This is a genomic window from Escherichia sp. WS3063 (assembly GCF_046486595.1).
Lineage (GTDB): Bacteria > Pseudomonadota > Gammaproteobacteria > Enterobacterales > Enterobacteriaceae > Escherichia > Escherichia coli.
Map to the genome: position 1 here is coordinate 1 of NZ_JBJQKY010000015.1, position 57047 is coordinate 57047.

Consider the following 57047-nt stretch of genomic DNA (forward strand, 5'->3'; position numbering starts at 1 on the left):
AATCTACGCAACAGGTTGAAAACCTAAGGCCCGATACGGCATGCGGACTGCAGGCAGAGAAAACTGGCCGATTTTCTCTGCACAGGAGGGATAATACAAGGCCTGATAAGATGCGCCAGCATCGCATCAGGCATGGTGTGCCGATTGCCGGATGCGGCGTGAACGCCTTATCCGGCCTACCGTTCCGACACCGCCTGTAGACCTGATAAGACGCGCCAGCATCGCATCAGGCTAGATGTGCCAATTGCCTGGTGCCCATCACTACAGCGAAATACAGGTCCCCGCTTCGCCCGCCAGCGTCTCTTCAATCCGCGATAACGCCCCAATCCACGCAGGTTTACCACGGCTTCTGACATAGCCACTCACCGCCGTTACCTTCGGCCCCATCGAACCATCGGCTTTGGCAAATGGCGCTAACTCATCCGGTGTGGCATGGCGAATGGCACGTTGCTGCGGCGTTCCCCAGTTTTCATATACCGCATCAGCATCGGTGAGGATCACCAGTCCATCGGCATTAATCTGCTCGGCGAGCAACGCAGCGGCGAGATCTTTATCAATCACCGCTTCACTCCCTGCCCCGTCTTCCGCCACAGGCACACCGCCGCCGCCACTGCAAATCACCACATGCCCCTCTTTGAGCAACAACTCGATGGCTTCGCTGTCGAGAATTTTACGCGGTTGCGGAGACGCCACCACCCGGCGCAAATATTTACCATCACGTTTCATCTGCCAGCCGTAAGCCGCTTCCAGTGCCTCTTGTTCTTCTGGCTGATAAACCGGACCGATAAACTTCTCTGGCTGTAAAAACGCCGGATCATCAGGCGAAACCTCAATGCGCGTCAGCACCGTCGTGACAGGCGGCATCTGCGGCTGTGCGCTCAAGCTCTGCGCCAGCATATAGCCAATCATCCCCTGGCTTTCCGCCACCAGCACATCCAGCGGATACGGTTCTACCTCTTTCCACGCCAGATTCTGTAACGCCAGCAGTCCCACCTGCGGTCCGTTGCCGTGAACAATCGCCAGCCGATAAGAACGGGCCAGGCGCGCCAGCGCGGGTACAGCACTGGCAATATTGCGATATTGATTTTCTGCCGTCAGCGCCTCACCGCGCTGGAGTAAGGCGTTGCCCCCAAGAGCCACAACCAGTGTTTTCATGGTTTTCCTTGTAATAATTGTTGGCCAAGCCAGAACCCCAGCAGCGTATCGGCCCCTGACGTATGCCCCAGCGCCAGCAGCGAATCGATCGCCGCTGCGGTACGTTTCGGGCAACTCAGAGCATGAACAAAGTGCAGGAGTGGCGAGGCGAAATATCCTTGCGCGGCATAACGTAAATAACTGACGCTCACCGCTGTGGTAACGAGTTGAAGATTGTCGGAACAGGCAAAAAACGGGCGACCGGAGCGCGCATCTAAAGCGCCATAATACCAGGCCGCCAGCAGCATTCCGCTCAGCGTGTCATCATGACTTGGCGTTAATCCGGGGCCTTTACCCAGCCAGTGCCGCCAGTCGGTCTTAACGCCATTGAGCGCGGCCTGAAAACAGTGACGAAACTGGCGTAATTCAGCAGGCAGCGGATCGCTTGCCGCCAACGCCAGCGGCCCGAAAAGCCCGGTTTCCTCCGCGCGTTGCATCCATGCAGCCGCAAGCGGTTGAGGATGCGCAGGCGGCGTAATACGTAGCAAACAATAACGCTGTGGCTGTTTAACCGTGAAACGCCCGAGGCGAATCCCTTGAGCCACAACCTGTGGTCGTTCATTGCCGCATAATCCACCGCATAACGCATCGAATTGCGCGCGGCGAAGCACCCATCCTCCGGGGCCGAAACCACTACCCTGACGATGCAGCGTTAACAGTTCGCCGCTTTCCGTCATCAGGTTAATCGCCCGCCGCCACACTCCCGCTAACCGCCAGGACTGGCGATAATTCGGTGCGCTACTACTGGCAAGCAGAGGATGGATGATCGTCATTGCGCGGTCCTCAACCAATACCCATGCTTTCAGCCAGAGCTTCCAGCGCCTGTTCAAAGCACGCCAGCGGTGCCCGCACAGTGCCTGCGCCAATCTGCCCGATCCCCGCCTCTTTATGGGCGATACCCGTATTGATGAGTGGTGTAATGCCGGTTTCTACCACGCGACGAATATCCAGCCCCAGACACGCGCCCTGGAAATCCCAGCCAGGGATCTGCAACTGCATATTGCGTTCAAGGAAGATTTCCGCCATCTCTTCAGATACCGCTCTGGCCGCTTCCATGCCACCCGCACCGACAAAGCGCGTTACGCCAGGGGCTGCGATCATTGCCGCACCACCGATACCAAAGGTTTCGGTAATCGCGCTATCGCCCATATCCGGGTTCGCCTGCTCCTGCGAGAAGCCGGTGAAAAACAGACCTTGCGGAGTGTTTACAGGCGCAGTAAACCAGCGTTCGCCCAGCCCGCTTACCCGAATCCCGAACATATTGCCGTTGCGGGTCATTGCCGTGACGATGCTGCCTGCGCGGATCATCGCGCCTGCATCCATCGCCGCCTTGCAGTAGGCCATCGCGAGGTTGAGGAAGAACTGATCGGTCACGCTGAGGAAATCCATCACTTCCGCAATGTGCTGTTTATCATGATCGAGGCGAGCAATTTGTGGGGCCAGCGCACGCATTAACAGTGCAGAGGAAGCAATGTTGCGTTGATGGAACTCATCGCCCATGGTAATGCCCTGCGCCATCATTGCCGTGAGATCGATACCGCGCTCCATGCGCCCCAGCGCCGCGCTTAATACTGGCATTAACACATCGCGCATCCAGCGATGGCGAGTCAGGACATCTTCGCCGTAAGCGCCAAAACGCATCACTTTGCCGATACCTTCGTTGAGGTTGCAGTACGCCCGGTTGCCGTCGGTCACGTTCTCGACCACCAGCATCGGCATACTGGCAGAAGTAATGCCACCCATTGGCCCGACGGCATTCACATGGTGACAAGGAATGAAGTTCACTTCCCCCTGCTCCAGCATCGCCAGCGCCTGCGCTTCATCTTTCGCCCAGCCTTCGAACAGACATGCGCCCACGCACGCCCCTTTCATGGGTCCGGTCATCTCCTGCCAGCGCATTGGCGGCCCGGCGTGAAGCAGTGTTTTGCCCTTGTTTAGTTCGCTGATAAGTGAAGAAGCCGGTTGCACATCCAGCCAGTGTGGACGAGCGCGACGAATTTGTTCGATAACCGCAGCATTGGCTTGCGCCACTGATGTAAACATGGGAACCCCTTATTGCAAACGTTCTAATAAACGAGCCAGTTTTTTATTGCCGCCGGCGACTGGCGACCATTGGTAATGCACAACCGGTTTGCTGGCGCTTTGTAGCTCCAGCGCAAAGCTGCGTAATCCGATGTTAATCACGGCGACGTTTTCCAGTAATGACGGTGTGTGTTGCTGTGTGGCAGGCGAGAGCGGATGAATTAACGCCGCCGCCAGCAAGGTGGCTTCCGGTAGCGAACTCACTACCGCGATCCCCGCATCTTCCAACGTGGCGATTTGCTGCGCGCGGCATTGCGGGTCACGTTCAGTGCCTGTCACCGTGGCAATGGCATACAGTGGTTGATTGTCTGAACGCGCGGCACAGGCTTTTTGCCAGGCGCTCACCAGCGAGGCGGCAGGATCGGCGGTCGCACCGAAGCCAATCACGACATCAAGCAGCAACACGCGCACTTGCGGTTTAGCGCCGAGATCGGCAATTAACAGGTTGCGTAAGGTCGGGTCGATCATCGGATGGGGACGCCCGACGGTGTAAAAATCATCGCCCAGGTCGAGGATCTGATGTCCGTCGGCGTCCAGCATCATGCCATGTTGATGGGTATCGTCGGCTTCCACGCCAAGGTGTCCGGCAAGTAATCCCGCCGCTTCAGCAGCCAGCGTACCGCCGGTATACAAACCGCAAATAAATCCGCTGCTGACAGGCGCTATCGCGTTACGTCGCGCAGTGACGCGTGAAAGCAGACAAGCCAGGCGTGCGGCCTCATCCAGCGAGGAGGCAAACCAGACATTCTCGTCGCGGGCCACCGCCGGGGTATAACCTAAAAACAGCGCCACCGTCGGTTTGCCAGTTGCTTTCATGGCATTAACAATTTTCAGACGCACAGCTTCGGCAGGTGGTTTTGAAACAAATGCCAGCACTTCGCTTTTCTCGTCTGCACTGAGCATTTCCAGCGCCGTCAGCGCACTGATGCCGCCAACTTCACGGCTGAGGTCACGCCCGCCAAGGCCAATCGCATGAGTAATTCCCTCCCCTGCCAGCGCAATCTGTGAGCACAGCTCCTGAATCCCGGTACCGGAAGCGCCAATGACGCCAATGTTGCCTTCCGGCATCACGTTAGCAAAAGCCAGCGGCGTGGCGGCAATCATCGATGTACCGCAGTCTGGCCCCATCACCAGCAAGCCTTTTCCCCGCGCGCGGGTTTTAAGTTGGATTTCATCTTCCAGCGTGACGTTATCGGAGAACATCATCACGTTGAGGTTGCGATCCAGCGCCTGATTCGCCAGCTCCGCCGCATACTCACCAGCCACTGAAATCAGCGCCAGATTGGCATCGGGTAATTTCTGACAGGCACTGTCCCAGCGACGCACCTGCGTCAACGCCTGGCTGCTGCCTGAACCCTGCGCCAGTTGTTTTAGCGCCTCTTCAAGCTGTTGCATAATCGCCTGCGCGATCCCCGCATCCGCCGCTTCGCTACGAATTGCCACGCAAATATCGTTCGGCGTGGCGTTATTAAAATCGTCATGCCAGAAACCTGTGGTATCTAATAACGCTTTATTGGCGGGCGTACCCATCATTACGGAAACATCATCAACATTTTCTGATTCGCTGAGTTTTCGTGAAATAATCATTAAACTGACCGAATCCTGAAAACACCCTTTTTTAATAAAGGCGTGGATCATAACAACTCCTTAAAAATTGCACCCATGGCAATTGCACGAGCAGTGTTAATGTGGCGATTACGGTATCGATGACAACGAGTAAATAAGGTGATGAATATCACACAGGGATTATTAACAAAAGAATTCAAATAACCGCCAGGTTATTACGCGTTATTTTTTAATAAGCGTGGTTGTTTTAAAAACCAGGTTAAAAGCGAGCGGATTATCAAATAAATTCTAACTATATTTTTTTGCCTGTCTGGATCACATAATCCAGATATTTTCCCTGTATGTTAATTGCAGTCATGCTTCACACCGTCGTTAAAAAGGAAGACAGATGAAAATCAGTCGGGAAACACTCCACCAGCTAATCGAGAATAAACTCTGCCTGGCTGGGTTAAAACGTGAGCACGCTGCAACCGTGGCTGAAGTATTGGTTTACGCCGATGCCAGAGGGATCCACTCTCATGGCGCGGTGCGCGTGGAATACTACGCCGAACGTATTTCAAAAGGCGGCACCAACCGCGAACCAGAGTTTCGTCTTGAAGAAACCGGACCGTGCTCGGCAATTTTACATGCCGACAATGCCGCCGGACAGGTCGCGGCGAAAATGGGTATGGAACATGCCATCAAAACCGCCCAGCAAAATGGCGTTGCGGTGGTCGGTATCAACCGGATGGGTCACAGCGGCGCAATCTCTTATTTTGTGCAGCAGGCAGCCCACGCCGGATTGATTGGTATTTCAATGTGCCAGTCCGATCCAATGGTGGTGCCGTTTGGCGGCGCGGAAATTTACTACGGTACTAACCCACTGGCCTTTGCCGCGCCGGGAGAAGGCGACGAGATCCTTACCTTTGATATGGCGACGACCGTACAGGCATGGGGAAAAGTGCTCGACGCCCGCTCGCGCAATATGTCTATACCCGATACCTGGGCGGTCGATAAAAACGGTGCGCCAACAACCGATCCGTTCGCGGTACATGCTCTGCTCCCCGCAGCTGGGCCGAAAGGGTATGGCCTGATGATGATGATTGACGTCCTCTCAGGCGTCTTACTCGGCTTACCGTTCGGGCGACAGGTTAGTTCGATGTATGACGATTTACACGCCGGGCGTAATTTGGGGCAATTACATATCGTTATTAATCCGAGCTTTTTCTCCTCCAGCGAATTATTCCGTCAACATCTTAGCCAGACCATGCGCGAATTAAATGCCATTACCCCCGCGCCCGGTTTTAATCAGGTTTATTATCCCGGACAGGATCAGGATATTAAACAACGCAAAGCCGCCGTCGAAGGCATCGAAATTGTTGATGATATTTACCAGTATTTGATTTCCGACGCGCTTTATAACACGTCATACGAAACGAAAAATCCCTTTGCGCAATAATTATTGAGACAGGACTTTCTTATGATTACACATTTCCGTCAAGCTATAGAAGAAACGCTGCCCTGGCTTTCCTCTTTTGGCGCTGACCCAACCGGCGGTATGACCCGTTTACTTTATTCGCCGGAATGGTTGGAAACCCAGCAGCAATTTAAAAAAAGAATGGCAGCAAGTGGGCTGGAAACACGTTTCGATGAAGTGGGGAATTTATACGGTCGACTGAGTGGCACCGAATATCCACAGGAAGTGATTCTGAGCGGTTCGCATATTGATACCGTGGTTAACGGCGGTAACCTCGACGGGCAATTCGGTGCGCTGGCGGCGTGGCTGGCAATTGACCGGCTGAAAACGCAATACGGCGCGCCGTTACGTACGGTCGAAGTGGTGGCGATGGCAGAAGAAGAAGGCAGCCGCTTCCCGTATGTCTTCTGGGGCAGTAAAAATATCTTTGGGCTGGCGAATCCTGACGACGTGCGGAATATCTGTGATGCCAAAGGAAATAGTTTTGTCGATGCGATGAAGGCTTGCGGATTTACTCTGCCGAACGCCCCACTAACTCCGCGTCAGGATATTAAAGCCTTTGTCGAACTGCATATCGAACAGGGCTGTGTGCTGGAAAGTAATGGGCAGTCAATTGGCGTGGTGAATGCAATTGTCGGGCAACGTCGCTATACGGTGACGCTGAATGGCGAATCAAACCATGCAGGCACCACGCCGATGGGTTATCGTCGTGATACGGTTTACGCTTTCAGTCGCATTTGCCATCAGTCGATCGAAAAAGCGAAAAAGATGGGCGACCCGCTGGTGCTGACCTTTGGTAAGGTGGAGCCGCGCCCGAATACGGTGAATGTGGTGCCGGGTAAAACCACGTTCACCATTGATTGTCGTCATACCGACGCCGCCGTGCTGCGCAATTTCACCCAACAGTTAGAAAACGACATGCGGGCGATTTGCGATGAAATGGATATTGGTATTGATATCGATTTATGGATGGACGAAGAACCCGTGCCGATGAATAAGGAGCTGGTCGCCACCCTGACAGAATTGTGTGAAAGTGAAAAACAGAACTACCGGGTAATGCACAGTGGTGCCGGACACGACGCGCAAATTTTCGCGCCTCGCGTGCCGACCTGCATGATTTTCATTCCCAGCATCAACGGGATCAGTCATAACCCGGCGGAACGCACCAATATTACCGACCTTGCCGAAGGGGTCAAAACGTTGGCACTCATGCTTTATCAACTTGCCTGGCAGAAATAAGGAGTTATAAATGGGATATTTAAATAACGTCACCGGTTACCGCGATGATTTACTGGCTAACCGTGCGATTGTGAAACACGGTAATTTCGCGCTGTTAACCCCGGACGGCCTGGTAAAAAATATTATTCCGGGCTTTGAAAATTGTGACGCGACAATCCTCTCCACGCCAAAACTGGGTGCCTCTTTTGTTGATTATCTGGTCACACTGCATCAAAACGGCGGCAACCAACAGGGCTTCGGTGGCGAAGGCATTGAAACGTTCCTGTATGTGATCTCTGGAAATATCACTGCCAAAGCCGAAGGGAAAACATTTGCCTTAAGCGAAGGTGGCTATCTTTATTGCCCGCCAGGCTCCTTAATGACGTTTGTTAACGTCCAGGCCGAAGACAGCCAAATCTTTTTATATAAGCGTCGCTATGTTCCGGTAGAAGGCCATGCGCCGTGGCTGGTTTCTGGCAATGCCAGCGAACTGGAACGCATTCATTATGAAGGCATGGACGATGTTATTCTGCTGGATTTTCTGCCCAAAGAGTTAGGTTTTGATATGAACATGCATATCCTCTCTTTTGCGCCAGGTGCCAGCCACGGTTATATCGAAACTCACGTCCAGGAACACGGTGCCTATATTCTTTCCGGTCAGGGGGTTTATAACCTCGACAATAACTGGATCCCGGTGAAAAAAGGCGATTACATCTTTATGGGCGCTTATTCCTTACAGGCTGGTTATGGCGTAGGGCGTGGTGAAGCGTTCAGCTATATTTACTCGAAAGATTGCAACCGCGACGTAGAGATTTAAGTCATACCACTCGCCTGATTATTTTTAGCTATGTTGGATTTTGCCACGGTTTATTCCGTGGCTTTTTTTGCGGTAAATTCAGGTAAAAAACGGATGCGATATAAATCGCATCCGCTTTAAAGGTAATAGTCAGTTTTTAATTCCCTGACCTATTTTAATGGCGCAGGCAATATTTCGTGCGCTGTTGAAGAGATTGGTTTCACCGCTGGCGAGCACTTCGGCTAAAGGTGCCAGACGTGGCAAAATGCTGAACACCGCGTCAATGCCGTACTGGTGCACCACTTCCACGCCATCACCCAATACGCCAGCAATCCCAATCACCGGGACATTAAACTGCTTCGCCACCGATGCCACACCCAGCGGCGCTTTACCGCCTGCCGTTTGCGAGTCGATGCGCCCTTCCCCGGTGATCACCAGTGCTGCACCCTGCACTGCCTGCGCAAGATTGACCGCATTCAACACAATCTCAATACCCGGTTTAATATCCGCATTGAGGAATACCGCCGCCGCAATGCCCATACCGCCCGCCGCGCCACCACCCGCCATCTGGCAGACGTTGATTTCAGTTAGCTGTTGTAAAACACGGGCGTAATTTTGCAGCCCCTGTTCCAACTCTTCGACCATCTCCGGCGTTGCCCCTTTTTGCGGGCCAAACACCGCCGCCGCGCCGCGTGCCCCTACCAGCGGGTTATCAACATCACATGCGACTTCAATATGACAGTTCGCCAGACGCGGATCGCATTCATTCATCTCAATACTTGCCACGCGCGCTAAATTGCCGCCGTTAGCCGCCAGCGGCTGACCGTCGGCATCAAGGAAACGCACACCGAGCGCCTGCGCCATGCCCATACCGCCGTCGACCGTCGCACTGCCGCCAATGCCGAGAATAATATGGCGAATGCCGTTATCCAGCGCATGGCGAATTAACTCCCCCGTACCAAAACTGGAGGCCAGCAACGGATTACGCTTTTCAGGCGCGACCAGCATCAGGCCACTTGCTGCCGCCATCTCAATCACTGCCGTTTTCCCGTCGCCGGTAAGGCCATAAAAAGCATTCACTGTTTCGCCCATCGGTCCACAGACTTCAAGCTTCACGATGTTACCGTCCGTCGCGGCGACCATCGCCTCCACCGTCCCTTCGCCGCCATCCGCTATCGGCAAACAGATATAGTGCGCATCGGGAAAGAGGGTCGAAAACCCGGCTTTAATTGCCTGACAACATTTTTCTGCACTTAAGCTCTCTTTAAAAGAGTCTGGCGCAATGACAATCTTCATTATCAATCCTTTTTCAACAAATTATTCGATGCGTTCCCACGGAATAAGATTATCCATAAGAACAGCCAGTAAAATTCCGACCAGTAAGCCGTTACTGAGCAGAGGACGAAGCGTTAATGGAAGGTCTTGCAGATACACAGGCGGTAATGCCATTAAAAATATGCCGACAAATAACGGCAATGCGAGTCGATAAATATTGCGAGCGGTAAACGTTATTTGCTGGCTAAACACCAGCGCGGAAAAGAGTAAAGGCAGATAAGAAACCAGCATGACCGCGCTACTCACGGGTAAAGGGATACTGCAAAACAGTCGCGTGAGTGCCGGAACCAGTGCCACCAGCAGGCAAATAACGCTGCCATAAATAAACGAACGCCGCGTGTAATCGCCAGTCTGGGTTAATAAACCAATGGATGAAACAAACGGTGAAAATGGAATTACTGCCAGCGGCACGGTTATCAGTGTCATAAATCCGGTCGCCACAAAGCTGCGACGATAACGCGTATTCCCCGCGCCCTGCTGCGGATAAAAAACATCCGTGCCCCGAATCGCACCGTAGGTATTGCTGATATTTACCAGACCTGTAATCACCGCCGTCAGAATAATCCCCGGCGACAAAGCACCGCCACTGCCGAGCGGGAACCACTGCCAGTGCAACTCACCGGAGAGCGAATGCGAAGAAGGAAAGCAAAAGTACCACAACAACCAGCCGGTTATTGTACCGACCAGCAGGCCGTAACGGGCAAAACGTTGTGGCAGGAAAATAATCATCGCCAGTACCAGGCACATCACCGCCACCGAGAGCGCGAACGGCGGTAATTGAATTTTAAAATTCGGGTCGGCTATGCCAAACGGCAGCCCGAGCATACCTTTGAAAAAGATAGTGGTCAGTTGCGCACCCAGCATCAACATAAACAAGACCATCACAGACGGCGTAAATAACCGTGCCAGGCGATGGCCTAATCCGCTAAAACCAATCAACATCGTCAGCACGCCGGAGAGCGCAATCCCCACCGCCAGACTGGTAGCGATATCGTTGATCGGTGTCCCGCGCGATGCTTCGCCAAGGGTGATAGTCAGGATGGTTCCCCACCACAGGCCGCCCGGCCCCTCCATAATAGCGCGACGATGACCACAGAACGCCTGAGCGAAGCAGGCCAGTGCGGTAGCAAGAAAAGCATATTGCGTGAGCGTAAGCAGGCTACTTTGCGGCAACTGAAAAGCAGAAAGTAGCGTAGGAGGAACCACAACCGTGTTGCAAAAAATAAAGAAAAACCACTGAAATCCTGATAATAGGCTTTCGCGGCCCACTGCAAAATTGAACATAAACACACCTTAACCGGAGAATGCCCGCCACAAGGACGGGCATTGCAGGGCCAGATTACTGCTGATGTTTAAGGATAAATTGACCTTTCGGCGCAACAGGGAAGCCCTGTTCGATATCGTAAATCACATCACCACGTAAGATGGTTTTCGTGATACGCGCGCCAATAGTACGGCCAACATACGGGCTGACTTTGTGGCGATATTCCAGAGCGTCATTGGTAAGAACATAGCTGCTATTCGGCTGAATGAAGACGAAGTCGGCATCTTTTCCTGGGGCGATACGGCCTTTTTGCTGCAGACCGAAAATATCTGCTGCGTTAGTCGCCATTAATTTGCCGAACATTGGCAGAGACATTCCGCGTTTCTGTACCGCTTCATCGAACATCACGTCCATGCAGCTTTGCAGACCAGCGATACCGCCCCACGCTTTCATGATGTTACCGGCTTTCATTTCCGGCGGGCATGGAGAGTGGTCGGAAACCAGGCAGTCTATTTCACCGTTAAACAGTTTTTCCCACATGCCTTTCTGGTTTTCCAGATCGCGGATCGGCGGTGAACACTTCGCCAGAGTACCGATTTCTTCGAACTGATCGGTATCCAGCACAAAGTAATGCGGGCAGGATTCACAAGTAACATCCTGACCTTCCTGACGTGCACGAGTCACTTCCTCAACACCTTCCGGGCTGCTGACGTGGCAAACGTGCAGACGGCAACCAGCGACTTTCGCCAGGTACAGTACGCGGCGAATCGCTTCCACTTCGGTAAATACCGGACGCGAAGCCACATAGTCATGGGCAGTTACGCGACCTTCACGCTTCGCTTCTTCGCCCAGTGCGTCACAGATCAGCGCGTTTTCGCAGTGCACCAGCACCGGCTGGCCTAGTTCACCCAGCTTCTGCGCGCCTTTGAAGAATTGCCAGTCATTGACGTCACGGAAGTCGTTGTCGATACCGCGATCGCCACAGGTCGCAACGAAGCATTTGAAACCGACAACACCCACTTCATCCAGCTCATGCAGACGGTCAATGTTGTAAGACACCAGGCCACCGAGTTGTGCCGCATCGATAGTCAGCTTTCCTTTAGCGGCATCGAACTTCAGTTCAATTGAGGCGCGGTCAACCGTTGCAGGCAGCTGGTTGAGCGGCATTTCGATCATGGTGGTGATACCACCTTTTGCTGCTGCGCGAGTACCGGTTTCATAACCTTCCCAGTGGCTGCGACCCGGTTCAGAAATATGGGTGTGCGCATCAACCATGCCCGGCGAAACCACCAGACCAGACGCATCCATAACGTCTTTTGCATCGCCCAGATCCTGGCCGATAGCAGCAATTTTTCCGTCTTTAACGGCGATATCTACAACGCGAGCTTCGTTTTCTAAAATAACGGTGCCGTTTTTAATGATTAAATCAAAAGACATAACAAACTCCTTGTAAAATACAGATTGGTTTTTAACTCAATGTTCAATATCGTGATTAATTAACCTATGGTTTTTTGTTCTCCTGTTTTTTCTGCTGTTGTACGTTTCTTTAATAAGGCGTAGGCCGCAAAGGCGACGATGACGCCGACAAACCATGAAACACGTGATAACGGTTCCATAAAGGGAATAAACTTACCGCCAAGAGATAAAATAACGGCCACCAGAGTTACTGAAAACGCGGTGAGGTTAAAACCGTTATCGTAATATTTATAATCGCCAGGTGCGGTGTACAGTTCATCAAGATTAATTTGCCCACGCATCACCACAAAATAATGCGCCATCATCACACCAATTACCGGACCAAGCATTCCGCCGATAATATCGAGGAACAGATAAATACTGTCCTGATTTTCCATTAATTTCCACGGGCAGATCAGCAGGCTGATAATACTGGCAATCAGTACGCCGTTTTTATAGGTCAGTTTCGTCGGTGCAATGGCGGCAATCTGATAACCAGCCGGAATAATATTACCGGTGGCGTTAGTAGAGATAGTCGTCATCAGAATAACCAGTACCGCAAAGAACGAGGCGAACAGGCTGTCCCAACGCTGAACAATATCCAGCACGTTCCAGGTGTCAGCGCCGTAATGAATACTGGCTCCGGCAATAATACATACCCCGGCGACCGCAAACAGAATATAGGCCACAACTAAACCCAGCGTTTGCCCCAGCGCCTGCTCACGAAACGAGTGGGCGTTTTGCGTAAAGTCGGATGCGCTCACCGCCGGTGCCGCCCAGACCGCAACCACCGCGTTTATCACCACCAGAAACAGGAAGCCACTGTTTTCTGCTTTCTGAATACCGCCCGGAATGTAGTCAAAGATTGGACCGATCCCGACCAGCGAAATCGCCCAAATCGCCATACCGCCGAAAACGATATAGATGCACGGGTTAAGAATGGCAGTGAATTTATTTAAAACTTTTCCGCCGCCAAAACCAATACCAACGTTAACCAGCCAGAAGAGTAAAAAAGTAATTAATCCCGGTAGAGAAAGGCCTAACAGCGTGAAATCGCCACCGAGAGTCAAAAATCCCGGCCAGATTTTGCCAATCAGAATCAAGCAGGCCAGTGACCCCGCGTAACATTGCAGGCCAAACCACATAATGGCAGCAATACCGCCTCTTAATAATCCGGGAAACAGTGCGCCACGTACGCCGTAAGAAGCACGCAGGATCATGGCAAACGGTACGCCGTATTTACTGCCCGCAGCACCGTTTAATACCATTACCGCGGCAATGAAAAAGGCACTGAGGATAATTGCCAGCATAATACTAAAGGTAGACAAGCCGAGAATAAAAAAGCCGCCAACCATCACATAATTGGGAACGTTATGAACCGAACCCATCCATAAGGTAAAATAGTTAAATGTTTTCCAGGTCCGCTGACTTTGCGTTTTCGGCAGTAGATCTTCGCTATAGCCGCGTTGCTGGAATAGTTTTCTCTGATGTTCCATAAATCCCTCTTAATTTCACGTATCGAATAACGTTGTTTTAATCTAGCTATGAGGAACAAATAAAATAAAAATATTATTTTTAATACTGAAGCAACATCTTTGGCTGCTTTCTTTTTTTAATATTGCTGGCCGATTCATTTTCTGATATCGGCCATTTTTATTGCGGGTATCAGGCCAGTTTATGGTTAGCCATTAATTCCAGCGCCTGCACTAATGCAGAGTGATCCAACTGGCTGCCACCGTTTGCCGCACAGGTATTAAACAATTCCTGGCAGGTCGCGGTGTTTGGCAGGTTCAGCGCCAGTGCTTTCGCACTTTGCAGTGCCAGGTTGAGATCTTTCTGGTGCAGCGCAATTTTGAAACCTGGATTAAAGGTGCGTTTAATCATGCGCTCACCGTGAACTTCCAGAATACGTGAGGAAGCAAAGCCGCCCATCAGCGCCTGGCGCACACGTACCGGATCCGCTCCGGCTTTTGAAGCAAATAGCAGGGCTTCAGAAACCGCTTCAATATTGAGCGCCACGATAATCTGATTTGCCACTTTGCAGGTTTGACCGTCGCCGTTACCGCCCACGAGGGTGATATTTTTACCGAGCAGTTCAAACAGCGGTTTAACACGTTCAAATACCGCTTCGTCACCGCCAACCATAATCGACAACGTCCCTTCACGCGCGCCGATTTCACCGCCGGAGACTGGCGCATCGAGATAATCGCCGCCCAGTTCATTCACCTGACGAGCGAAACGTTTAGTTTCAATCGGGGAAATGGAGCTCATATCAACAATGGTTTTGCCCTTCAGCGAGGCTTTGGTACAACCATTTTCACCAAACAGAACGTCTTCAACCTGTGGCGTATCCGGCACCATAATAAAAATGATGTCCGATGCTTCCGTTACCTGGCGCGCAGTTTCAACACTGACGGCACCCAGTGACAGTAATTCATCAGCAACCGGACCAATGGTTGTGACATGCAGTTGATGACCGGCTCGCGCCAGATTAATGGCCATCGGTGTACCCATAATGCCTAAGCCAATAAATCCCAGTTTCATAATTAACCTCTTTTAAATTTCGCTTTTCCTGAATTCAGACAACACGATCCCCAGCCAACTTAACGGCCTAAAAAAGCATTGTCTGAATAGCGTTACGTTTTAACGGTACGGATCCATCCAGCGTAAACCGGCTTCCGTGGTGGTTTGGGGTTTATATTCACAGCCAACCCAACCGTTGTAGTCAGAATTTTCAATTACCGTAAAGAGATATTCGTAATTAATTTCTCCGGTTCCCGGTTCGCCGCGATGCGGATTATCAGCAATTTGCAGGTGACCAATTTTATCGGCCCACTGAGTCATGGTATTAGTTAATTCACCTTCCATCCGCTGCATGTGATAAATGTCATACTGAATTTTCAAATTGCAGCAACCAACATCGTCAATCAGTTTCAGTGCCTGCCGGGTTCCGGTGAGATGGAAACCAGGAATATCAAAATGGTTAATAGGTTCAATCAGTAATAAAATATCTTCTTTCATCAGCATATTCGCAGCATAACGCAGGTTTTCTACAAGCGTTGTGTGAATCTGTTCACTGCTGAAACCAGTCGGCGTTTTACCGACCAGACAGTTAATTTTTTTATTACCCAGAGCACGAGCATAACGAATCGCTGCTGCTACGCCATCCCGAAACTCTTCTTCACGGCCAGGAATACAGGCAATACCCCGCTCGCCCGCCGCCCAGTCACCTGCCGGTAAATTGTGCAGCGTATGTTCGAGTTTATTACTCGCCAGCACCTGTTTTAATTCTTCAATGTCGTAGTCATAAGGGAACATAAATTCAACGCCGCGAAAACCACACTGCGCAGCTTTCTCAAAACGGGCGAGAAAATCATATTCACCAAATAACATCGATAAATTAGCAGAGAAACGTAACATTATTTATCTCCCTTATTCATAGTGCATGAAACAGGTTTCAGTCGGTGCATCCGCTGCGTTATCGGCGATATCTTCAAATTCCATGACGTTATCCAGTTCACTGCCCATCGAAATATTAGTCACACGCTCGAGAATAACTTCCACGACTACCGGTACCCGATATTGCGCCATTAAGACTTTCGCCTGTTCAAAGGCTGGTGCAATATCTTCCGGTTTGAAAACGCGAATTGCTTTACAACCTAAACCTTCCGCTACTTTTACGTGGTCGACGCCGTAACCGTTCACTTCACTGGAGTTAATATTTTCGAACGCGAGCTGTACGCAGTAATCCATATCAAACGCGCGCTGCGACTGGCGAATCAGCCCCAGATAGGCGTTATTGACCAGTACATGGATGTACGGAATGTTGAACTGTGCGCCAACGGCCAATTCTTCAATCAGGAACTGGAAGTCGAAGTCACCGGAAATCGCCACCACTTTGCGCTCTGGATCAGCGGCACAAACCCCCAGCGCCGCCGGAATGGTCCAGCCCAGCGGGCCTGCCTGCCCACAGTTGATCCAGTGGCGGTCTTTAAAGACATGCAGCATTTGTGCCGCAGCGATTTGTGACAGGCCAATGGTGGTGACATAACAAACATCGCGACCAAAGGCTTTGTTCATCTCTTCATACACGCGCTGCGGTTTCACCGGCACATTGTCGAAGTGGGTTTTGCGCAGCAAAGTGCGTTTGCGCTGCTGGCAGTCGGCGACCCATTCTTTACGACACGGCAGACGACCCGCTTTTTGCATCTCCTGCGCCACTTCAACCAGCAGCGTCAGCGCCGCTTTAGCATCAGAGACAATGCCGAGATCCGGACACAGCACGCGGCCAATTTGCGTCGGCTCAATATCGATATGAACGATTTTGCGCCCTTCGGTGTATTTCTCTACCGAACCGGTATGACGGTTAGCAAAACGGTTACCGATACCAAACACCATGTCGGACGCCAGCAACGTTGCGTTACCGTAACGATGCGCGGTTTGCAGACCCACCATCCCGGCCATCAGTTCATGATCGTCCGGGATACAGCCCCAGCCCATCAGCGTTGGGATCACCGGAACGCTGGTCAGTTCAGCAAACTGTTGTAACAGTGCAGCAGCGTCAGCATTGATTACCCCGCCCCCGGCAACAATCACCGGACGTTCGGCCTGAATTAACATTTCTACAGCTTTTTCGATCTGCATACGGCTGGCAGCAGGTTTGTAGACCGGCAGCGGTTCGTACATGTCAGGATCAAACTCGATTTCCGCAACCTGAACGTCGAACGGTAAATCCACCAGTACCGGACCCGGGCGACCAGAACGCATCAGGTGAAACGCCTGTTGCAGCACACGAGGCACCAGCGCCGCTTCACGAACTGTAACCGCCATTTTGCTGACCGGTTTAGCAATTGCTTCAATATCAACGGCCTGGAAATCTTCTTTATGCAGACGGGCGCGCGGAGCCTGGCCGGTAATACACAGAATAGGAATGGAATCAGCAGAAGCAGAATAGAGCGCGGTGATCATGTCCGTGCCCGCAGGACCGGAAGTCCCCAGACATACGCCGATATTCCCTGCCGTTGCGCGGGTATAACCTTCCGCCATGTGCGAAGCACCTTCCACATGACGCGCCAGAATGTGACGAATACCGCCGTGCTTACGCATCGCTGAGTAGAACGGATTGATTGCAGCTCCCGGAACGCCGAAGGCGGTGATGATACCTTCTTTCTCCAGCACATACATTGCCGCGTCAACGGCTCTCATTTTTGCCATTTTATTCCTACCTCTATTAATTGGAAAAATTTTCCAACTTTCAAATTTTGTCAAAAAAACCCGCTCCGCAGAGCGGGATGCGACAGACACTATGGATGTGCTTTCAGTCCCAACGCCGTGCTGATATCGCGGGCGGTGTCTCTGACCAGCTCACCCTGACTGACAAAACGATCTTCTGTCAGTCTTGATGAAGGCCCGGAGATGGAGATAGCGGCAACAACGCTACCGACATCATCGTAAATTGCTGAAGCTATGCAATTCAGACCTACAACATGCTCTTCTTTATCTACGGTATAGCCCAGTTCACGCGCTTGTTCCAGGTCCTTCAGCAAGGTGGGCATATCCACAAGCGTAGTTGGCGTAAACTGCTGCAAACCGGTTTGCAGAATGATGCTCATCAACTCCTCTTCCGCCAGCGGATAAAGCAACGCCTTGCCCGCACCGGAAGCATGCAGCGGCAGACGACTGCCCAGTGGCGCACACATCCTGACCATCGATTTACACTCTAACTGACCAATTAATACTGCTTCATTGCCGTTACGGATCGCGACATTGACCGTTTCGCCGGAAAGTAACATCAGGCGGCGCATAAACGGCCCGGCGACGGAGAGGACATCGCGGTTATGGATGTACGCCGCACCGACGTTAAAGACACCTAATCCTATATGCCACCAGCCTAACTGACTGTCCTGATAGACAAAATCCGCTGCCTGTAAAACCTTCAGCAAGCGAAAGGTCGTGGAGAGCGGCAAATCCAGATTGAGAGAAATATCGCTAACCGATGAACTTCCCCCACTTTTTTCCAGATATTGCAGAATCGCAATTCCCCGCTCTAACGCCTGTGCGCCCTTCTGTGCCACAGGCTCCGCCTGTCCTGGCCTGCCGCGCCGTCTAACTTCCGTCATACCTACGTTAACTCCGACCTACAAGTGAGCATAAACAATGAACAATTAGTTTATCTTATGCAAGTCGGTTGCAGGCGTCACGCAAAACAGAGTTCCTGTTCAGGAATACTTTCAACATCACAGTTGTCACTGCCGCCGCGATCGATGGTCAAGAAATCGGTGACGCGCTGCCAGGCGAAAAGTGGATGATGCCAGACGTTACGATGGTAATTCACCCCCTGTTCGCCGTTGGTAATAAACGCCCGCAGAGTTGACAGGTCTGGTTTGTCGTCGCCTAACGCCACGACCACCACAAACACTTCACCTTTCATCGGGATAAAGGCCTGAGTGCCCAGCGGATGACGTTCGAGTTCGTGAATGGTCAGCGGCAGATTCGCCGGTTGCGCGCGGTTAATGCTGATAAGCGTACGGTCTTGCTCAAGAATCTCAACCAGCGCCAAATCGTGGTAACGCTCCACCAGGCCATTGTTAATATGGAAAAAATCCCGTTGCTGCGTTTCGATTACGTCGCCATAAGCACTAAAGGCTTCCTGACTTAACGGTAATACCTGAAGTTTCATCTTTTTGTCCTTGTAACATAATTCCGTTCAACCACCGCCGACCGGTCAGCTTGGTTTCAATAACAGGCAATCTAAAACCTTAAGAGAACAACATCAATACAAAAGTTGGAATATTTTTCCAAAACTAGATTTAGTCCACAAATTGAACAGGGTTATCATGTAAAAATACTGATAAATCAGAGGATAAGAAAATCACGCAACTTGCGGATTTAAAAGGGGATACCTGAAGATGTTCGATCCAGAAACCTTGCGGACTTTCATTGCGGTTGCTGAAACAGGAAGTTTTTCAAAAGCGGCAGAACGATTATGTAAAACCACGGCGACGATCAGTTATCGCATTAAACTTCTGGAAGAGAATACCGGAGTAGCGCTCTTTTTCCGCACGACTCGCAGCGTGACGTTGACAGCGGCTGGCGAGCATCTACTTTCCCAGGCCAGAGACTGGCTGAGCTGGCTGGAAAGTATGCCCAGCGAGCTGCAACAGGTGAATGATGGCGTGGAACGCCAGGTAAATATTGTCATCAACAACCTGCTCTATAACCCCCAGGCCGTCGCCCAACTGCTGGCGTGGCTGAATGAACGTTACCCCTTTACCCAGTTTCACATCTCCCGACAAATCTATATGGGCGTCTGGGATTCGCTATTATACGAAGGTTTTTCACTGGCTATCGGCGTCACGGGAACCGAGGCGCTGGCAAATACCTTTAGTCTTGATCCCTTAGGATCGGTGCAATGGCGCTTTGTCATGGCGGCGGATCATCCGCTGGCGAACGTTGAAGAGCCGCTAACAGAAGCGCAGTTGCGGCGCTTTCCGGCGGTCAATATTGAAGACAGCGCCCGCACCTTAACCAAACGCGTCGCCTGGCGATTGCCAGGGCAAAAAGAGATTATTGTTCCTGATATGGAAACGAAAATCGCCGCCCATCTGGCGGGCGTTGGCATTGGTTTTTTGCCAAAATCACTTTGCCAGTCAATGATCGATAATCAACAACTGGTCAGCCGGGTAATCCCAACGATGCGCCCTCCTTCGCCATTGAGTCTGGCATGGCGCAAATTTGGCAGCGGCAAAGCGGTAGAAGATATTGTGACCTTGTTTACCCAACGCAGGCCGGAAATCAGCGGATTTTTAGAAATTTTCGGCAACCCACGCAGTTAAAAATCAAGTTTCCTTGCGCGTTGGCGCGTAAAATAGCGCGCAAGCTGATTTGAGGTTCACTTTTAACTATGCAAGAGAGACACACGGAACAGGACTATCGTGCCCTGCTGATTGCTGATACGCCCATTATTGATGTTCGCGCCCCTATCGAGTTTGAGCAAGGCGCAATGCCCGCCGCTATCAATCTGCCGTTAATGAATAACGATGAACGCGCCGCCGTTGGCACCTGCTATAAACAGCAAGGGTCAGACGCGGCGCTGGCGCTGGGGCATAAACTGGTGGCGGGTGAAATTCGTCAGCAGCGTATAGACGCCTGGCGGGCAGCGTGCCTGCAAAATCCGCACGGTATTCTCTGCTGCGCCCGTGGCGGTCAGCGCTCGCATATTGTGCAACGCTGGCTGCATGACGCGGGGATTGATTATCCGCTGGTGGAAGGCGGTTATAAGGCACTGCGCCAGACCGCGATTCAGGCGACTATTGAACTGGCACAAAAACCGATCGTGCTGATTGGCGGTTGTACCGGCAGCGGTAAAACGCTGTTAGTGCAGCAACAGCCGAACGGTGTTGATCTGGAAGGGTTGGCGCGTCATCGCGGTTCGGCGTTTGGTCGCACCTTACAACCACAACTTAGCCAGGCGAGTTTTGAAAACATGCTGGCTGCCGAAATGCTAAAAACCGACGCCCGTCAGGATTTGCGCCTGTGGGTGCTGGAAGACGAAAGCCGGATGATCGGTTCGAATCACCTGCCGGAATGCCTGCGCGAGCGAATGACTCAGGCGGCGATTGCGGTGGTAGAAGATCCGTTTGAGATCCGTCTTGAGCGCCTGAACGAAGAGTATTTCTTGCGTATGCATCATGATTTTACCCACGCGTACGGCGACGAACAGGGCTGGCAGGAATATTGCGAATACCTGCATCACGGACTTTCGGCTATTAAGCGTCGGCTGGGGCTACAGCGATATAACGAACTGGCTGCAAGGCTGGATGCAGCACTGACAACGCAACTCACCACCGGCAGCACCGACGGTCATCTGGCCTGGCTAGTGCCATTACTTGAAGAATATTACGACCCGATGTATCGCTATCAGCTTGAGAAAAAAGCGGAAAAAGTTGTCTTTCGCGGTGAGTGGGCGGAAGTGGCGGAATGGATTAAGGCGCAGTGATGGGGGATTCTGTGCACGCTGTTCATGCCGGATGCGGCGTGAACGCCTTATCCAGCCTACAGGTGAGTGCTGTTTCGTAGGCATGATAAGACGCGCCTGCGTCGCATCTGGCATCGGCGCACAACTGCCAGATGCGGCGTAAACGCCTTATCCGGCCTACACAATCTTGCAAAATCAATATATTGCACGATCCTCGTAGGCCTGATAAGCGTAGCGCATCAGGCAATCTAACGACTGTCATCACCCCACAAACTGCCTGAACAGCGCCTTACCCTTAACCAGTCGCGCACCCAGCCAGCCGCCGCAAAGCGACAGCAGCAGTGCACCGCTGCACGGCAGCACAATCCACAATCGCCAGTCTGGCTCCCACGGGAAATCAAACACTTTCGCCTGCAACACTGCCAGCGCCGTTTCCGCACCAATTGCGGCCACCAGGCCAGAAACAAACCCGATCATGGCGAACTCACACCACAATGTCGTGCGCAGTAGTTTTTTCCCCGCACCGAGTGTGCGCCACACCACCAGCTCCTGATGACGCTGACGCATTCCCACCTGCACCTGTGCCAGCAACAGCAACATACCGCAGGCGGTGACCAGCACCACCATCACTTCCAGCGCCCGACTTACCTGCTCCAGCACCTGACCGACCTGTTTTAAAATCGCGCCAATGTCTAACAGGCTAATGGTAGGGAACTGGCGGTTGAGTTGCGTCAACATGCCGTTGCCATTCTCCCAGCGGAAACTGGTAAGCCAGCTCTGCGGTTGCCCGTCTAATGCCCCTTCAGGGAAAATAAAATAGAAATTAGGCCGCAGACTTTCCCAGTCCACTTTGCGAAGGCTGGTCACTTTAGCGCGGAACTCCTGGGTATCGCCCATAAAAGTCACAGTATCACCGAGGGCAACGTTTAAGCGTTTCGCCAGCCCCTCTTCCATCGACACTTCATCGGCTTTTGGCGGCCAGTTACCGGCGACAATCGGATTATGATCGGGCCGCGTATTTTGCCAGGTAAGATTGAGTTCGCGGTTAAGCGCCTCATCTTCATTGCCTTCTGTCGGCTTGTCGTTAATCGCCGTCAGTCGCGCCCGCACCACCGGATAAAATGATTCCGGGACTATCTGATGTTCCGCGAGGAACGTTTTTAGCGGTGTAACCTGTTCTGTGGCGATGTTGATTAAAAAGTAGTTCGGGCTTTCTGGCGGTAGCTGCTGTTGCCAGCGATCGAGCAGATCGCCACGCAACACCAGCAGTAACGCCAACAGCATAAAGGAGAGCGAAAACGCCGAAAGCTGGCTTAACGTCGCCCACGGCTGACGTAACAGGCGGCTGACCGCCAGACGCAGAGGTAGCGATTTTAGCGTCAGGCGGCGAAGTACATTCAGCAGCATCCAGCCCAGCACGCCGCACAGCAAAGCCAGTACTACCGCGCCCGCCAGCACCGCCCAGAGCAGCATGCTGCCACCCATTAATCCGGCGAGCAGCAGCACAACCACCACACTGACAATCGGCAGATAAAACTTCAGCGGCCAGACGTTCGCGACCACATCATTACGTAATACGCGTAAAGGCTGCGTTGCCAGCAACAAGCGGTATGGTCGTAGCCCCACCAGCAGCGAGATAACCGTCATGGTGCCCAGCGCCCATAGCCACGGCCAGAGGCTGGCTGGCGGTAGTGCAGCAGGCAGAACGGGCTTGAGCAGCACCATCAACACGTTTTCGAACAACAGGCCTATCGCCCCACCGGTAACGGCTGAAAGCGTCAGCACCATCAACCACTGACCGACGATTAGCTTACGCAGTTGCGCTCGCCCTGCCCCCAGCGTCTTGAGGATCGCCACCAAGTCGTAGCGACTGCGACAGTAATGATTCATCGCCACCGCGACCGCTGCCACTGCTAGCAGCAAGGTCAGAAGCGCCGAAAGCAGCAGGAACTGCTGCGAGCGTTCCATCGATCGCCCCAGCGCGCCTTCGTCCTGTTCCAGACCGTACCAGCGTTGTTCGGGTTTAAGCTGGGGTAACAACCATTTCTCATAGCCGTCGAGCTGGTTCTCGTTGCCGCCGAATTTATAACGCCAGGTGACCCGACTCCCCGGCTGCACGGCTCCGGTTTTATCGACATCCGCCAGATTCATCATCAGACGCGGAGCCATCTGGAAGGGGTTAAAACCGGAATCCGGTTCCTGAATCACTTCTCCGGCAATCCGCAAGGTGGCATCGCCCACGTCAATGGTGTCGCCCGTTTTCAGGTTAAGCAGTGCCATCAGGCGTGGGGCCAGCAATACGCTGCCCGCCTGCGGTTTCAGGCCAGGGGGATTGGTTTGCAGATCGCCATACATCGGGTAGATATCATCCACCGCCTTGACGTTCGCCAGCTGCGGTGTGTCGCCTGCAAAGGTCATGGTGGCGAAAGTCAGCTGCTTGCCAACTTTCAGGCCGCGCTTTTGCGCTTCCTCCAGCCACGCTTGCGGCACTTCGCGCGAACTGCGCAACGCCCGATCGCCCGCCATAAACTCCCGGCTTTGCTGGCTTAAACCTTTCTCCATGCGATCGCTGATATTGCCCAGCGCCAGCACGCAGGCCACCGCCAGGCTTAGCGCCAGCCAGACAATTAATAGCGACGGCGAGCGCCATTCGCGCCAGAACCAACGTGCAATCATGCTTCCTCCTGCAACTGCCCGTTCACCAGCCGTAAGCAGCGGTCGCAGCGTGCCGCCAGTTGCAGGTCGTGGGTCACCATAATCAACGTGGTGCCATGTTCACGGTTGAGGGAAAACAGCAGGTCGGCAATTTTATCGCCCGTCTGGCGGTCAAGGTTGCCGGTGGGTTCGTCGGCAAACAGCACATCAGGTCGACCGTTAAAGGCTCGTGCCAGCGCCACTCGTTGCTGTTCACCGCCGGAAAGCTGTGCCGGAAGATGATCCAGACGTTTACCCAGCCCTAACTGTTCGAGCAACGCTTTCGCTCCGTTACGACTTTCCGCGCTACTCTCACCGCGCAGCAGCGCCGGAAGCTCGACGTTTTCCAGCGCGTTAAGGGTAGGAATTAACATAAATGACTGAAAAACAAAGCCTACGTGCTTCGCGCGCAACTTTGCCCGCGCTTCTTCGTCCATATTATGTAGCGGTTGTCCCACCAGACTCACTTCGCCACTGCTGCCGTCATCCAGCCCGGCGAGGATCGCCAGCAAGGTTGACTTACCCGATCCCGACTCACCCACCAGTGCGATGGTCTCGCCACGTTTGACAACCAGCTCAACTCCGGTGAGGATGGAGAGTTCATGCTCCCCCTGACCGACGGACTTCTTAAGATGATGAACTTCAACAATGTTTTCCGCTGGCATTTGCCCTTCCTGTTCCTGGTCCTGTTAACCTTCCGTGCCGCCGCAGCGGACACGTTATTGATTCTGGGTGATAGCCTGAGCGCCGGGTATCGAATGTCTGCCAGCGCGGCCTGGCCTGCCTTGTTGAATGATAAGTGGCAGAGTAAAACGTCGGTAGTCAATGCCAGCATCAGCGGCGACACCTCGCAACAAGGGCTGGCGCGCCTTCCGGCTCTGCTGAAACAGCATCAGCCGCGTTGGGTGCTGGTTGAACTGGGCGGCAATGACGGTTTGCGTGGTTTTCAGCCACAACAAACCGAGCAAACGCTGCGCCAGATTTTGCAGGAGGTCAAAGCCACCAACGCTGAACCATTGTTAATGCAAATACGTCTGCCTGCAAACTATGGTCGCCGTTATAATGAAGCCTTTAGCGCCATTTACCCCAAACTCGCCAAAGAGTTTGATGTTCCGCTGCTGCCCTTTTTTATGGAAGAGGTCTACCTCAAACCACAATGGATGCAGGATGACGGTATTCATCCCAACCGCGACGCCCAGCCGTTTATTGCCGACTGGATGGCGAAGCAGTTGCAGCCTTTAGTAAATCATGACTCATAAAGCAACGGAGATCCTGACAGGTAAAGTTATGCAAAAATCGGTCTTAATTACCGGATGTTCCAGTGGAATTGGCCTGGAAAGCGCGCTCGAATTAAAACGCCAAGGTTTTCATGTGCTGGCAGGTTGCCGGAAAGCGGATGATGTTGAGCGCATGAACAGCATGGGATTTACCGGCGTGTTGATCGATCTGGATTCGCCAGAATGTGTTGATCGCGCAGCCGACGAAGTGATCGCCCTGACCGATAATTGTCTGTATGGGATCTTTAACAATGCCGGATTCGGCATGTATGGCCCCCTTTCCACCATCAGCCGTGCGCAGATGGAACAGCAGTTTTCCGCCAACTTTTTCGGCGCACACCAGCTCACCATGCGCCTGTTACCCGCGATGTTGCCGCACGGTGAAGGGCGTATTGTGATGACCTCATCGGTGATGGGATTAATCTCCACACCGGGTCGTGGCGCTTACGCGGCCAGTAAATATGCGCTGGAGGCGTGGTCAGACGCACTGCGCATGGAGCTGCGCCACAGCGGAATTAAAGTCAGCCTGATCGAACCTGGTCCCATTCGTACTCGCTTCACCGACAACGTCAACCAGACGCAAAGTGATAAACCAGTCGAAAATCCCGGCATCGCTGCCCGCTTTACGTTGGGACCGGAAGCGGTGGTCGACAAAGTGCGCCATGCTTTTATTAGCGAGAAGCCGAAGATGCGCTATCCGGTAACGCTGGTGACCTGGGCAGTAATGGTGCTTAAGCGCCTGCTGCCGGGGCGCGTGATGGACAAAATATTGCAGGGGTGAGTTGAAGCGCGCGCTTAAGCCCCCATGTCAAAGAAAATATCGACAACAGAGAGCGACTCCATGTCCGTAGAAAATATTGTCAACATTAACGAATCTAACCTGCAACAGGTTCTTGAACAGTCGATGACCACTCCGGTGCTGTTCTATTTTTGGTCTGAACGTAGCCAGCACTGTTTGCAGTTAACCCCAATTCTGGAAAGCCTCGCGGCGCAGTACAACGGGCAATTTATTCTGGCGAAGCTGGACTGCGACGCGGAGCAGATGATTGCCGCCCAGTTTGGTCTGCGCGCGATTCCGACCGTGTATCTGTTCCAGAACGGGCAACCGGTAGACGGCTTCCAGGGGCCGCAACCGGAAGAGGCGATCCGCGCCCTGCTGGATAAAGTGCTGCCGCGCGAAGAAGAGCTGAAAGCGCAGCAGGCGATGCAGCTGATGCAGGAAGGCAATTACACCGACGCCTTGCCATTGCTGAAAGACGCCTGGCAGTTGTCGAATCAGAACGGGGAGATCGGCCTGCTGCTGGCAGAAACGCTGATTGCGCTGAACCGTTCTGAAGATGCTGAAGCCGTGCTGAAAACCATTCCTTTACAGGATCAGGACACCCGCTACCAGGGGCTGGTGGCGCAAATCGAACTGCTGAAGCAGGCGGCAGATACGCCGGAAATTCAACAGCTGCAACAGCAGGTGGCAGAGAATCCAGAAGATGCCGCACTGGCAACGCAACTGGCACTGCAACTGCACCAGGTTGGGCGCAATGAAGAGGCGCTGGAGTTACTGTTTGGGCATCTGCGTAAAGATCTCACCGCCGCAGACGGTCAGACACGTAAAACGTTCCAGGAGATCCTTGCTGCGCTGGGTACGGGTGATGCACTGGCGTCGAAGTATCGCCGCCAGCTGTATGCGTTGTTGTATTGATTTTCCGTTGAAATGCGATGTGCTGGTTTGTAGGCCTGATAAGACGCGCCAGCGTCGCATCAGGCATCCGCGCATAGCCGCCGGATGCGGCGTGAACGCCTTATCCGGCCTACCAAACCGTGCTAATTCAATACATTGCAGGTGCCATGTAGGTCTGATTAGACGCATCAGGCATCGCATTATTTCTTCTTCAATTGCGTCACCACCAACTGGTGGCGCGAATTATAAAATTTACGATAGGTTAAATAGCAGGCAATAATGGTCGACAGGCTGGCAGTTGAGAGCAGCATAAAGGTCACCATAATCTGATATTTAATCGCCTTCACCGGATCAATCCCGGCAAATATCAGCCCGGACATCATTCCTGGTAAACTCACTAAGCCAACCGTTTTTGCTGAATCGACCGTCGGAATTAAAGCCGCGCGAATACTGTCGCGAATCAATATCGCTGAAGCCTGTTTCGGCGTCGCGCCAAGACTCAGTTTCTCCTGAATCTGTTGCTGTTCGCTAATCACGCGTTGCCCTAAATTGTTGTAACACAACCCCACCGCTACCATGGCGTTACCGGCTATCATCCCGGCGATAGGGATCACCTGCATCGGGATAAATTCAATCGACCCTGAGAGAATCAGCACCGCCAGGGTAATTCCCGCCCCGACCGTAATGGCAATAAACGATGAGATAAAAGCTTTAGCAATATATTTACTGCGTTTTTGCGCGTTCCACGCCGCATTAAAGCAGATAAATAACACCATCAATAATGTCAGGCTGGCATCATCCACGCTGAAAATATACTTCAGCACATAGCCGACAATAATCAGCTGAATTATCGCGCGCCCGACGCTCCAGAGAATATCTTTCTCCAGCGCCAGTTTTTCTTTATGGCTAATTAAGATTGCCACCACCACCAGCATTAATGCCAGTGCCAATGATTCGTTAGTAATATTATGCGAGTTCATAGCGTGCTTCCTGCATTTCTCCGGCATGCGGTTGCAGTGTAATCACTTTATCCGCATGATTAATTTCGTCTTTATCGTGTGTCACCCACAGCACGGCAATATTTTGCTCGTGCACATAACGATGGATCATCTCATTAACGTTATGTTTATTACTTTCATCCAGCGCACTGGTGATTTCATCCAGCAATAAAACCTTCGGCATAAATTGCAGGTTACGAATCAATGAGATGCGTTGTTTTTCACCCCCAGATAGCTCGGCGATATTTTTCGTCAAAATGGTGTCCGGCAAAGCGAAGCGTTCGAGAAAATCGAGAAAAATGGCTGGGTCAGGCTGCTGGTTACGGATCTGCCAGGGAAAGATCAGATTATCGTATACCGTATCGCCAAACAGCGTCGGCGTCTGGGCGCAGTAAGACACTTGCTGGCGGTAGATTTCTGGCTTTAGTGTGCTGACATCCTCACCTTCAAACAGTAACGTTCCGCTGGTTGGGCTGATCAATGAAGCAACTATTTTTAGCAGCGTACTTTTGCCACAACCAGAAGGACCGGTAATTAACTTAAATTCGCCAGCACGCAGCGAAAAATTGATGTTATTAAGAATCTTCGCATCACCCGCCAGATATCCTACGTTTTGTAGCTGAAGCAAAGGACTATTTTCCTGCATCACTGTTCCCTTTTTCTGATTTTTACTAAAAACAGTTTATCCTTCGCAGGAATAAGGGGGAACTCTCTTTCAGTAATCAGGTATAATTTGTTTAATCAAGCAGCAATTTTGCTGATTATGGACGGTACAACAGGAGGTTTTTCCGATGCTTATCTTTATCCCTATTCTCATTTTTGTCGCGCTGGTCATTGTTGGCGCGGGCGTCAAAATCGTGCCGCAGGGCTATCAGTGGACAGTAGAGCGTTTTGGTCGCTATACCAAAACGTTACAGCCAGGTCTAAGCCTGGTGGTGCCCTTTATGGATCGCATTGGTCGCAAGATCAATATGATGGAGCAAGTGCTCGACATCCCTTCCCAGGAAGTTATCTCGAAAGATAACGCCAACGTTACCATCGACGCCGTGTGCTTTATTCAGGTGATTGATGCCCCGCGCGCCGCTTATGAAGTCAGCAATCTGGAGCTGGCGATCATCAACCTGACCATGACTAACATCCGTACCGTGTTGGGTTCAATGGAACTTGATGAAATGCTCTCTCAGCGCGACAGCATCAACTCACGCCTGCTGCGTATTGTCGATGAAGCCACTAACCCGTGGGGGATTAAAGTCACCCGTATTGAAATTCGCGACGTGCGCCCACCGGCAGAGCTTATCTCTTCAATGAACGCGCAGATGAAAGCGGAACGTACCAAACGCGCTTACATCCTCGAAGCGGAAGGGATCCGTCAGGCGGAAATCCTCAAAGCCGAAGGTGAAAAACAGTCGCAAATCCTGAAAGCGGAAGGTGAACGTCAGTCGGCATTCTTACAGGCCGAAGCGCGTGAACGTTCTGCCGAAGCGGAAGCCCGCGCCACCAAAATGGTGTCTGAAGCCATTGCCTCCGGCGATATTCAGGCGGTGAACTACTTCGTAGCACAGAAATACACCGAAGCGTTACAGCAGATCGGTTCCTCCAGTAACAGCAAAGTAGTGATGATGCCATTAGAGGCCAGCAGCCTGATGGGGTCGATTGCCGGGATTGCCGAGCTGGTGAAAGACAGCGCCAACAAACGGACTCAGCCATGATGGAGTTAATGGTCGTTCATCCACATATTTTCTGGCTCAGTCTCGGCGGGTTGCTGCTGGCAGCCGAGATGCTGGGCGGAAATGGTTATTTGTTGTGGAGCGGCGTGGCAGCGGTGATTACCGGTCTGGTGGTCTGGCTGGTGCCGCTGGGTTGGGAGTGGCAAGGGGTGATGTTTGCCGTCCTGACGCTGCTCGCCGCCTGGCTGTGGTGGAAATGGTTGTCGCGGCGGGTGCGCGAACAAAAGCACAGCGATAGTCATTTAAACCAGCGCGGTCAACAATTGATCGGCAGACGGTTTGTACTGGAATCACCGCTGGTCAACGGGCGCGGTCATATGCGCGTCGGCGACAGTTCATGGCCTGTCAGCGCCAGCGAGGATCTCGGTGCAGGTACGCATGTTGAAGTCATTGCGATAGAAGGGATAACGCTGATCATCCGTGCGGTCATCGCCTGATGCGACGCTGACGCGTCTTATCATGCCTACAAAATATGCCCGAATCGTAGGCCAGATAAGGCGCTTGCGCCGCATCCGGCATATAGCCGAGTAGAGGCAAAATTACTCTTCCCGGCCTTTACCCATACTTTTTTGGTCTTCATCCGGATAGTGTTTTTTTAGATATTCCAGGACGTTTTTATTGACCTTGTGTTGGGTATACACCCACCCTTTCCAGTAATCAGGTTGGTCCAGGTAAACTTCTGGCGGAATGGTGAAATCAGAAAGCGTTAACCATTCGGCTAACAGATCGGGGTTTCGTTTCTGGATCAACTGCAACAGCATGATCAGCGACATGGCAGAGGCAGGAGCCGTACTATCGCCGCTTAAATACTTCCACACTGTTGACCGGTTCGAACGAAAAAGGATCGGTAGCAATGCCCGGTCCAGATTCATTTCATTAAAAATCTTCTCAAATTCATTCATTTAAATTTCCTGCCTGGCGTAAACCTCTTAAAAATTGAGATTTATCAAAGAAACGCATTTTAGCACACATCAGGAACCGCTTCACGTTTAGTCCAGAAACAGAATTTATTTCGCTTATCAAAACAAGTCTTTACTCTTTTTTACATTGAAAGAGCACGAAATAATTTCCTTTTTTATTTATATAAGAAACTATTTTTGTTTCTTATTGGTGGTGTTTACGCTTACACAAGACAAAAATGCGCTTTACATCACACAAATGGCGGCGTAGATTTCGATCAAATTGCAACGCAGTTTATTTCTTAAAACAATATTATTTGTTTCTTATAGAAACATTAATGCGACTTATTTTGAACAAGAGAAAATGAATGAAAACTGTAAACGTAGCTTTACTGGCACTCATAATTTCAGCAATATCCAGCCCTGTTGTTTTAGCTGGTGATACCATTGAAGCGGCGGCAACAGAGCTTTCAGCCATTAACTCCGGCATGTCGCAATCGGAGATTGAGCAGAAGATTACCCGCTTTTTAGAACGCACAGACAACAGCCCCGCTGCGTATACCTATTTGACTGAACATCACTACATCCCTTCTGAAACACCTGATACCACTCAGACTCCCCCTGTCCAGACAGATCCTGACGCAGGACAAAAAACCGTTGCCGCTACAGGTGATGTACAGACAACCGCCCGTTATCAGAGCATGATCAACGCCCGACAGTCTGCGGTAACTGATGCCCAGCAAACGCAAATTACAGAGCAACAGGCGCAGATCGTAGCCACACAAAAAACGCTCGCCGCGACTGGAGATACGCAAAATACCGCGCATTATCAGGAGATGATTAATGCCAGGCTGGCGGCTCAAAATGAGGCTAATCAGCGCACTACCACGGAACAAGGGCAGAAAATGAATGCACTGACAACCGATGTGGCAGCACAACAGCAAAAAGAAAGGGCTCAATACGATAAACAAATGCAAAGTCTGGCGCAGAAGTCTGTCCAGGCACATGAACAAATTGACAGCCTGTCACAAGACGTAACCCAAACGCAGCAACAGTTAACCAACACGCAAAAACGGGTCGCAGATAACAGCCAACAAATTAACACGCTCAATAACCATTTCGATTCTCTGAAAAACGAAGTTGAGGACAATCGTAAAGAAGCCAATGCGGGAACTGCATCTGCCATCGCTATCGCCTCACAACCACAGGTGAAAACCGGTGACGTGATGATGGTGTCAGCGGGAGCGGGAACGTTCAACGGTGAATCTGCGGTGTCTGTAGGAACATCTTTTAATGCCGGAACGCATACGGTACTTAAAGCAGGTATTTCTGCGGATACACAATCTGATTTCGGTGCGGGTGTCGGCGTGGGATATTCGTTCTAATTTTAACAGCAATTTCTTATTCGCAATTTTCCGCACATTATTTAAGGTTAACAATGATGAATAGCTCCATTAAATCGTTTTCCCTGCTGGCGGTTATATTACTGGCTGGCTGTAGTTCACCCACTTCCCGCATCGCAGATTGCCAGGCGCAGGGCGTCAGCCATGATACCTGTTACCTCGCAGAACAGCAGCGTCAGACGGCTATTTTAAGTGCATCCGAAGCGCAGGCATTTAAAAATGCAGAAGCCGCACAACACGCCCAGGCGGCAAAGAAAGCCATTTATAAAGGATTTGGCATGATCTTTAGAATGAGCAGTAAAAACTTTGCTTATCTCAATGATTCATTATGTGCAATTGATGAAGACAATAAAGATGCCACTGTTTATCAGTCAGGTCTTTATAACGTCATTGTTTATCACCACACGGGAAAAGTCGCCTTAATGAAGGAAGGTCAGTTTGTGGGTTATTTAAAATGAAGGAGCAAAGGAAAATCCCCCTGACGCATATTATGATTATCGGTGCGTTTATTTTTGCCTTCTTGCAAGTGGTGTTATTAGCCTCCCTGGTTCACGCTGTGAATGTTAACAACGAAATCCAGGAAGGCTTATTTCAGTCGGGGCGCATTATGGTAGAAAGTTTGCAGCATATTCTTTCGGTGCAAACGTGGATTAACTGATTTTCACCCCGCCCGATGATGACAGCAGCCGGAGAGATTTTCGATAATCGGGCAGTCGGCGCTGTCATCACCGGGGCAGGCATTCGCCAGCGCCAGTAGCTGGTTGCGCATGGATTGCAGTTCTTCGATATGCCGTTCGATCTCCGCCACCTTCTCCAGCGTACGACGTTTGACGTCGGCACTATGACGCTGCGGGTCGTTAAACAGGTTCACCAGCTCGCCGCTCTCTTCCAGGTTAAAGCCCACCTGGCGTGCCTGCCGCAGTAAGGTCAGTTCGTTGAGATGCTGCTGCGTGTAGGTTCGATAACCATTTTCGCTGCGCATCGGCGGCGTCACCAGCCCCTTCTCTTCATAGAAGCGGATTGCTTTGCTGGTCAGGCCGGTAATTTTTGCTACATCGCTAATGTTCATCGTTCGCGCAACGCCTCCTGTGCTTTGTTAAAGGGTTTCAACAAATATTCAAGCACGTTTTTTTGCCAGTGCGAATATCGACCGCCACCACAATAATACAGGAAGTACTGCGCACAGAGAGATGTTATACGGTTTTATTGCGCTTCATGACCATTGCCACGATAAGGCTGAGTAAGATTGCACCAATAATCCATATCAACGCACGGCTGCCCTGGGACCACAGGCTGTAGATAAAGCCAACGATCACCAACAACATCACCAACGTACCAACGATAAGAATCGGCAACGAGGCGTGAATATCATGACGCAGGCGGATCGCCACCACAAACACCGCCAGATAGCAGATCAAAAAGGTGGCGCTGGCAACGCTGGCGAGTGAGCCTAAATTCAGCGCCGCCGTCATCAGCATAATCAGCACCACGACAATGATGTTGCCCCAGGTACTCTGCCGCCACAGGGATTTATTCATTAGCTTCGGCAGTTCGCGTTCGCTGCCCATGTTGTCCATGATGTTAAACACGGCGAACAGGTTCGCGTTGATGGCTGAAGCCGTCGCCAGTAAAGCGCCGATGACGACGATCACATAACCCACATGCCCGAGCAGCGGAGAAGCAGCCTGCGCTACGGCGGTATCGGCATATTTTTCTAACTCTAATGCCGATACATCGCTAAGCAAAACCAGCGCCAGCGAGATATAAAGCAACGTGGTAACGCCAATCGCCACCAGAAATGCCCGTGGCATAATGACCTGCGGATCTTTCACTTTATCCGCCGCGTTCGCCATCATGCCAAAGCCCGCATAGGCAAGGAAGGTTATCCCAATACAGGAGAAGAACGCACCGGAGCTGGGGGGCGCAGAGACGGAAATATGCGCCGGTTGCAGCGACCAGACACCTGCAATGATCAGCAATAACAGGATCATCATTTTAATGCCGACGAGGATCACTTCCAGCCGCCCTACCGCATGGTTGCTTAAGGAGTTGAAAAGCGTCATCACCGCAATGATCCCCAACGCGTAGAGCAATATAAGGTGCTCCTCCTGGCTGCCTTCATGCAAAAACTGCACGGCATAAGCGCCAAAAGCACGGGCGACCATGGCGATGCTTACCGCCAGCGTCAACAGGTACAGTAACGAGAGCGCCAGCGAAAAGACGCCGTTGCCTAATCCGCGACGAAAGAAGTCGATAATACCGCCATTGCTGGGATAGCTCGCCCCCAGGCGCGCATAGGCATAACCGGAAAACATCGCCACAATACCGCCAAATGCAAAGGCGACCCAGGTCGAGGCTTCCATTAGCAACGCAGCCTGCCCCAGCAGCGCGAAGATCCCCGCCCCCACCATTGCCCCAATGCCGATGGAAACGACGTTCCATAGACCGAGGGGTTTGTTACCGTTATTACCTTCCGTGTTCATCATGATCAGCCCTTAAACACGTTATAGCCGAGTTGCTTAGCGACCGATGCCACCATTTTTTGACCGCGAACACTGTTGCCTTCTTCGTCCAGCGGTGGTGAGAACGCGGCAATTCCCATCACGCCAGGGACGACCGCCAGAATACCGCCACCTACACCGCTTTTGCCCGGTAAACCAACGCGATACGCCCAGTCACCGGAGCGACCATACAGCCCTTCCATCATCATTTCGGCCAGAATGTACGGCACGTTGTCGGCCTGAAGAACGCGTTTATGCGTCAGCGGATTCACTCCCCCCGCCGCCAGCGTCGCGCCAAGCGTTGCCAGTTCAACAGTATTGATGAGCGTGGAGCACTGACGGGTGTACACGTCACAGGCTTCCATTGCATCACAATAGAGATATCCGGCGGAGTACAGCAGCCAGGCAATGGCCCGGTTATGGAAGTTGGTTGTTTGTTCCGACTGGTTGACTTCATCAGAGAGCGCTACCTGCTCACCAGCCAGTTGCTGTTGGATATGTAAAATTCGCTGCCAGCGTTGTTCGGCATTTTCAGCGTTAATCAGGCTGGTGGTGGCAATAGCGCCAGCATTTACCAGTGGCGACAGCGGTTTGCCGCCATGCAACTCTAAGGCGATAACTGAGTTAAAGGGCAATCCGGTCGGGTCAGCGCCAATTTTGTCCTGTACCGCCTGCGGGCCGACATCTTCTAACGCAAGGGCTAACGTACAGACTTTCGAGATGGATTCCAGCGCAAAGCGGTAATCACTGTCACCCGCACTATAGACGTTGCCATCGCTGGTCACGATAGCCACTGCTGCCAGTTGACCAGGCACATTCGCCAGAAAGGGAATGTAATCGGCATTTTGTCCGCCGTTAAGTGAGTGAAATTGGGTATAAGCCTGATCCACTGCCTGCTGTAATTTGTTTGCATCTAACATCTTTTGTTAACTCCTTTTTATAGATGCGGGAGGTAATTCCTCACCCCGGTGCCGATTTTCAGGCATCCTGATTTAACTTAGCACCCGCAACTTAACTACAGGAAAACAAAGAGATAAATGTCTAATCCTGATGCAAATCGAGCCGATTTTTTAATCTTTACGGACTTTTACCCGCCTGGTTTATTAATTTCTTGACCTTCCCCTTGCTGGAAGGTTTAACCTTTATCACAGCCAGTCAAAACTGTCTTAAAAGGAGTGTTTTATGTCACAAACTATCGACCTGACCCTGGACGGCCTGTCCTGCGGTCACTGCGTTAAACGCGTGAAAGAAAGTCTCGAACAGCGCCCGGATGTTGAGCAGGCGGATGTGTCTGTCACTGAAGCGCACGTTACCGGGACTGCCAGTGCAGAACAGCTGATCGAAACCATCAAACAAGCGGGTTATGACGCATCTGTAAGCCACCCAAAGGCTAAACCGCTGGCGGAGTCATCAATCCCGTCGGAAGCACTGACAGCGGTTTCTGAGGCGCTTCCGGCAGCGACCGCCGATGACGATGACAGCCAGCAGTTGCTGCTGAGCGGCATGAGCTGCGCCAGCTGTGTCACCCGCGTACAAAATGCGCTGCAAAGCGTACCGGGCGTCACTCAGGCACGGGTAAACCTGGCGGAGCGTACTGCGCTGGTGATGGGCAGTGCCTCCCCACAAGATTTAGTGCAGGCGGTGGAAAAAGCGGGCTACGGCGCGGAAGCGATTGAAGATGACGCTAAACGCCGCGAGCGCCAGCAAGAAACCGCCGTCGCTACGATGAAGCGCTTCCGCTGGCAGGCGATTGTCGCACTGGCGGTGGGTATCCCGGTGATGGTCTGGGGGATGATCGGCGATAACATGATGGTCACCGCCGACAACCGCAGCCTGTGGTTGGTTATCGGCCTGATAACCCTGGCGGTAATGGTTTTCGCCGGCGGGCATTTTTACCGCAGCGCATGGAAAAGCCTGCTGAACGGTGCAGCGACGATGGATACGCTGGTGGCGCTGGGTACTGGCGTGGCGTGGCTCTATTCGATGAGCGTCAACCTGTGGCCGCAGTGGTTCCCGATGGAAGCGCGACATCTTTATTACGAAGCCAGCGCGATGATTATCGGTCTGATCAATCTCGGCCATATGCTGGAAGCGCGCGCGCGTCAGCGTTCTTCTAAGGCGCTGGAGAAATTACTCGATTTAACCCCACCGACGGCGCGCCTGGTCACCGACGAAGGTGAAAAAAACGTGCCGCTGGCAGATGTTCAGCCAGGTATGTTATTGCGCCTGACGACCGGCGACCGTGTGCCGGTAGATGGTGAGATTACCCAAGGCGAAGCGTGGCTGGATGAAGCGATGCTGACGGGCGAACCTATCCCGCAGCAAAAAGGCGAAGGCGATAGCGTCCATGCCGGGACAGTGGTGCAGGACGGCAGTGTGCTGTTTCGTGCCAGTGCGGTCGGCAGCCATACTACGCTGTCACGTATCATTCGCATGGTGCGCCAGGCCCAGAGCAGCAAGCCTGAAATCGGCCAACTGGCGGATAAAATCTCAGCCGTATTTGTGCCGGTAGTAGTGGTTATTGCGCTTGTCAGTGCGGCAATCTGGTATTTCTTTGGTCCGGCACCGCAGATTGTCTATACCCTGGTGATTGCCACCACGGTGCTGATTATTGCCTGTCCGTGTGCGCTGGGACTGGCGACGCCGATGTCGATTATTTCGGGCGTCGGGCGGGCGGCTGAGTTTGGTGTGCTGGTGCGGGACGCCGACGCGCTGCAACGCGCCAGTACGCTCGATACCGTAGTGTTCGATAAAACCGGGACGCTGACCGAAGGTAAACCGCAGGTTGTCGCAGTGAAAACGTTTGCTGATGTTGATGAAGCGCAGGCATTGCGTCTGGCGGCGGCACTGGAGCAAGGTTCCAGCCATCCGCTGGCACGAGCGATCCTCGATAAAGCAGGCGATATGCAGCTGCCGCAGGTCAACGGTTTCCGCACATTGCGCGGGCTGGGCGTGAGCGGTGAAGCTGAAGGTCATGCGTTATTGCTGGGTAATCAGGCGCTGTTAAATGACCAGCACGTTGATACTAAAGCGATTGAGGCAGATATTTCAGCTCAGGCATCGCAAGGGGCAACGCCTGTGCTGCTGGCGGTTGACGGGAAAGCGGTAGCCCTGCTGGCTGTACGCGATCCATTGCGTAGTGATAGCGTGGCGGCGCTGCAACGCCTGCATAAAGCGGGATATCGTCTGGTGATGTTGACCGGGGATAACTCAACCACCGCCAATGCGATCGCCAAAGAAGCCGGGATTGATGAGGTGATCGCCGGGGTGCTGCCGGACGGTAAAGCCGAAGCGATTAAACGCCTGCAAAGTGAAGGACGTCAGGTGGCAATGGTGGGCGACGGCATTAACGACGCGCCAGCGCTGGCTCAGGCGGATGTCGGTATTGCGATGGGTGGCGGCAGTGATGTTGCCATTGAAACCGCGGCGATTACCCTGATGCGCCATAGCCTGATGGGTGTTGCGGATGCGCTCGCGATTTCCCGCGCAACGCTGCGCAATATGAAGCAGAACCTGCTCGGTGCGTTTATCTACAACAGCATTGGTATTCCGGTCGCCGCCGGTATTTTGTGGCCGTTCACCGGTACGCTGCTTAACCCGGTGGTTGCCGGAGCGGCAATGGCGCTCTCGTCGATTACCGTAGTGAGTAACGCCAACCGATTGCTGCGATTTAAACCGAAGGAATAAGTACATCATTACGGATGCACTGCTTTAGGGTGGCGCATCCGTTATAGGGAAATTATTCTACGCGACCTTTTTTGCACGCTCTTCACGGCGTGCCAAATATTCAGCCACTGTTTCAATCCGTCCCAATTCTTCCTGGGTACGCATGTTGTTTTCAACTTCCCAAAGATCAACTGCCGCCTGGAGGTTTAGCCAAAAATCGACTGTGGTATCAAAAACTTTCGCCAGACGGAATGCCATTTCAGTGGTGAGTTTACGATTATTATTGATCAGTGCACTGACGCTATTACGATGAACATGCAGTAACTCTGCTAACTCATTGATTTTCAAATCGAGCGGTTCCAGATATTCATAGAGAAGAATATCTCCGGGTGTCGTCGGTTTTCTTGTTGCCTGTTTCATGGTTTTACCTTTATCGTCAATACGACAGCTATGTTTTAGTAGTTGTGTGGGTCTAAAAACAATTCTTCGGCCTTGCCATTAACCCATTTAAATATCAGTCGGTACTGTTTATTCACTCTAATGGAGGAATATTCCTGTAATTTCCCGGACAACTCTTCGTATCGGTTCCCCGGAGGGGAGCGTAAATCCCGATGAGAAGTGGCAGCATTAATGATGTCCAACTTTCGTGATAACGTGGTATGGATTTCAGCAGGGATCTTTCGATGTGGCGTTGAATGGACAAAAAAATCAGCCAGCCAGGCATCACGAAAACTCCTTATATTATTCTTTTGAGCCATTCCATTCTCATCTCCTTGTCCATTGTTTAATTATTGTAATGCACACAAGCACTGTGCACAAGTGCGACAATCAACTCCATTTGCGCCATCCCTCCCCGCGCGCTAGCATGATATTTCACAAAGGGAGGTCGTATGGATCTGTTGTACCGGGTAAAAACGCTTTGGGCCGCGCTGCGCGGTAATCATTACACCTGGCCTGCTATCGATATCTCTCTTCCCGGCAATCGCCATTTTCATCTGATCGGCAGTATTCATATGGGTAGCCACGATATGGCTCCCCTGCCCACCCGTTTGCTCAAAAAGCTCAAAAACGCCGATGCGCTGATCGTCGAGGCGGATGTTTCCACCAGCGATACGCCTTTTGCTAATTTGCCTGCCTGCGAGGCGCTGGAAGAGCGCATTAGCGAGGAGCAACTCCAAAACCTGCAGCACATTAGCCAGGAGATGGGCATTTCTACCTCACTCTTTTCTACCCAACCGCTGTGGCAAATCGCGATGGTTCTTCAGGCGACGCAGGCACAAAAACTGGGGCTCCGGGCAGAATATGGTATCGATTACCAGCTATTGCAGGCGGCGAAGCAACAACATAAACCCGTGATTGAACTGGAAGGGGCAGAAAACCAGATTGCCATGTTGCTCCAGCTCCCTGACAAAGGACTGGCACTGCTGGACGATACGCTGACCCACTGGCACACCAATGCACGGTTGCTGCAACAAATGATGAGCTGGTGGCTGAATGCACCGCCGCAAAATAATGAAATAACGCTGCCCAATACGTTCAGTCAGTCGCTGTACGATGTGCTGATGCATCAGCGAAATCTCGCCTGGCGGGATAAATTACGCGCCATGCCGCCGGGGCGATATGTGGTCGCGGTCGGTGCACTACACCTGTATGGAGAAGGGAATTTGCCGCAAATGTTGCGCTAAAAAAATGGCCAATATCGCTATTGGCCCGTCAAAGAGGAATTTCATTTTTTTATTATTATGCCGTCACTTTAAGCGACGGTGTAACTCGATTGTCGCTCAATCTCACCATCCTGCCAATACTCTTAGGCAAGATGACTCTTTTTTTTGGACCGCCATCAGGCGTATGCTTGCTTCGTTTTTTTGTTTAAGGCAGGAAAATTACCATGACACCCGCAGTTAAATTACTCGAAAAAAACAAGATTTCGTTTCAAATCCATACCTACGAGCACGATCCGGCTGAAACCAATTTTGGCGATGAAGTCGTCAAAAAATTAGGTTTGAATCCGGATCAGGTCTACAAAACGCTGCTGGTCGCAGTGAACGGTGATATGAAACACCTTGCCGTGGCCGTTACGCCGGTCGCAGGTCAACTGGATCTTAAAAAAGTAGCAAAAGCGCTGGGTGCCAAGAAAATTGAGATGGCCGATCCGATGGTTGCGCAGCGTTCGACGGGATATCTGGTTGGGGGGATTAGCCCACTGGGGCAGAAAAAACGTCTGCCAACGATTATCGACGCCCCCGCACAAGAATTTGCCACTATTTATGTTTCCGGCGGCAAGCGCGGGCTGGATATCGAACTGGCGGCAGGCGATCTGGCAAAGATCCTCGATGCCAAATTTGCTGATATCGCCCGCCGCGATTAAGCATTGTGCCGGATGCAAATATCCGGCACTTTCGGATTACTGCCAGCTCACCTCACCTTTCGGTTCATAAACACTCACATCCAGCGGCGAGCTTTTCTGGATATACGCTTTCAGCACTTCGGCATCAATAAAGCCGGTATTCACATAGCCCGGTTTGTTATCAAGGCGCGGATAGCCATCACCGCCGGTGGCATTGAAGTTTAATGTCGCCATACGATAAGTTTTCGCCGGATCGACCGGTTCGCCTTTGATTTTAAGGTCGTCCAGTTTGCCGCCTTTCGCCACAAAGCTAACGTTAGCAAATTGCGGGTAGGCACCTGAATCTGGCTTCATCTGCGCGACGGCGGTCAGGTAATCAATCACCTCTTTCCCGGTCATGTCGGCATACACCACCACATTGCCGAATGGCTGCACTTTCAGCACGTTTTTATAGCTGATATCGCCTGCTTCGATAGAATCACGAATTCCGCCTCCACTCATCACCGCAAAGTCAGCACCAGTGCGATCCATTTGGGCTGCCAGAATCAACCGCCCCATATTGGTCTGTACAAAACGCACTTTGTCACGATCGCCTTCCAGACGACCATTGGTTTCGCCTATTTTCACGTCCAGCTGCGCTTTGCCTTTGTTCTGGAACGGCGATAACAGCGAGATCATTTGCTGGTTTTCAGCGATTTCAGGAGTGTAAAGCACGCGCTCGCTTTTCCCGTCTTCCCAGGTCACTTTCTTCTTCAGGTTCACCGGAATCAGCTGGTAGTTAACCATTTTCATTTCGCCATTACGAAACTCAAAATCAGCCCGTCCCACGTATTTGCCCCACTCATGCGCCTGCACAATCCAGATGCCGTTTTGTTGATCCGGTTTGCATGGCGTACCCGGCACGTAATCGACCTGTTTTTTATTTTCTGCCGCCATACAGACTGGATCTTGCGAGTGACCTCCGACGATCATCGCCAGCGATCCGGCAGGCAGCGCGCGCGCCATCTCCACATCGCCCGGTGCGTTAGAGCCGTGCTCACCATTGTCGTAATGCCCCATATGGGTCGCCGCGATAATAATGTCTGGCTTTTCTGTCTGTTGCAGCTCCTGAATCACCAGCTTCGCTTCATCGGCGGGCTTACGGAACTCAATATCGGTGAAGTTTTCTGGGTTGCCTAACTTCGCTGTATCATCCGTCGTCAGGCCAATAACGGCAATTTTCAGATCCTGACGCTTAAACAGCGCCCATGGTTTAAACAGGCGCTCGCCGGTACTTTTCTGGTAGATATTGGCAGAAAGTAACGGGAACTTTGCCCACTTTTCCTGCTGGCGTAATACGGTGAGCGGGTTATCAAATTCATGATTACCGATTGCCATCGCATCGTAGCCCACCAGATTCATGCCGCGAAAATCAGGTTCGGCATCCTGTAAGTCAGACTCGGGCACGCCAGTGTTAATGTCGCCACCGGAAAGTAGCAGCACGCTACCGCCTTCAGCCGCAACCTCTTTGCGGATACCATCCACCAGCGTTTTTTGCGCCGCCAGACCATATTCGCCATATTCATTGCGCCAAAAATGCCCATGATGATCATTGGTATGCAGAACTGTAATTTTGTAGGTTTTATCCTGCTCATACGCCAGAGCAGCTTCACTCGCCAGTGTAAATGTGGTTAACAGTGCTAACGCCACGCCCCGCTGCAATAATTTCATACTTCTCTCCCTGACCTGATTTCAACGTGTTGAAAAATAGTATGACGCGACATCATAGACAAGTCTGCGTCCGGTGAAGATAAATCTGCATCCAGATTAGAAATTCTGTATTCGGCGTTGAGACTTCCTTCAGGCGACGCATACAGGTATGTTAGTCGGGTAATAATCACAAATAAGATCATTCTTTACATCGCAACCCTGAAAAAGTGACTTTCCTATGGCAATGAGTGAACAAACCCAGCCTGTGGCGGGCGCGGCTGCGTCAACGACCAAGGCCCGAACATCGTTTGGTATTTTAGGTGCTATCAGCCTCTCACATCTGCTGAACGACATGATCCAATCGCTGATTCTGGCGATTTATCCGCTGCTTCAGTCAGAGTTTTCTCTGACATTTATGCAGATTGGCATGATAACCCTCACCTTCCAGCTCGCCTCTTCGCTACTGCAACCGGTGGTCGGTTACTGGACCGATAAATATCCGATGCCGTGGTCGTTGCCAATTGGCATGTGCTTTACCTTAAGTGGTCTGGTGCTGCTTGCGCTGGCGGGCAGTTTTGGCGCAGTTCTGCTGGCGGCGGCGCTGGTCGGTACCGGTTCATCGGTCTTTCATCCGGAATCTTCTCGCGTGGCCCGTATGGCTTCCGGCGGGCGGCATGGCCTGGCGCAATCTATCTTTCAGGTCGGCGGCAACTTTGGCAGTTCCCTGGGCCCCTTGCTGGCGGCGGTGATTATCGCGCCTTATGGTAAAGGCAACGTTGCCTGGTTTGTGCTTGCGGCACTGCTGGCGATCGTGGTGTTGGCGCAAATCAGCCGTTGGTACTCGGCACAGCACCGAATGAATAAAGGAAAACCCAAAGCGACGATTATCAATCCACTGCCGCGTAACAAAGTGGTACTGGCGGTCAGCATTCTGTTAATCCTCATTTTCTCGAAATATTTCTATATGGCGAGCATCAGCAGCTATTACACCTTTTATCTGATGCAAAAATTCGGATTATCTATCCAGAATGCTCAGCTTCATCTGTTTGCCTTCCTGTTTGCCGTTGCGGCAGGTACGGTGATCGGCGGGCCTGTAGGGGATAAAATTGGGCGGAAATATGTGATTTGGGGCTCTATCCTCGGCGTTGCGCCGTTTACGCTGATTTTACCCTACGCCAGCCTGCACTGGACGGGGGTTTTAACGGTGATTATTGGATTTATCCTCGCTTCGGCATTCTCTGCCATTCTGGTCTACGCTCAGGAGCTGCTTCCGGGACGTATCGGTATGGTTTCTGGACTCTTTTTCGGTTTTGCTTTTGGCATGGGAGGTCTGGGAGCGGCAGTTCTGGGGCTTATCGCCGATCACACCAGCATCGAGTTAGTCTATAAAATCTGTGCTTTCCTGCCACTATTGGGGATGTTGACCATATTCCTGCCTGATAACCGGCATAAAGACTGATTTCATTGCAGCCAAAGGCAAACTTTGGCTGCATCGTTTTACAGTCGCCATAAGCCTTTCCTCTGTTAAACCGCCTTCAGTTTTCCGATCCGTGCTTTTTTTGCAGCTAATTCCATTTTTCTGCAAAATTCAACAATTATTCATAAACATCATCAATGAAATTGTCATAAACTATTACCTGTAATTTTGGTTTTCCCGGCCAAAAATGGACAATAACCACCAGGAAAAGGAGACGGAATGCATCACGCCACCCCGCTTATCACCACCATTGTTGGCGGCCTTGTGCTCGCCTTTATCCTCGGCATGCTGGCCAATAAACTACGTATTTCTCCTCTGGTGGGATATCTGTTAGCGGGTGTGCTGGCAGGACCATTCACTCCGGGCTTTGTTGCCGATACCAAGCTTGCGCCGGAACTGGCTGAACTGGGCGTCATTCTGTTGATGTTTGGCGTGGGTCTGCACTTTTCGCTGAAGGATTTGATGGCGGTAAAGGCCATCGCCATTCCCGGTGCGATCGCCCAGATAGCCGTGGCGACGCTGCTGGGTATGGCGCTCTCCGCCGTGCTGGGCTGGTCGTTAATGACCGGTATCGTGTTCGGCTTATGCCTTTCCACCGCCAGTACCGTGGTGTTACTGCGCGCACTTGAAGAACGGCAATTAATAGACAGTCAGCGTGGGCAAATCGCCATCGGTTGGTTGATTGTGGAAGACCTGGTAATGGTTCTGACGCTGGTGTTGCTGCCCGCAGTGGCAGGAATGATGGAACAAGGCGATGTGGGCTTTGCCACTCTTGCAGTCGATATGGGGATCACCATCGGCAAGGTGATCGCATTTATCGCCATTATGATGCTGGTAGGTCGCCGTCTGGTGCCGTGGATTATGGCACGTAGCGCAGCAACCGGTTCCCGTGAGCTGTTTACCCTGTCGGTGCTGGCGCTGGCGTTAGGGATTGCCTTTGGTGCGGTGGAGCTGTTTGATGTCTCCTTTGCACTCGGTGCGTTCTTTGCCGGGATGGTACTGAACGAGTCTGAACTGAGTCACCGTGCCGCCCACGATACGCTGCCATTGCGCGACGCGTTTGCGGTGCTGTTTTTTGTCTCCGTCGGGATGTTGTTTGATCCGTTAATTCTGATTCAGCAACCGCTGGCAGTGCTGGCGACGCTGGCGATTATTCTGTTTGGTAAGTCGTTAGCCGCGTTTTTCCTGGTGCGACTGTTTGGTCACTCCCAACGTACGGCATTAACTATCGCCGCCAGCCTGGCGCAAATTGGTGAGTTCGCGTTTATCCTGGCGGGACTGGGCATGGCGCTGGATCTGTTGCCGCAAGCCGGGCAGAACCTGGTACTGGCAGGGGCGATTTTGTCGATTATGCTCAACCCGGTCCTGTTTGCGCTGCTGGAGAAATATCTGGCGAAGACCGAAACGCTGGAAGAGCAGACGCTGGAAGAGGCTATCGAAGAAGAGAAGCAGATCCCAGTGGATATTTGCAACCATGCGCTACTGGTAGGTTACGGTCGTGTAGGCAGCCTGCTGGGGGAGAAATTGCTCGCCTCTGATATTCCGCTGGTGGTGATTGAGACGTCACGAACCCGTGTTGATGAACTGCGAGAGCGCGGGGTCCGCGCAGTATTGGGCAATGCGGCGAACGAAGAAATTATGCAACTGGCGCATCTGGAATGTGCTAAATGGCTGATCCTGACGATTCCCAACGGTTATGAAGCGGGCGAGATTGTGGCATCTGCCCGCGCGAAAAATCCGGATATTGAGATTATTGCCCGCGCCCATTATGACGATGAAGTGGCGTATATCACCGAACGTGGTGCAAATCAGGTAGTGATGGGTGAGCGTGAAATCGCCCGTACTATGCTGGAACTGCTGGAAACACCACCGGCGGGTGAAGTGGTGACGGGGTAAACGGTGGTTGCCGGATAATAGGCGCGGATATGTAGGCCTGATAAGACGCGCCAGCGTCGCATCAGGCATTGAGAGCAAAATGCCAGATGCGGCGTGAACGCCTTATCTGGCCTACGAACCGACGATAACTTAACGATCCCAGTAAGACTCTTCCAGGCTGTCTTCACGCTCCGGCAAGCCGCGCGTTAAACGAGGTGAATGCTGGTTCAGTACCTGATAGCTCACACGGTTAGCATATTTACACACCTGCGCTAACGATGAATAAGTTAACCAGGTGAATTTATGTTTGCTGGAGTTTGGTACGTTGCTACGGTGGTAGCTGTTGGCGGTAATGTCATGCAGCAACGCTGCCAGTGCGCCATCTCCTGCTCCGTTGGTATTCATAATTTTTTCCGGCCCGCCCATGTACGGCGCAATGTGCGAATAGACACGCAACGGATTCTGGCAATCCTTGTGGCGCATGGCGCGGCTAAACTCATACTGGTTAAATTCCGCTATAGCACCCGGCAGCAGCGGATGCTGGGTTTTACGTTTCGCTTCGTCTTCGGTAAAGCCCGCCATATACAAGCCGATTGGCCCGGCGGTGCACAGCACCAGATCAACCCAGTCCAGCGCCTTGTCAGATGCCAACAACGGATCACTCTCTCCGGTCAACGCTTCCGCTTCATCTTCGTTCATCGCAAGGATAGAGACGTGGTCTTTGAGGAATTGCTGCCACCACTGCGGATTCTCGGCAATGACAAACTTGGTACCCAGTGTCAGCACCACCGGTACGTTATATTTCTTCGCGTACTCAATGGCTTTCATGGTTGCTTCCGGCATGGGTTCACCCGGCTTACAACGCACCAGATAAGAGGTGAGAACCAGTGCCGAGGCTCCGGCAATCACATCTTCCGGAATACTTTCAGCCCGCAGCTGGTTCATGTGGCCAGGGCTGATAGCAAAGGTACGTTCCCCGGACTCGCCAATCAGCGTAAAGCAACGACCAATCGGGCCATCCACGCCTTGTAGATAGTTAAGATCGGTACGGCTGGAGGTGTTACACAGGTAACGATAGGCATAGCTGCCAATTTCAATATTGCTGCACATCACACCCAGCAGCACCGAACGGTCGTCCGCGAGCACCGAGTAGTTGTGCATGGTGTTGCCAATGGTGCCACCCGCAAACTGATGGGTAATCAGGTTTTTCTGTTTTAGTTCCTGATAAAGCGCTTCGGCTACGTCATCCTCAATCACCAGTGAATGCCCGGCGCTTAATCCATAACGCTCAATGAATTCATCATCCACTTTCGCTTCAATATCGACCAGCGTTTGATCGATACCCACTACCCAGGCAGCGCTGGTTTCGTTTTCTGGCTGGAATTGCTGAAGCAGCGGATCGCGTGCATTTACGGGGAAGTAATGTTTGGATTTACGTTTACCGGGAAATTTCATGGTTGTTTTTACGGGTGGTTAACTGAGCGGCGAATGTTAACACAATCTGACGGGAGCGCGCGAGATGCAGCCAGTTTCAATATCAGCAGGCGGGATCGCATTTTCATGGCAGTGGTTCCTTACAATGACGTAATTTGAAAGGAGTTTTTGCATGAAGCCGGAAAACAAATTACCCGTTCTGGACCTTATTTCTGCTGAAATGAAGACCGTTGTGAATACTCTTCAGCCGGATTTACCGCCCTGGCCCGCAACGGGAACGATTGCTGAGCAACGACAGTATTACACGCTTGAGCGCCGATTCTGGAATGCGGGCGCTCCAGAAATGGCAACCAGAGCTTACATGGTTCCCACACCTTATGGTCAGGTCGAGACTCGCCTCTACTCACCCAAAAGTCACAGCCCGGCGACGCTATTTTATTTGCATGGAGGCGGTTTTATTCTCGGCAATCTCGATACCCACGATCGCATCATGCGCCTGCTGGCAAGCTACAGCCAATGTACGGTGATTGGCATTGATTACACCCTTTCACCTGAAGCGCGTTTTCCGCAAGCGATAGAGGAAATTGTGGCTGCCTGTTGTTATTTCCACCAGCAGGCGGAGGATTATCAAATCAATATGTCCCGCATTGGTTTTGCCGGTGATTCCGCAGGTGCCATGCTGGCGCTCGCCAGTGCGTTGTGGTTGCGCGATAAACAGATCGATTGCGGTAAAGTTGCGGGCGTTTTGCTGTGGTATGGGCTTTACGGATTACGGGATTCCGTGACTCGTCGTCTGTTGGGTGGTGTCTGGGATGGCTTAACGCAACAGGATTTGCAGATGTATGAAGAGGCATATTTAAGCAACGACGCGGATCGCGAGTCGCCGTATTACTGTCTGTTTAATAATGATCTCACTCGCGAAGTTCCGCCCTGTTTTATTGCCGGGGCGGAGTTCGATCCGCTGCTGGATGACAGCCGTCTGCTTTACCAGACGTTAGCGGCGCATCAGCAGCCCTGTAAGTTCAAACTCTACCCAGGCACGTTGCACGCCTTTTTGCATTATTCACGGATGATGAAAACCGCCGACGAGGCTCTTCGCGACGGCGCTCAGTTCTTTACCGCTCAGCTTTAGCGATACGCGGCAACAAGATTAGCCATCATTTCGATATGTTCTGGCGTGGCATTAAGCGCCGGAATATATTCATATTTTTTCCCGCCCGCACCGAGGAAGACCTCACGGTTTTGCTCGGCAATCTCTTCCAGCGTCTCCAGACAATCCGCAGCAAAGCCCGGGCACATCACCTGAATATGACCTACGCCTTTTTCTCCGAGCATTTTCAGCGTTTCGTCGGTATAAGGCATCAGCCAGGGTTCCCGCCCAAAGCGCGACTGAAAGGTCATCATCACTTTTTCCGGTGCCATCTCCAGTGCGGAAGCCAGTTCGCGAGTCGTTGTGCGGCAACGTTGCGGATAATCATCGCCTTCATCTGCATAACGCTGGGGAATGCCATGATAAGAGAGCAGTAGCAGATCCGGTTCGCCATGTTTGGCAAAAGAAGCGCGTACGCTGTTCGCCAGTGCATTAATGTAATCGTGGTTATCGGCGTAATCACGAATAAACGATATCCCCGGAATGCTACGTTTGCGCGCCAGAATTCGCGCCAGTTCATCCCATACCGCACCGACAGTTGAACAGGAGTATTGCGGATAAAGCGGCAGCACCACAATATGATCTACATGCTCTGCCAGAAGTTCATCTACGGCGCTTTCCAGTGATGGCGAGCCGTAGCTCATTCCCAGCGCTACGGGCGTCTCCGGTAAACGTTGTGCCAGCGCCTGCTGTTGCTGGCGGCTGTAAACCATCAGCGGCGAGCCACCTTCCATCCAGACAGAGGCATACAGCTTCGCCACACGCGGCGAACGCAGCGGCAAAATCACGCCGCGCAGCAACGGCCACCATAACAACCGTGAGGTATCAACCACGCGTCTGTCGCTTAAAAATTGTTTCAGATAGCGTTTTACCGCTTCAGGTGTGGGGGCATCGGGCGTACCCAGGTTTGCCAGCAGGATACCGGTTTTAGTCTGACGCATTACCGCCTCTTATCGATTCAACTTGTTGATAATTGTAGCGGAAAAGTGAGGAAGAAGAACTAATTGCTGTGAGAGGTCTAGCCTGAGGAGGATACGCAGACCTGCCCGAGAGCAGATCTGCTGCGGCTTGATTAGCCGAGGATTTTTTCCAGAGCCGCGCGAACTTCAGCAACCGGCTTGGTGCCGTCAACTTTCGCGTATTTGGTGTTACCCGCTTCTGCTTCTTTGGAGTAGTAGCCAATCAGCGGTGCAGTCATCTGATGGTATTCAACCAGACGCTTACGTACGGTTTCTTCCTGATCGTCTTTACGGGTAGTCAGTTCTTCACCGGTAACGTCGTCTTTGCCTTCTACTTTCGGCGGATTGAATTTAACGTGATATACACGACCAGACGGCGCGTGAACGCGGCGACCGACGATACGATCAACAATCAGCTCGTCCGGTACGTCGAATTCCAGAACGTAATCAACATTGATGCCCGCTTCTTTCATCGCGTCTGCCTGCGGAATGGTACGCGGGAAGCCGTCCAACAGAAAACCATTACGGCAATCTTCCTGAGCAATGCGCTCTTTAACCAGCGCGATCACCAGTTCATCGGTGACCAGTTTGCCAGCGTCCATAATGTCTTTAGCTTGTTTACCCAGCTCGGAGCCAGATTTGACTGCGGCACGCAGCATATCGCCAGTGGAGATTTGCGGAATACCATATTTCTCCATGATGAACTGAGCCTGAGTCCCTTTCCCCGCGCCCGGAGCGCCAAGCAGAATGATACGCATTGCGAAAATCCCCTTAAAATGTGTCGAATTTTTTGAAAAAGCGATAAACGATACCACCAACAAGCGATTGCCTCAAGAAAGGCACCTGGGGCTGAAACGGTTAATGGCGAGATAATTTGCGGAAAGTGCAGATGATGAAAAGAAAAATGCCGGATGACACAAAGGTCATCCGGCATGACATCAGGAAACCAGCAGCTGGTTCATACGACGAATAAACAGGTTCGGATCTTCCAGCGTGCCGCGTTCTGCCAGCAGCGCCTGATCCAGCAGCAGTTCTACCCACTCGCTGAACTTGGCTTCATCTTCAGTATCTGCCGCACGTTTCACCAGTACGTGATCCGGGTTCAGTTCGAAGATGTATTTCACTTCCGGCACTTTCTGGCCCGCTGCGGCAAACAGTTTCGCCATCTGGGTGCTCATTTCGTCCGCGTCGGTAGAGACAATCGCTGGCGTATCGGTCAGACGGTGAGTCAGACGGACATCTTTCACGCGCTCGCCGAGCAGGGCTTTCACACGGTCGATGAACGGAGTCAGTGCTTTCTCCGCTTCTTTCGCGCTCTCATCAACTTCGTCAGCCAGTTTTTCCAGCGACTCGTCAACTTTAGACACAGACTGGAACGGTTTACCGTCGAACTCAGTCAGATAGTTCATCATCCACTCATCGATGCGGTCGGAAAGCAGCAGAACTTCGATGCCTTTCTTACGCAGCAGTTCCAGGTGCGGGCTGCTCTTCGCTGCCGCATAGCTGTCTGCGGTGATGTAGTAGATTTTCTCCTGCCCTTCTTTCATGCGGGAAACGTAGTCTTCCAGAGATACGGTCTGCGCAGAAGAATCGGTATGGGTAGAAGCAAAACGCAGCAATTTGGCGATCGCTTCCTGGTTAGCGAAATCTTCCGCCGGACCTTCTTTCAGTACCAGGCCAAACTGTTGCCAGAAGGTCTGGTATTTTTCCGCGTCGTCTTTCGCCAGTTTTTCCAGCATTTGCAGCACACGCTTGGTCAGCGCATTGCGCAGGTTACGCGTTACCGTGCTGTCCTGGAGGATTTCACGGGAAACGTTCAGCGGCAGATCGCTGGAGTCAATCAGACCACGCACGAAGCGCAGATAGTTCGGCATGAACTGTTCTGCGTCGTCCATGATGAACACACGCTGGACGTACAGTTTCAGTCCGTGTTTATGATCGCGGTTCCACATATCCCACGGTGCCTGAGACGGAATGTACAGCAGGCTGGTGTACTCCTGCTTACCTTCAACGCGGTTGTGGCTCCAGGTCAGCGGATCGTTAAAGTCGTGGGCGATGTGTTTGTAGAACTCTTTGTACTCTTCATCGGTGATTTCCGACTTGTTACGGGTCCACAGCGCCTGCGCTTTGTTGATTTTCTCCCAGGAGATAACGGTTTCGCCGTCTTTCTCTTCGCGTTTTTCGATCTCTACCGGCAGCGCGATATGGTCGGAATATTTGCTGATGATGGAACGCACGCGCCAGTCATCGAGGAACTCGTCTTCGCCTTCACGCAGATGCAGGGTGATTTCAGTACCACGATCTTCTTTGGTGATGTCGGCAACGGTGTATTCACCTTCGCCAGCCGATTCCCAGAAGACGCCGTTTTCTGGTTTTTCGCCTGCCGCGCGAGTACGCACGGTCACTTTGTCGGCCACGATAAACGCAGAGTAGAAACCAACACCAAACTGACCGATCAGCTGGCTGTCTTTCGCCTGGTCAGAACCCAGGGATTCGAGGAATGATTTGGTGCCGGATTTAGCGATAGTCCCCAGATGGTCAATCACTTCGTCGCGGGTCATCCCCACGCCGTTATCGGAGATGGTCAGCGTGCGCTTGTCTTTATCGAAAGAGACACGAACGCGCAGTTCGCCATCACCTTCGTACAGGTCTGGGTTAGAGAGCGCGCGGAAACGCAGCTTGTCCGCCGCATCGGAGGCGTTAGAGATAAGCTCACGCAGGAAGATTTCTTTATTGGAATAGAGAGAATGGATCATCAGGTGCAGAAGCTGTTTCACTTCTGACTGAAAACCACGAGTTTCTTGTCCTTTCATGTAGGTCTACCTCAATAATGCCATTTTAAGGTTAAAAACAGGATGAGGGAGAGATGGGGACAAGGGAGAATAATTTCAAGCGAGAGCAGGTGATCCTGCTCTCGTTTGCTTAAAAACGAATCTTATGACGCCCGGCAAGGGAGTGTGACAGCGTGGTGCCATCGACCATTTCCAGTTCGCCGCCAACCGGTACGCCATGAGCGATTCGGCTGGCTTCCACGTCATATTGCGCACAAAGCTCGGCAATGTAGTTAGCGGTAGCTTCACCTTCAACCGTGGGGTTGGTGGCGAGGATCACTTCAGTGATTTTTTCCTCTGCCAGACGCTGTTCCAGGCGATCAAGGCCGATGTCATCCGGACCGATGCCGTCCAGCGGCGACAGGTGCCCCATCAACACAAAATAACGACCTGAAAACTGCCCCGTCTGCTCAATGGCGTAAATGTCCGCCGGACTCTCCACCACGCAGATTTGACCGTTTTCCTGACGACGCGGATTCGAACAGATGTTACAGACTTCCTGTTCGGTGAAAGTGCGGCAATCGGCGCAGTGGCCGATTTCCGACATCGCCCGGGTGAGCGCCTGCGCCAGACGCATCCCGCCGCTACGATCGCGCTGAAGCAGCGTGAACGCCATACGCTGCGCCGACTTCGGGCCAACGCCCGGCAGACAGCGCAGTGCTTCCATAAGCTGTGTTAACAGCGGGCTGGTTTGCATCAGAACGGCATCTTAAAGCCAGGCGGCAGCTGCATTCCGGAGGATACAGAGGCCATTTTTTCTTTCTGCGTTTCTTCAATACGACGTGCTGCGTCGTTGAATGCTGCAGCCACCAGGTCTTCCAGCATCTCTTTGTCGTCTTCCAGCAGGCTCGGGTCGATCTCTACGCGACGGCAGTTGTGTGCACCGTTGATGGTCACTTTTACCAGACCTGCGCCAGATTCGCCGGTGACTTCCAGCTGCGCGATCTCTTCCTGCATTTTCTGCATTTTTTCTTGCATCTGCTGGGCTTGCTTCATCAGGTTACCCAGACCGCCTTTACCAAACATAGGTTTCTCTCTCAATCACGTTAAGGATGACGAACGTAAGCTGTGCTTACGATCAAATGGGGCGGATACTTTCTTCATCCAGCTCCGCATCGAAGAACCGACGCAGGGTCTGAATATTATTATCCGCAATAATGGACTCGCGCGCCTGCGCAAGTTTTTCTTCGTATATCGCCTGACGCCACTCCAGCGGCGTACGCACCGCGGGATTATCATCTTCAACGATAGTCAGTTCAACCGTTGAACCTTTTAACGTGCTCAACGCTTCAGCCAGTTTTTGCTGTGCACCGCGGTTGTTCAAATGCCGCTGAGAGGAGCGCAAATGCAGACATACTGCGTTGTCGCTCTCCTCTTTCCAGGCATTTAAGGCCACCTGTTCGACCAGTTTTGGTAGCGAAAGTTGACTCACCTGTGCCGCCCACGCGTCGCGCTCAATGGCTTCTGCCGCCAGCTTCGCCGCCAGTTCCGGCGTTTTTTCATGTTCCAGCGCTTTTTTCAGCGCCTTCGGCGTGGCGACCACTTCTTTTTGCTGCATCACTGGAGTGGTAGCCTTCCAGCGATACGCTTCTTTTTTGGCTGGCGCTTTTTCCAGCGCCGATGGCACCGGACGCGCCTGAACGCGATCGGTGACCGAAGCCAGTCTTTCCAGCGCAGCGTTATTCACCGGCCGCGCGCGGGTAGCGGCTGCCGGTTCACTCTTTTTTGCTTTGGTTGCTCCCTGCACGCGCTGCAACTGCTGGCGCGCCGCCAGCACCTGGCTGGTGGTTTCCGGGAGCGGTACAGTCGGTGCCTGCTGCGGCGCTGATTGCGGTTGCGGCGGCACCTGGGTTGGCGTCATTACTGCCGTTGGCGCGACGGGCGCAAAGGACTGGCGTGGCACTTCTGGCTCAGGCAGAGGCATACGTGGATGGAACGCCAGCGCGCGCAGCAGCGTCATCTCAACGCCCATGCGGCGGTCCGGCGCATACGGTAATTCTTTGCGACCAATCAACAGCGTCTGATAGTAAAGCTGAATATCCGTCGGCGGTATGGTGCGCGCCAGTTCACGCATCCGCAGCTCAATGGCGGCCATGTCGTTGCCAAGTGCAGCAGGCGAAAGTTGTACCATCGCAATACGATGCAACAGGCCGAGCATTTCCACCAGCAACGCTTCCCACTCGATACCACGGGCAGCGGCTTCATTAATCAGCGCCATTACGCGCTCGCCGTTGGCCTCGACCATCGCTTCAACCAGCGACAGCGCCTGATCGTCGTCAAGCGTACCCAGCATCGCACTGACTGCCTGGGTTGAAACCTGGCCGTCACCGCTGGCAATCGCCTGGTCGGTCAGACTTAAGGCATCTCGCAGGCTGCCTTCAGCGGCGCGCGCCAGCAATTGCAACGCCCGCGGCTCGTGAGCGATATGTTCTTCGTTGAGGATGTGCTCAAGTTGATGGCGAATTTGCTCGACATCCAGCGCCTTGAGATGAAATTGCAAACAGCGCGACAAAATCGTCACCGGCAATTTCTGTGGATCGGTCGTCGCCAGCAGAAACTTAACGTGCTCCGGCGGCTCTTCAAGGGTTTTTAACAGTGCGTTAAAGCTGTGGCGCGACAGCATATGCACTTCGTCGATCAGATAAACTTTGAAACGACCACGCGCCGGAGCGTACTGGACGTTATCCAGCAGGTCGCGGGTATCTTCAACTTTGGTGCGCGAGGCGGCGTCGATTTCAATCAGATCGACAAAGCGCCCCTGCTCGATTTCACGACAGTTATCGCACACGCCGCACGGCGTCGCGGTAATGCCGGTTTCGCAGTTTAGCCCCTTCGCCAGCAGTCGGGCGATAGAGGTTTTTCCGACGCCACGGGTACCGGAAAAAAGATAAGCATGATGAATACGCCCTAACGACAAGCCGTTCGCCAGTGCGGTCAGCACATGTTCCTGGCCGACGACGTCAGCAAAGGTTTGTGGGCGCCATTTTCGGGCTAAGACCTGATAACTCATTGGCAGGCTCTGAAACGCTGGAAGGTGGATTCACGAAGGGGTAATGCTAACACAGCCCCGTCAGAACGGCGAGGCTGAATGCACATCTTGTGCTGTCCGTAGCGTGGGCAGCACAAGACTGGCGATAATTAATGGCCCGGGAACGGGACAAGGCTGTAGCTGGTAATGCCCTGTTTTTCGAGACGCTGTTCGCCGCCGAGATCGAACAGGTTGATAATGAACGCAGCGTCAGCCACTTCACCACCCAGACGACGGATCAGTTTAACGGTCGCTTCGATAGTGCCGCCGGTTGCCAGCAGATCGTCCACCACCAGAACTTTGTCGCCCGGTTTGATGGCATCAACGTGGATCTCCAGCTGATCGGTGCCGTATTCCAGGTCGTAAGTTTCACTGATGGTTTCACGCGGCAGTTTGCCCGGTTTACGGACCGGTACAAAGCCAACGCCCAGACCCAGAGCTACCGGAGCGCCAAACAAGAAGCCACGCGCTTCGGTGCCGACAACTTTGGTAATGCCCGCATTTTTGTAACGCTCAACCAGCAAGTCGATGCTGAGAGCGTAAGCTTTCGGGTCTTCCAGTAAGCTGGTGACATCGCGGAAAAGAATGCCGGGTTTTGGGTAGTCCTGAATGCTTTTGATGCTATTTTTGAGATACTCAAGCTGCTGTGCAGTCGCGGTCATAAGTGTATGCCTGCTTGTTACGGTGGTACTCACGGCGCGTTTTAAACGTATCAAAAGTAACAGTTGTTTAACCTTTGACCGCCTGCGCCTGTGCTCGAAAACGCCAGAATGTACTGGCTGTACGCAATAATTGCAACTGCGAATGTTGTGCTTCAGTGCTTTTCTTGCTTTTCATCAATCACCGGAATTCGCCACATATAGAAAAGCAAACAGGCGAGAATTACCAGCAACATGATGCGCACCCATGGCATCTGGACGAACCACAGAGAAATGGCAAACGTGAGCAAAATAAGCAAAATCGCCCGCGGTTTGACGCCGCGCGGCATCGCATGATGTTTCTGCCAGAAACGTAGATAGCTGCCAAACCATGAGCGGTACAGCAACCAGGCGTGAAAGCGCGGGGAAGAACGGGCAAAGCACCAGGCCGCCAGCAGGATAAACGGCGTCGTCGGTAATACCGGTAATACCACGCCCAGCGTACCCAGCACTACCGCCAGCCAGCCAATGATGATTAAAATGATTCGTTGCATATTGAGTGTTGTCAGCTTACAGAGTGGCTACTTTAGCATAACAATTATCATTTTCATTGAGGTCTTATCGTGAAAACCGCCCTGCTGCTGGAAAAACTGGAAGGACAGCTCGCTACGCTGCGTCAGCGTTGTGCCCCGGTAGCGCAATTTGCCACGCTAAGTGCCCGTTTTGACAGACACCTTTTTCAAACCCGTGCGACAACACTGCAGGCTTGTCTCGATGAGGCGGGCGATAATCTGGCTGCGCTTCGTCATGCAGTTGAGCAGCAACAGCTGCCGCAAGTGGCCTGGCTGGCGGAACATCTGGCGGCACAACTGGAAGCCATCGCGCGTGAAGCCTCCGCCTGGTCATTGCGCGAGTGGGACAGTGCGCCACCGAAAATTGCCCGCTGGCAGCGTAAACGTATTCAGCATCAGGATTTTGAGCGGCGGCTACGTGAGATGGTTGCCGAACGCAGAGCCCGCCTGGCGCGGGTGACCGATCTCGTGGAACAGCAAACGCTGCATCGTGAAGTGGAAGCCTATGAAGCGCGCCTGGCACGCTGCCGCCATGCGCTGGAAAAAATCGAAAACAGGCTAGCGCGCTTAACCCGCTAGCAATGGAGAGAGTATGTCACTGGAAAATGCCCCTGACGATGTCAAACTGGCTGTCGATTTGATTGTGCTGCTGGAAGAAAATCAGATCCCAGCCCGCACCGTGCTGCGCGCGCTGGATATTGTAAAACGCGATTATGAAAAGAAATTAACGCGCGATGATGAGGCGGAAAAGTGAGAAATAAATGGGGCCGCTAAATGTCCCCTAAGATTGTGGGCAAACGCAAAACTGCCTGATGCGCTACGCTTATCAGGCCTACACCGCTCCTGCAATACATTGAATTCTTG

Annotated in this window: 54 protein-coding genes, 1 pseudogene and 1 other annotated feature; of the genes and pseudogenes, 21 read left to right on the forward strand and 34 right to left on the reverse strand. The window is 52.3% G+C overall.

Annotation, left to right across the window (positions count from 1 at the left end; all coding sequences use genetic code 11):
• Nucleotides 1–261: 261 nt before the first annotated feature.
• The 4 genes from ACJHYW_RS15140 to ACJHYW_RS15155 are packed head-to-tail and all read right to left on the reverse strand — an operon-like array spanning nt 262 to nt 4914.
• Nucleotides 262–1155 (reverse strand): carbamate kinase, encoded by an 894-nt coding sequence (locus tag ACJHYW_RS15140; protein WP_000855373.1) that lies wholly within the window; start codon nt 1153–1155, stop codon nt 262–264.
• The gene (locus ACJHYW_RS15145; RefSeq protein ID WP_001361254.1) at nt 1152–1967 is read right to left on the reverse strand and encodes a DUF2877 domain-containing protein; all 816 of its coding nucleotides are present in this window, start codon (nt 1965–1967) and stop codon (nt 1152–1154) included. Before ACJHYW_RS15145 ends, ACJHYW_RS15140 begins: the two co-directional genes overlap by 4 nt.
• Before the next feature lie 10 nt (nt 1968–1977).
• The gene (locus ACJHYW_RS15150; protein WP_000495393.1) at nt 1978–3237 is read right to left on the reverse strand and encodes a DUF1116 domain-containing protein; all 1260 of its coding nucleotides are present in this window, start codon (nt 3235–3237) and stop codon (nt 1978–1980) included.
• Nucleotides 3238–3246: 9 nt separating this feature from the next.
• Nucleotides 3247–4914, reverse strand: coding sequence for an acyl-CoA synthetase FdrA (locus tag ACJHYW_RS15155; protein WP_000580833.1), 1668 nt, complete (start codon nt 4912–4914; stop codon nt 3247–3249).
• A 316-nt stretch (nt 4915–5230) separates the two neighbouring features.
• On the opposite strand from ACJHYW_RS15155, the gene allD reads away from it, so the two are divergent.
• The 3 genes from allD to allE are packed head-to-tail and all read left to right on the forward strand — an operon-like array spanning nt 5231 to nt 8333.
• On the forward strand, nt 5231–6280 hold the full coding sequence (gene allD / locus ACJHYW_RS15160; protein ID WP_000703874.1) for an ureidoglycolate dehydrogenase: 1050 nt from the start codon (nt 5231–5233) through the stop codon (nt 6278–6280).
• Nucleotides 6281–6301: 21 nt separating this feature from the next.
• Nucleotides 6302–7537 carry an allantoate deiminase gene (gene allC, locus ACJHYW_RS15165; RefSeq protein WP_001361252.1) on the forward strand — a complete coding sequence of 412 codons (1236 nt, stop codon included), beginning with the start codon at nt 6302–6304 and terminating at the stop codon, nt 7535–7537.
• A 10-nt stretch (nt 7538–7547) separates the two neighbouring features.
• Nucleotides 7548–8333, forward strand: a complete 786-nt coding sequence (gene allE, locus ACJHYW_RS15170) for a (S)-ureidoglycine aminohydrolase (protein ID WP_061092787.1) — start codon at nt 7548–7550, stop codon at nt 8331–8333.
• A gap of 129 nt (nt 8334–8462) precedes the next feature.
• Here allE and glxK read toward each other — a convergent pair whose 3' ends face one another.
• The 9 genes from glxK to allA all read right to left on the reverse strand — a co-directional run bounded on the left by glxK (nt 8463) and on the right by allA (nt 19045).
• Complete coding sequence (glxK, locus tag ACJHYW_RS15175; protein ID WP_001339221.1) at nt 8463–9608, reverse strand: glycerate 3-kinase; 1146 nt, start codon at nt 9606–9608, stop codon at nt 8463–8465.
• A gap of 21 nt (nt 9609–9629) precedes the next feature.
• On the reverse strand, nt 9630–10931 hold the full coding sequence (locus ACJHYW_RS15180) for a uracil/xanthine transporter (protein WP_001298336.1): 1302 nt from the start codon (nt 10929–10931) through the stop codon (nt 9630–9632).
• Nucleotides 10932–10986: 55 nt separating this feature from the next.
• Entirely contained in the window at nt 10987–12348 is a 1362-nt protein-coding gene (allB, locus tag ACJHYW_RS15185; RefSeq protein WP_061092786.1) for an allantoinase AllB, read from the reverse strand.
• A 59-nt stretch (nt 12349–12407) separates the two neighbouring features.
• Nucleotides 12408–13862, reverse strand: a complete 1455-nt coding sequence (locus ACJHYW_RS15190; protein WP_000401115.1) for an allantoin transporter — start codon at nt 13860–13862, stop codon at nt 12408–12410.
• 169 nt (nt 13863–14031) lie between these two features.
• Nucleotides 14032–14910 (reverse strand): 2-hydroxy-3-oxopropionate reductase, encoded by an 879-nt coding sequence (gene glxR, locus ACJHYW_RS15195; RefSeq protein ID WP_000765837.1) that lies wholly within the window; start codon nt 14908–14910, stop codon nt 14032–14034.
• Nucleotides 14911–15009: 99 nt separating this feature from the next.
• Nucleotides 15010–15786, reverse strand: a complete 777-nt coding sequence (gene hyi, locus ACJHYW_RS15200; protein WP_000943566.1) for a hydroxypyruvate isomerase — start codon at nt 15784–15786, stop codon at nt 15010–15012.
• A 12-nt stretch (nt 15787–15798) separates the two neighbouring features.
• Nucleotides 15799–17580, reverse strand: a complete 1782-nt coding sequence (gene gcl / locus ACJHYW_RS15205; protein WP_001571054.1) for a glyoxylate carboligase — start codon at nt 17578–17580, stop codon at nt 15799–15801.
• Nucleotides 17581–17669: 89 nt separating this feature from the next.
• Nucleotides 17670–18485 (reverse strand): HTH-type transcriptional repressor AllR, encoded by an 816-nt coding sequence (gene allR / locus ACJHYW_RS15210; protein WP_000141275.1) that lies wholly within the window; start codon nt 18483–18485, stop codon nt 17670–17672.
• Between the two features lie 77 nt (nt 18486–18562).
• Complete coding sequence (allA, locus tag ACJHYW_RS15215; protein ID WP_000776388.1) at nt 18563–19045, reverse strand: ureidoglycolate lyase; 483 nt, start codon at nt 19043–19045, stop codon at nt 18563–18565.
• A 229-nt stretch (nt 19046–19274) separates the two neighbouring features.
• Between allA and allS the strand changes: the two genes are divergently transcribed.
• Nucleotides 19275–20201: an HTH-type transcriptional activator AllS gene (gene allS, locus ACJHYW_RS15220; RefSeq protein WP_000460145.1), complete on the forward strand. Its 927-nt coding sequence runs from the start codon at nt 19275–19277 to the stop codon at nt 20199–20201.
• Between the two features lie 68 nt (nt 20202–20269).
• Nucleotides 20270–21364 (forward strand): tRNA 2-selenouridine(34) synthase MnmH, encoded by a 1095-nt coding sequence (mnmH, locus tag ACJHYW_RS15225; RefSeq protein ID WP_061092785.1) that lies wholly within the window; start codon nt 20270–20272, stop codon nt 21362–21364.
• A 240-nt stretch (nt 21365–21604) separates the two neighbouring features.
• On the opposite strand, the gene ybbP is transcribed toward mnmH, so the two are convergent.
• Both ybbP and ybbA read right to left on the reverse strand, forming a co-directional pair.
• A complete protein-coding gene (gene ybbP, locus ACJHYW_RS15230) occupies nt 21605–24019 on the reverse strand; it encodes a putative ABC transporter permease subunit YbbP (protein ID WP_000561862.1) in 2415 nt (804 codons plus the stop codon).
• Complete coding sequence (gene ybbA, locus ACJHYW_RS15235; RefSeq protein ID WP_001110573.1) at nt 24016–24702, reverse strand: putative ABC transporter ATP-binding protein YbbA; 687 nt, start codon at nt 24700–24702, stop codon at nt 24016–24018. The genes ybbP and ybbA overlap by 4 nt, the downstream gene beginning before the upstream one ends.
• On the opposite strand from ybbA, the gene tesA reads away from it, so the two are divergent.
• Genes tesA through cnoX form a run of 3 tightly spaced genes read left to right on the forward strand, consistent with a single transcriptional unit; the run spans nt 24673 to nt 27010 of the window.
• On the forward strand, nt 24673–25296 hold the full coding sequence (tesA, locus tag ACJHYW_RS15240) for a multifunctional acyl-CoA thioesterase I/protease I/lysophospholipase L1 (RefSeq protein WP_001317662.1): 624 nt from the start codon (nt 24673–24675) through the stop codon (nt 25294–25296). The genes ybbA and tesA overlap by 30 nt on opposite strands.
• Entirely contained in the window at nt 25286–26095 is an 810-nt protein-coding gene (gene ybbO, locus ACJHYW_RS15245; RefSeq protein ID WP_000148928.1) for an NADP(+)-dependent aldehyde reductase, read from the forward strand. Before tesA ends, ybbO begins: the two co-directional genes overlap by 11 nt.
• A 60-nt stretch (nt 26096–26155) precedes the next feature.
• Complete coding sequence (gene cnoX, locus ACJHYW_RS15250; protein WP_001295322.1) at nt 26156–27010, forward strand: chaperedoxin; 855 nt, start codon at nt 26156–26158, stop codon at nt 27008–27010.
• A gap of 179 nt (nt 27011–27189) precedes the next feature.
• On the opposite strand, the gene fetB is transcribed toward cnoX, so the two are convergent.
• On the reverse strand, nt 27190–27969 hold the full coding sequence (gene fetB / locus ACJHYW_RS15255; RefSeq protein ID WP_001295323.1) for an iron efflux ABC transporter permease subunit FetB: 780 nt from the start codon (nt 27967–27969) through the stop codon (nt 27190–27192).
• On the reverse strand, nt 27956–28633 hold the full coding sequence (gene fetA / locus ACJHYW_RS15260) for an iron efflux ABC transporter ATP-binding subunit FetA (protein WP_001298568.1): 678 nt from the start codon (nt 28631–28633) through the stop codon (nt 27956–27958). The genes fetB and fetA overlap by 14 nt, the downstream gene beginning before the upstream one ends.
• A gap of 145 nt (nt 28634–28778) precedes the next feature.
• On the opposite strand from fetA, the gene ACJHYW_RS15265 reads away from it, so the two are divergent.
• Complete coding sequence (locus ACJHYW_RS15265; protein WP_000904502.1) at nt 28779–29696, forward strand: SPFH domain-containing protein; 918 nt, start codon at nt 28779–28781, stop codon at nt 29694–29696.
• Nucleotides 29693–30151, forward strand: coding sequence for an NfeD family protein (locus ACJHYW_RS15270; RefSeq protein WP_000970331.1), 459 nt, complete (start codon nt 29693–29695; stop codon nt 30149–30151). Before ACJHYW_RS15265 ends, ACJHYW_RS15270 begins: the two co-directional genes overlap by 4 nt.
• 102 nt (nt 30152–30253) lie before the next feature.
• Here the strand turns inward: ACJHYW_RS15270 and ACJHYW_RS15275 are convergent, their stop codons facing one another.
• Nucleotides 30254–30616, reverse strand: coding sequence for a hypothetical protein (locus ACJHYW_RS15275; protein WP_001001644.1), 363 nt, complete (start codon nt 30614–30616; stop codon nt 30254–30256).
• A gap of 365 nt (nt 30617–30981) precedes the next feature.
• Here ACJHYW_RS15275 and ACJHYW_RS15280 point away from each other — a divergent pair, with 365 nt between their 5' ends.
• The 3 genes from ACJHYW_RS15280 to ACJHYW_RS15290 are packed head-to-tail and all read left to right on the forward strand — an operon-like array spanning nt 30982 to nt 32674.
• The gene (locus ACJHYW_RS15280) at nt 30982–31998 is read left to right on the forward strand and encodes a YadA family autotransporter adhesin (RefSeq protein WP_000859802.1); all 1017 of its coding nucleotides are present in this window, start codon (nt 30982–30984) and stop codon (nt 31996–31998) included.
• 53 nt (nt 31999–32051) lie between these two features.
• Nucleotides 32052–32474, forward strand: a complete 423-nt coding sequence (locus tag ACJHYW_RS15285) for a hypothetical protein (protein ID WP_001361687.1) — start codon at nt 32052–32054, stop codon at nt 32472–32474.
• A complete protein-coding gene (locus ACJHYW_RS15290; protein ID WP_000664218.1) occupies nt 32471–32674 on the forward strand; it encodes a hypothetical protein in 204 nt (67 codons plus the stop codon). Before ACJHYW_RS15285 ends, ACJHYW_RS15290 begins: the two co-directional genes overlap by 4 nt.
• Before the next feature lie 3 nt (nt 32675–32677).
• Here ACJHYW_RS15290 and cueR read toward each other — a convergent pair whose 3' ends face one another.
• The 4 genes and pseudogenes from cueR to glsA all read right to left on the reverse strand — a co-directional run bounded on the left by cueR (nt 32678) and on the right by glsA (nt 35437).
• On the reverse strand, nt 32678–33085 hold the full coding sequence (gene cueR, locus ACJHYW_RS15295) for a Cu(I)-responsive transcriptional regulator (protein WP_001026752.1): 408 nt from the start codon (nt 33083–33085) through the stop codon (nt 32678–32680).
• Nucleotides 33082–33179 (reverse strand): annotated as a pseudogene (locus tag ACJHYW_RS15300) (hypothetical protein); the annotation flags it as partial. The gene cueR and the pseudogene ACJHYW_RS15300, both read right to left, overlap by 4 nt.
• A 30-nt stretch (nt 33180–33209) precedes the next feature.
• The gene (locus ACJHYW_RS15305) at nt 33210–34502 is read right to left on the reverse strand and encodes an APC family permease (RefSeq protein WP_000982170.1); all 1293 of its coding nucleotides are present in this window, start codon (nt 34500–34502) and stop codon (nt 33210–33212) included.
• 2 nt (nt 34503–34504) lie between these two features.
• The gene (glsA, locus tag ACJHYW_RS15310) at nt 34505–35437 is read right to left on the reverse strand and encodes a glutaminase A (RefSeq protein ID WP_000883039.1); all 933 of its coding nucleotides are present in this window, start codon (nt 35435–35437) and stop codon (nt 34505–34507) included.
• A 262-nt stretch (nt 35438–35699) separates the two neighbouring features.
• On the opposite strand from glsA, the gene copA reads away from it, so the two are divergent.
• Nucleotides 35700–38204 carry a copper-exporting P-type ATPase CopA gene (gene copA, locus ACJHYW_RS15315; RefSeq protein WP_061092784.1) on the forward strand — a complete coding sequence of 835 codons (2505 nt, stop codon included), beginning with the start codon at nt 35700–35702 and terminating at the stop codon, nt 38202–38204.
• A gap of 57 nt (nt 38205–38261) precedes the next feature.
• Here the strand turns inward: copA and ACJHYW_RS15320 are convergent, their stop codons facing one another.
• On the reverse strand, nt 38262–38603 hold the full coding sequence (locus tag ACJHYW_RS15320) for a HigA family addiction module antitoxin (RefSeq protein WP_000806442.1): 342 nt from the start codon (nt 38601–38603) through the stop codon (nt 38262–38264).
• Between the two features lie 35 nt (nt 38604–38638).
• Nucleotides 38639–38941, reverse strand: coding sequence for a type II toxin-antitoxin system RelE/ParE family toxin (locus ACJHYW_RS15325; RefSeq protein WP_000057541.1), 303 nt, complete (start codon nt 38939–38941; stop codon nt 38639–38641).
• Between the two features lie 132 nt (nt 38942–39073).
• Between ACJHYW_RS15325 and ACJHYW_RS15330 the strand changes: the two genes are divergently transcribed.
• Nucleotides 39074–39868, forward strand: coding sequence for a TraB/GumN family protein (locus tag ACJHYW_RS15330; RefSeq protein ID WP_000365157.1), 795 nt, complete (start codon nt 39074–39076; stop codon nt 39866–39868).
• Nucleotides 39869–40071: 203 nt separating this feature from the next.
• On the forward strand, nt 40072–40551 hold the full coding sequence (gene ybaK / locus ACJHYW_RS15335; RefSeq protein ID WP_000186626.1) for a Cys-tRNA(Pro)/Cys-tRNA(Cys) deacylase YbaK: 480 nt from the start codon (nt 40072–40074) through the stop codon (nt 40549–40551).
• 36 nt (nt 40552–40587) lie between these two features.
• On the opposite strand, the gene ushA is transcribed toward ybaK, so the two are convergent.
• Nucleotides 40588–42240, reverse strand: a complete 1653-nt coding sequence (gene ushA, locus ACJHYW_RS15340) for a bifunctional UDP-sugar hydrolase/5'-nucleotidase (protein ID WP_000771723.1) — start codon at nt 42238–42240, stop codon at nt 40588–40590.
• A 217-nt stretch (nt 42241–42457) separates the two neighbouring features.
• Here ushA and fsr point away from each other — a divergent pair, with 217 nt between their 5' ends.
• Both fsr and ybaL read left to right on the forward strand, forming a co-directional pair.
• Nucleotides 42458–43678, forward strand: coding sequence for a fosmidomycin MFS transporter (gene fsr, locus ACJHYW_RS15345; RefSeq protein ID WP_001251634.1), 1221 nt, complete (start codon nt 42458–42460; stop codon nt 43676–43678).
• Between the two features lie 237 nt (nt 43679–43915).
• Nucleotides 43916–45592, forward strand: a complete 1677-nt coding sequence (gene ybaL, locus ACJHYW_RS15350; RefSeq protein WP_000546224.1) for a YbaL family putative K(+) efflux transporter — start codon at nt 43916–43918, stop codon at nt 45590–45592.
• Nucleotides 45593–45721: 129 nt separating this feature from the next.
• On the opposite strand, the gene gsk is transcribed toward ybaL, so the two are convergent.
• Nucleotides 45722–47026, reverse strand: a complete 1305-nt coding sequence (gene gsk, locus ACJHYW_RS15355) for an inosine/guanosine kinase (RefSeq protein WP_000671574.1) — start codon at nt 47024–47026, stop codon at nt 45722–45724.
• A gap of 151 nt (nt 47027–47177) precedes the next feature.
• Here gsk and aes point away from each other — a divergent pair, with 151 nt between their 5' ends.
• On the forward strand, nt 47178–48137 hold the full coding sequence (gene aes, locus ACJHYW_RS15360; RefSeq protein WP_000801816.1) for an acetyl esterase: 960 nt from the start codon (nt 47178–47180) through the stop codon (nt 48135–48137).
• On the opposite strand, the gene hemH is transcribed toward aes, so the two are convergent.
• The 8 genes from hemH to ACJHYW_RS15400 all read right to left on the reverse strand — a co-directional run bounded on the left by hemH (nt 48134) and on the right by ACJHYW_RS15400 (nt 56165).
• On the reverse strand, nt 48134–49096 hold the full coding sequence (gene hemH, locus ACJHYW_RS15365; protein WP_001250114.1) for a ferrochelatase: 963 nt from the start codon (nt 49094–49096) through the stop codon (nt 48134–48136). The two genes, aes and hemH, sit on opposite strands and share 4 nt — an antisense overlap.
• Nucleotides 49097–49227: 131 nt before the next feature.
• Nucleotides 49228–49872 carry an adenylate kinase gene (gene adk, locus ACJHYW_RS15370; protein ID WP_001313630.1) on the reverse strand — a complete coding sequence of 215 codons (645 nt, stop codon included), beginning with the start codon at nt 49870–49872 and terminating at the stop codon, nt 49228–49230.
• A 180-nt stretch (nt 49873–50052) separates the two neighbouring features.
• Nucleotides 50053–51927, reverse strand: a complete 1875-nt coding sequence (htpG, locus tag ACJHYW_RS15375) for a molecular chaperone HtpG (protein WP_000678201.1) — start codon at nt 51925–51927, stop codon at nt 50053–50055.
• Nucleotides 51928–52036: 109 nt separating this feature from the next.
• Entirely contained in the window at nt 52037–52642 is a 606-nt protein-coding gene (gene recR, locus ACJHYW_RS15380) for a recombination mediator RecR (RefSeq protein WP_001195025.1), read from the reverse strand.
• Nucleotides 52642–52971 carry a YbaB/EbfC family nucleoid-associated protein gene (locus ACJHYW_RS15385; RefSeq protein ID WP_000467098.1) on the reverse strand — a complete coding sequence of 110 codons (330 nt, stop codon included), beginning with the start codon at nt 52969–52971 and terminating at the stop codon, nt 52642–52644. The genes recR and ACJHYW_RS15385 overlap by 1 nt, the downstream gene beginning before the upstream one ends.
• 52 nt (nt 52972–53023) lie before the next feature.
• Entirely contained in the window at nt 53024–54955 is a 1932-nt protein-coding gene (gene dnaX / locus ACJHYW_RS15390; RefSeq protein ID WP_000122008.1) for a DNA polymerase III subunit gamma/tau, read from the reverse strand.
• Nucleotides 53627–53691 (reverse strand) — a sequence feature (DnaX frameshifting element). Its footprint overlaps the gene before it by 65 nt.
• A gap of 128 nt (nt 54956–55083) precedes the next feature.
• Nucleotides 55084–55635 (reverse strand): adenine phosphoribosyltransferase, encoded by a 552-nt coding sequence (apt, locus tag ACJHYW_RS15395; protein ID WP_000127356.1) that lies wholly within the window; start codon nt 55633–55635, stop codon nt 55084–55086.
• A 152-nt stretch (nt 55636–55787) separates the two neighbouring features.
• Nucleotides 55788–56165: a DUF454 family protein gene (locus ACJHYW_RS15400; protein WP_001188905.1), complete on the reverse strand. Its 378-nt coding sequence runs from the start codon at nt 56163–56165 to the stop codon at nt 55788–55790.
• A 69-nt stretch (nt 56166–56234) separates the two neighbouring features.
• Here ACJHYW_RS15400 and priC point away from each other — a divergent pair, with 69 nt between their 5' ends.
• Together priC and rsmS are read left to right on the forward strand one after the other, a co-directional pair.
• Nucleotides 56235–56762, forward strand: coding sequence for a primosomal replication protein N'' (gene priC / locus ACJHYW_RS15405; protein ID WP_000844848.1), 528 nt, complete (start codon nt 56235–56237; stop codon nt 56760–56762).
• Between the two features lie 13 nt (nt 56763–56775).
• On the forward strand, nt 56776–56937 hold the full coding sequence (gene rsmS / locus ACJHYW_RS15410) for a pleiotropic regulatory protein RsmS (protein WP_000051146.1): 162 nt from the start codon (nt 56776–56778) through the stop codon (nt 56935–56937).
• The last annotated feature ends 110 nt before the right edge of the window (nt 56938–57047 follow it).

Coding starts and splice junctions, on each gene's coding strand:
- ACJHYW_RS15140 (WP_000855373.1), bottom strand. CDS start 1,155: ATGAAAACACTGGTTGTGGCTCTTGGGGGCAACGCCTTACTCCAGCGC.
- ACJHYW_RS15145 (WP_001361254.1), bottom strand. CDS start 1,967: ATGACGATCATCCATCCTCTGCTTGCCAGTAGTAGCGCACCGAATTAT.
- ACJHYW_RS15150 (WP_000495393.1), bottom strand. CDS start 3,237: ATGTTTACATCAGTGGCGCAAGCCAATGCTGCGGTTATCGAACAAATT.
- ACJHYW_RS15155 (WP_000580833.1), bottom strand. CDS start 4,914: ATGATCCACGCCTTTATTAAAAAAGGGTGTTTTCAGGATTCGGTCAGT.
- allD (WP_000703874.1), top strand. CDS start 5,231: ATGAAAATCAGTCGGGAAACACTCCACCAGCTAATCGAGAATAAACTC.
- allC (WP_001361252.1), top strand. CDS start 6,302: ATGATTACACATTTCCGTCAAGCTATAGAAGAAACGCTGCCCTGGCTT.
- allE (WP_061092787.1), top strand. CDS start 7,548: ATGGGATATTTAAATAACGTCACCGGTTACCGCGATGATTTACTGGCT.
- glxK (WP_001339221.1), bottom strand. CDS start 9,608: ATGAAGATTGTCATTGCGCCAGACTCTTTTAAAGAGAGCTTAAGTGCA.
- ACJHYW_RS15180 (WP_001298336.1), bottom strand. CDS start 10,931: ATGTTCAATTTTGCAGTGGGCCGCGAAAGCCTATTATCAGGATTTCAG.
- allB (WP_061092786.1), bottom strand. CDS start 12,348: ATGTCTTTTGATTTAATCATTAAAAACGGCACCGTTATTTTAGAAAAC.
- ACJHYW_RS15190 (WP_000401115.1), bottom strand. CDS start 13,862: ATGGAACATCAGAGAAAACTATTCCAGCAACGCGGCTATAGCGAAGAT.
- glxR (WP_000765837.1), bottom strand. CDS start 14,910: ATGAAACTGGGATTTATTGGCTTAGGCATTATGGGTACACCGATGGCC.
- hyi (WP_000943566.1), bottom strand. CDS start 15,786: ATGTTACGTTTCTCTGCTAATTTATCGATGTTATTTGGTGAATATGAT.
- gcl (WP_001571054.1), bottom strand. CDS start 17,580: ATGGCAAAAATGAGAGCCGTTGACGCGGCAATGTATGTGCTGGAGAAA.
- allR (WP_000141275.1), bottom strand. CDS start 18,485: ATGACGGAAGTTAGACGGCGCGGCAGGCCAGGACAGGCGGAGCCTGTG.
- allA (WP_000776388.1), bottom strand. CDS start 19,045: ATGAAACTTCAGGTATTACCGTTAAGTCAGGAAGCCTTTAGTGCTTAT.
- allS (WP_000460145.1), top strand. CDS start 19,275: ATGTTCGATCCAGAAACCTTGCGGACTTTCATTGCGGTTGCTGAAACA.
- mnmH (WP_061092785.1), top strand. CDS start 20,270: ATGCAAGAGAGACACACGGAACAGGACTATCGTGCCCTGCTGATTGCT.
- ybbP (WP_000561862.1), bottom strand. CDS start 24,019: ATGATTGCACGTTGGTTCTGGCGCGAATGGCGCTCGCCGTCGCTATTA.
- tesA (WP_001317662.1), top strand. CDS start 24,673: ATGAACTTCAACAATGTTTTCCGCTGGCATTTGCCCTTCCTGTTCCTG.
- ybbA (WP_001110573.1), bottom strand. CDS start 24,702: ATGCCAGCGGAAAACATTGTTGAAGTTCATCATCTTAAGAAGTCCGTC.
- ybbO (WP_000148928.1), top strand. CDS start 25,286: ATGACTCATAAAGCAACGGAGATCCTGACAGGTAAAGTTATGCAAAAA.
- cnoX (WP_001295322.1), top strand. CDS start 26,156: ATGTCCGTAGAAAATATTGTCAACATTAACGAATCTAACCTGCAACAG.
- fetB (WP_001295323.1), bottom strand. CDS start 27,969: ATGAACTCGCATAATATTACTAACGAATCATTGGCACTGGCATTAATG.
- fetA (WP_001298568.1), bottom strand. CDS start 28,633: ATGCAGGAAAATAGTCCTTTGCTTCAGCTACAAAACGTAGGATATCTG.
- ACJHYW_RS15265 (WP_000904502.1), top strand. CDS start 28,779: ATGCTTATCTTTATCCCTATTCTCATTTTTGTCGCGCTGGTCATTGTT.
- ACJHYW_RS15270 (WP_000970331.1), top strand. CDS start 29,693: ATGATGGAGTTAATGGTCGTTCATCCACATATTTTCTGGCTCAGTCTC.
- ACJHYW_RS15275 (WP_001001644.1), bottom strand. CDS start 30,616: ATGAATGAATTTGAGAAGATTTTTAATGAAATGAATCTGGACCGGGCA.
- ACJHYW_RS15280 (WP_000859802.1), top strand. CDS start 30,982: ATGAAAACTGTAAACGTAGCTTTACTGGCACTCATAATTTCAGCAATA.
- ACJHYW_RS15285 (WP_001361687.1), top strand. CDS start 32,052: ATGATGAATAGCTCCATTAAATCGTTTTCCCTGCTGGCGGTTATATTA.
- ACJHYW_RS15290 (WP_000664218.1), top strand. CDS start 32,471: ATGAAGGAGCAAAGGAAAATCCCCCTGACGCATATTATGATTATCGGT.
- cueR (WP_001026752.1), bottom strand. CDS start 33,085: ATGAACATTAGCGATGTAGCAAAAATTACCGGCCTGACCAGCAAAGCA.
- ACJHYW_RS15305 (WP_000982170.1), bottom strand. CDS start 34,502: ATGATGAACACGGAAGGTAATAACGGTAACAAACCCCTCGGTCTATGG.
- glsA (WP_000883039.1), bottom strand. CDS start 35,437: ATGTTAGATGCAAACAAATTACAGCAGGCAGTGGATCAGGCTTATACC.
- copA (WP_061092784.1), top strand. CDS start 35,700: ATGTCACAAACTATCGACCTGACCCTGGACGGCCTGTCCTGCGGTCAC.
- ACJHYW_RS15320 (WP_000806442.1), bottom strand. CDS start 38,603: ATGAAACAGGCAACAAGAAAACCGACGACACCCGGAGATATTCTTCTC.
- ACJHYW_RS15325 (WP_000057541.1), bottom strand. CDS start 38,941: ATGGCTCAAAAGAATAATATAAGGAGTTTTCGTGATGCCTGGCTGGCT.
- ACJHYW_RS15330 (WP_000365157.1), top strand. CDS start 39,074: ATGGATCTGTTGTACCGGGTAAAAACGCTTTGGGCCGCGCTGCGCGGT.
- ybaK (WP_000186626.1), top strand. CDS start 40,072: ATGACACCCGCAGTTAAATTACTCGAAAAAAACAAGATTTCGTTTCAA.
- ushA (WP_000771723.1), bottom strand. CDS start 42,240: ATGAAATTATTGCAGCGGGGCGTGGCGTTAGCACTGTTAACCACATTT.
- fsr (WP_001251634.1), top strand. CDS start 42,458: ATGGCAATGAGTGAACAAACCCAGCCTGTGGCGGGCGCGGCTGCGTCA.
- ybaL (WP_000546224.1), top strand. CDS start 43,916: ATGCATCACGCCACCCCGCTTATCACCACCATTGTTGGCGGCCTTGTG.
- gsk (WP_000671574.1), bottom strand. CDS start 47,026: ATGAAATTTCCCGGTAAACGTAAATCCAAACATTACTTCCCCGTAAAT.
- aes (WP_000801816.1), top strand. CDS start 47,178: ATGAAGCCGGAAAACAAATTACCCGTTCTGGACCTTATTTCTGCTGAA.
- hemH (WP_001250114.1), bottom strand. CDS start 49,096: ATGCGTCAGACTAAAACCGGTATCCTGCTGGCAAACCTGGGTACGCCC.
- adk (WP_001313630.1), bottom strand. CDS start 49,872: ATGCGTATCATTCTGCTTGGCGCTCCGGGCGCGGGGAAAGGGACTCAG.
- htpG (WP_000678201.1), bottom strand. CDS start 51,927: ATGAAAGGACAAGAAACTCGTGGTTTTCAGTCAGAAGTGAAACAGCTT.
- recR (WP_001195025.1), bottom strand. CDS start 52,642: ATGCAAACCAGCCCGCTGTTAACACAGCTTATGGAAGCACTGCGCTGT.
- ACJHYW_RS15385 (WP_000467098.1), bottom strand. CDS start 52,971: ATGTTTGGTAAAGGCGGTCTGGGTAACCTGATGAAGCAAGCCCAGCAG.
- dnaX (WP_000122008.1), bottom strand. CDS start 54,955: ATGAGTTATCAGGTCTTAGCCCGAAAATGGCGCCCACAAACCTTTGCT.
- apt (WP_000127356.1), bottom strand. CDS start 55,635: ATGACCGCGACTGCACAGCAGCTTGAGTATCTCAAAAATAGCATCAAA.
- ACJHYW_RS15400 (WP_001188905.1), bottom strand. CDS start 56,165: ATGCAACGAATCATTTTAATCATCATTGGCTGGCTGGCGGTAGTGCTG.
- rsmS (WP_000051146.1), top strand. CDS start 56,776: ATGTCACTGGAAAATGCCCCTGACGATGTCAAACTGGCTGTCGATTTG.